Origin of the sequence: Streptomyces ipomoeae 91-03 (assembly GCF_000317595.1) — a bacterium.
GTDB lineage: Bacteria > Actinomycetota > Actinomycetes > Streptomycetales > Streptomycetaceae > Streptomyces > Streptomyces ipomoeae.
In genome coordinates this window covers 1-57290 of the sequence record NZ_AEJC01000173.1, presented here as the reverse complement: position 1 = coordinate 57290, position 57290 = coordinate 1, and the positions used below count along the sequence as shown (strand labels likewise).

The 57290-nt window shown below is 70.9% G+C and carries 48 protein-coding genes (1 of these 48 running past the window's edge); 28 read left to right on the top strand and 20 right to left on the bottom strand.

Going from position 1 to position 57290, the window contains the following annotated elements; all coding sequences use genetic code 11:
- Together STRIP9103_RS11475 and STRIP9103_RS11470 are read right to left on the bottom strand one after the other, a co-directional pair.
- Positions 1–138 carry the 5' end (the start) of a ThuA domain-containing protein gene (locus tag STRIP9103_RS11475; RefSeq protein ID WP_009308303.1) on the bottom strand. The gene continues 507 nt to the left of window position 1, outside the view, so 138 of the gene's 645 nt are visible here — the first part of the coding sequence; the start codon lies at positions 136–138; its stop codon lies beyond the left edge, outside the window.
- A gap of 72 nt (positions 139–210) precedes the next feature.
- Positions 211–903 (bottom strand): hypothetical protein, encoded by a 693-nt coding sequence (locus STRIP9103_RS11470; protein ID WP_009308252.1) that lies wholly within the window; start codon positions 901–903, stop codon positions 211–213.
- Between the two features lie 191 nt (positions 904–1094).
- Between STRIP9103_RS11470 and STRIP9103_RS11465 the strand changes: the two genes are divergently transcribed.
- Positions 1095–1496: a VOC family protein gene (locus tag STRIP9103_RS11465; protein ID WP_078613864.1), complete on the top strand. Its 402-nt coding sequence runs from the start codon at positions 1095–1097 to the stop codon at positions 1494–1496.
- Here STRIP9103_RS11465 and STRIP9103_RS11460 read toward each other — a convergent pair.
- On the bottom strand, positions 1476–2165 hold the full coding sequence (locus STRIP9103_RS11460; RefSeq protein WP_048820102.1) for a helix-turn-helix domain-containing protein: 690 nt from the start codon (positions 2163–2165) through the stop codon (positions 1476–1478). The two genes, STRIP9103_RS11465 and STRIP9103_RS11460, sit on opposite strands and share 21 nt — an antisense overlap.
- Before the next feature lie 51 nt (positions 2166–2216).
- Positions 2217–3341: a YihY/virulence factor BrkB family protein gene (locus STRIP9103_RS11455; protein ID WP_009308290.1), complete on the bottom strand. Its 1125-nt coding sequence runs from the start codon at positions 3339–3341 to the stop codon at positions 2217–2219.
- A gap of 580 nt (positions 3342–3921) precedes the next feature.
- On the opposite strand from STRIP9103_RS11455, the gene STRIP9103_RS11450 reads away from it, so the two are divergent.
- From STRIP9103_RS11450 to STRIP9103_RS11360, 20 genes are all read left to right on the top strand, one after another.
- The gene (locus tag STRIP9103_RS11450) at positions 3922–6405 is read left to right on the top strand and encodes a Pls/PosA family non-ribosomal peptide synthetase (protein WP_048820095.1); all 2484 of its coding nucleotides are present in this window, start codon (positions 3922–3924) and stop codon (positions 6403–6405) included.
- A 14-nt stretch (positions 6406–6419) separates the two neighbouring features.
- Complete coding sequence (locus STRIP9103_RS11445; protein WP_009308340.1) at positions 6420–8864, top strand: non-ribosomal peptide synthetase; 2445 nt, start codon at positions 6420–6422, stop codon at positions 8862–8864.
- Positions 8861–9988, top strand: coding sequence for a TauD/TfdA family dioxygenase (locus tag STRIP9103_RS11440; RefSeq protein WP_009308349.1), 1128 nt, complete (start codon positions 8861–8863; stop codon positions 9986–9988). Before STRIP9103_RS11445 ends, STRIP9103_RS11440 begins: the two co-directional genes overlap by 4 nt.
- Positions 9985–11031: a 2,3-diaminopropionate biosynthesis protein SbnB gene (gene sbnB / locus STRIP9103_RS11435; RefSeq protein WP_009308328.1), complete on the top strand. Its 1047-nt coding sequence runs from the start codon at positions 9985–9987 to the stop codon at positions 11029–11031. Before STRIP9103_RS11440 ends, sbnB begins: the two co-directional genes overlap by 4 nt.
- 46 nt (positions 11032–11077) lie before the next feature.
- A complete protein-coding gene (sbnA, locus tag STRIP9103_RS11430) occupies positions 11078–12085 on the top strand; it encodes a 2,3-diaminopropionate biosynthesis protein SbnA (RefSeq protein WP_009308266.1) in 1008 nt (335 codons plus the stop codon).
- A 144-nt stretch (positions 12086–12229) separates the two neighbouring features.
- Positions 12230–13897 carry an acyl-CoA dehydrogenase family protein gene (locus STRIP9103_RS11425; protein ID WP_009308264.1) on the top strand — a complete coding sequence of 556 codons (1668 nt, stop codon included), beginning with the start codon at positions 12230–12232 and terminating at the stop codon, positions 13895–13897.
- A gap of 331 nt (positions 13898–14228) precedes the next feature.
- On the top strand, positions 14229–15548 hold the full coding sequence (locus tag STRIP9103_RS11420) for a helix-turn-helix domain-containing protein (RefSeq protein ID WP_048820094.1): 1320 nt from the start codon (positions 14229–14231) through the stop codon (positions 15546–15548).
- A 185-nt stretch (positions 15549–15733) separates the two neighbouring features.
- Positions 15734–17152, top strand: a complete 1419-nt coding sequence (locus STRIP9103_RS11415; protein WP_009308323.1) for a hypothetical protein — start codon at positions 15734–15736, stop codon at positions 17150–17152.
- An 82-nt stretch (positions 17153–17234) separates the two neighbouring features.
- Positions 17235–17819: a GNAT family N-acetyltransferase gene (locus STRIP9103_RS11410; protein WP_009308305.1), complete on the top strand. Its 585-nt coding sequence runs from the start codon at positions 17235–17237 to the stop codon at positions 17817–17819.
- A 140-nt stretch (positions 17820–17959) separates the two neighbouring features.
- Positions 17960–18043: a putative leader peptide gene (locus tag STRIP9103_RS53075; RefSeq protein ID WP_309474722.1), complete on the top strand. Its 84-nt coding sequence runs from the start codon at positions 17960–17962 to the stop codon at positions 18041–18043.
- A gap of 178 nt (positions 18044–18221) precedes the next feature.
- On the top strand, positions 18222–19913 hold the full coding sequence (locus STRIP9103_RS11405; protein ID WP_009308312.1) for a nitrite/sulfite reductase: 1692 nt from the start codon (positions 18222–18224) through the stop codon (positions 19911–19913).
- Positions 19910–20089, top strand: coding sequence for a hypothetical protein (locus STRIP9103_RS46260; protein WP_009308347.1), 180 nt, complete (start codon positions 19910–19912; stop codon positions 20087–20089). Before STRIP9103_RS11405 ends, STRIP9103_RS46260 begins: the two co-directional genes overlap by 4 nt.
- On the top strand, positions 20086–20847 hold the full coding sequence (locus STRIP9103_RS11400) for a phosphoadenylyl-sulfate reductase (RefSeq protein ID WP_009308300.1): 762 nt from the start codon (positions 20086–20088) through the stop codon (positions 20845–20847). Before STRIP9103_RS46260 ends, STRIP9103_RS11400 begins: the two co-directional genes overlap by 4 nt.
- Before the next feature lie 35 nt (positions 20848–20882).
- Positions 20883–21419, top strand: a complete 537-nt coding sequence (gene cysC / locus STRIP9103_RS11395) for an adenylyl-sulfate kinase (protein WP_009308259.1) — start codon at positions 20883–20885, stop codon at positions 21417–21419.
- Complete coding sequence (cysD, locus tag STRIP9103_RS11390; protein WP_009308292.1) at positions 21416–22354, top strand: sulfate adenylyltransferase subunit CysD; 939 nt, start codon at positions 21416–21418, stop codon at positions 22352–22354. The genes cysC and cysD overlap by 4 nt, the downstream gene beginning before the upstream one ends.
- 2 nt (positions 22355–22356) lie before the next feature.
- Entirely contained in the window at positions 22357–23691 is a 1335-nt protein-coding gene (locus STRIP9103_RS11385) for a sulfate adenylyltransferase subunit 1 (RefSeq protein WP_009308317.1), read from the top strand.
- Positions 23692–23943: 252 nt separating this feature from the next.
- Positions 23944–25056, top strand: a complete 1113-nt coding sequence (locus STRIP9103_RS11375) for an aliphatic sulfonate ABC transporter substrate-binding protein (protein ID WP_009308308.1) — start codon at positions 23944–23946, stop codon at positions 25054–25056.
- 36 nt (positions 25057–25092) lie between these two features.
- Positions 25093–25881, top strand: a complete 789-nt coding sequence (locus STRIP9103_RS11370; protein ID WP_048820092.1) for an ABC transporter ATP-binding protein — start codon at positions 25093–25095, stop codon at positions 25879–25881.
- Positions 25868–26785: an ABC transporter permease gene (locus STRIP9103_RS11365; protein ID WP_009308270.1), complete on the top strand. Its 918-nt coding sequence runs from the start codon at positions 25868–25870 to the stop codon at positions 26783–26785. Before STRIP9103_RS11370 ends, STRIP9103_RS11365 begins: the two co-directional genes overlap by 14 nt.
- Before the next feature lie 47 nt (positions 26786–26832).
- Positions 26833–27579: a sirohydrochlorin chelatase gene (locus tag STRIP9103_RS11360; RefSeq protein ID WP_009308286.1), complete on the top strand. Its 747-nt coding sequence runs from the start codon at positions 26833–26835 to the stop codon at positions 27577–27579.
- Here STRIP9103_RS11360 and STRIP9103_RS11355 read toward each other — a convergent pair.
- On the bottom strand, positions 27569–28183 hold the full coding sequence (locus tag STRIP9103_RS11355) for a TIGR03086 family metal-binding protein (RefSeq protein ID WP_009308331.1): 615 nt from the start codon (positions 28181–28183) through the stop codon (positions 27569–27571). The genes STRIP9103_RS11360 and STRIP9103_RS11355 overlap by 11 nt on opposite strands.
- A gap of 79 nt (positions 28184–28262) precedes the next feature.
- The gene (locus STRIP9103_RS11350) at positions 28263–29276 is read right to left on the bottom strand and encodes a ketopantoate reductase family protein (RefSeq protein ID WP_009308272.1); all 1014 of its coding nucleotides are present in this window, start codon (positions 29274–29276) and stop codon (positions 28263–28265) included.
- Positions 29277–29926: 650 nt separating this feature from the next.
- Between STRIP9103_RS11350 and STRIP9103_RS11345 the strand changes: the two genes are divergently transcribed.
- Entirely contained in the window at positions 29927–31357 is a 1431-nt protein-coding gene (locus STRIP9103_RS11345) for an FAD-binding protein (RefSeq protein ID WP_234022176.1), read from the top strand.
- A 112-nt stretch (positions 31358–31469) separates the two neighbouring features.
- On the opposite strand, the gene STRIP9103_RS11340 is transcribed toward STRIP9103_RS11345, so the two are convergent.
- From STRIP9103_RS11340 to STRIP9103_RS11320, 5 genes are all read right to left on the bottom strand, one after another.
- A complete protein-coding gene (locus STRIP9103_RS11340) occupies positions 31470–32018 on the bottom strand; it encodes a DUF1697 domain-containing protein (protein WP_009308313.1) in 549 nt (182 codons plus the stop codon).
- Between the two features lie 363 nt (positions 32019–32381).
- Positions 32382–33380: a CDP-alcohol phosphatidyltransferase family protein gene (locus STRIP9103_RS11335; protein ID WP_009308293.1), complete on the bottom strand. Its 999-nt coding sequence runs from the start codon at positions 33378–33380 to the stop codon at positions 32382–32384.
- A 154-nt stretch (positions 33381–33534) separates the two neighbouring features.
- Positions 33535–34818, bottom strand: a complete 1284-nt coding sequence (locus STRIP9103_RS11330; protein WP_048820097.1) for an ABC transporter substrate-binding protein — start codon at positions 34816–34818, stop codon at positions 33535–33537.
- Between the two features lie 41 nt (positions 34819–34859).
- Positions 34860–35693 carry a carbohydrate ABC transporter permease gene (locus tag STRIP9103_RS11325; protein ID WP_009308254.1) on the bottom strand — a complete coding sequence of 278 codons (834 nt, stop codon included), beginning with the start codon at positions 35691–35693 and terminating at the stop codon, positions 34860–34862.
- Entirely contained in the window at positions 35690–36640 is a 951-nt protein-coding gene (locus STRIP9103_RS11320; protein ID WP_009308256.1) for a carbohydrate ABC transporter permease, read from the bottom strand. Before STRIP9103_RS11320 ends, STRIP9103_RS11325 begins: the two co-directional genes overlap by 4 nt.
- A gap of 202 nt (positions 36641–36842) precedes the next feature.
- Between STRIP9103_RS11320 and STRIP9103_RS11315 the strand changes: the two genes are divergently transcribed.
- Positions 36843–37706, top strand: coding sequence for a phosphotransferase enzyme family protein (locus STRIP9103_RS11315; protein ID WP_009308337.1), 864 nt, complete (start codon positions 36843–36845; stop codon positions 37704–37706).
- A 133-nt stretch (positions 37707–37839) separates the two neighbouring features.
- Here STRIP9103_RS11315 and STRIP9103_RS11310 read toward each other — a convergent pair whose 3' ends face one another.
- Positions 37840–38565 carry a 3'-5' exonuclease gene (locus STRIP9103_RS11310; RefSeq protein WP_009308275.1) on the bottom strand — a complete coding sequence of 242 codons (726 nt, stop codon included), beginning with the start codon at positions 38563–38565 and terminating at the stop codon, positions 37840–37842.
- A gap of 103 nt (positions 38566–38668) precedes the next feature.
- Positions 38669–39916: an SAV2148 family HEPN domain-containing protein gene (locus STRIP9103_RS11305; protein WP_009308278.1), complete on the bottom strand. Its 1248-nt coding sequence runs from the start codon at positions 39914–39916 to the stop codon at positions 38669–38671.
- 342 nt (positions 39917–40258) lie between these two features.
- Between STRIP9103_RS11305 and glgX the strand changes: the two genes are divergently transcribed.
- The 3 genes from glgX to STRIP9103_RS11290 all read left to right on the top strand — a co-directional run bounded on the left by glgX (position 40259) and on the right by STRIP9103_RS11290 (position 46343).
- Positions 40259–42391 (top strand): glycogen debranching protein GlgX, encoded by a 2133-nt coding sequence (gene glgX, locus STRIP9103_RS11300; RefSeq protein WP_009308329.1) that lies wholly within the window; start codon positions 40259–40261, stop codon positions 42389–42391.
- Positions 42392–42560: 169 nt separating this feature from the next.
- Positions 42561–44894, top strand: a complete 2334-nt coding sequence (gene treY, locus STRIP9103_RS11295) for a malto-oligosyltrehalose synthase (protein ID WP_009308310.1) — start codon at positions 42561–42563, stop codon at positions 44892–44894.
- 195 nt (positions 44895–45089) lie between these two features.
- A complete protein-coding gene (locus STRIP9103_RS11290) occupies positions 45090–46343 on the top strand; it encodes a M14 family zinc carboxypeptidase (protein WP_009308299.1) in 1254 nt (417 codons plus the stop codon).
- 106 nt (positions 46344–46449) lie between these two features.
- Here STRIP9103_RS11290 and STRIP9103_RS11285 read toward each other — a convergent pair whose 3' ends face one another.
- The 3 genes from STRIP9103_RS11285 to STRIP9103_RS11275 form a co-directional block, all read right to left on the bottom strand.
- Positions 46450–46878 (bottom strand): SSI family serine proteinase inhibitor, encoded by a 429-nt coding sequence (locus tag STRIP9103_RS11285; RefSeq protein ID WP_009308291.1) that lies wholly within the window; start codon positions 46876–46878, stop codon positions 46450–46452.
- Positions 46875–48269: a M14 family zinc carboxypeptidase gene (locus STRIP9103_RS11280; protein ID WP_009308326.1), complete on the bottom strand. Its 1395-nt coding sequence runs from the start codon at positions 48267–48269 to the stop codon at positions 46875–46877. Before STRIP9103_RS11280 ends, STRIP9103_RS11285 begins: the two co-directional genes overlap by 4 nt.
- Positions 48270–48420: 151 nt before the next feature.
- The gene (locus tag STRIP9103_RS11275) at positions 48421–48972 is read right to left on the bottom strand and encodes a DUF1707 and FHA domain-containing protein (RefSeq protein ID WP_048820091.1); all 552 of its coding nucleotides are present in this window, start codon (positions 48970–48972) and stop codon (positions 48421–48423) included.
- A 193-nt stretch (positions 48973–49165) separates the two neighbouring features.
- Between STRIP9103_RS11275 and treZ the strand changes: the two genes are divergently transcribed.
- The gene (treZ, locus tag STRIP9103_RS11270) at positions 49166–50911 is read left to right on the top strand and encodes a malto-oligosyltrehalose trehalohydrolase (protein ID WP_009308273.1); all 1746 of its coding nucleotides are present in this window, start codon (positions 49166–49168) and stop codon (positions 50909–50911) included.
- A gap of 22 nt (positions 50912–50933) precedes the next feature.
- Here treZ and STRIP9103_RS11265 read toward each other — a convergent pair whose 3' ends face one another.
- A complete protein-coding gene (locus tag STRIP9103_RS11265) occupies positions 50934–51857 on the bottom strand; it encodes an aminoglycoside phosphotransferase family protein (RefSeq protein WP_009308262.1) in 924 nt (307 codons plus the stop codon).
- Between the two features lie 47 nt (positions 51858–51904).
- The gene (locus STRIP9103_RS11260) at positions 51905–53038 is read right to left on the bottom strand and encodes a M24 family metallopeptidase (protein WP_009308309.1); all 1134 of its coding nucleotides are present in this window, start codon (positions 53036–53038) and stop codon (positions 51905–51907) included.
- A 202-nt stretch (positions 53039–53240) separates the two neighbouring features.
- Between STRIP9103_RS11260 and STRIP9103_RS11255 the strand changes: the two genes are divergently transcribed.
- Positions 53241–53996 carry a phosphodiesterase gene (locus tag STRIP9103_RS11255; protein WP_009308343.1) on the top strand — a complete coding sequence of 252 codons (756 nt, stop codon included), beginning with the start codon at positions 53241–53243 and terminating at the stop codon, positions 53994–53996.
- Between the two features lie 88 nt (positions 53997–54084).
- Here STRIP9103_RS11255 and STRIP9103_RS11250 read toward each other — a convergent pair whose 3' ends face one another.
- Both STRIP9103_RS11250 and cyc2 read right to left on the bottom strand, forming a co-directional pair.
- Positions 54085–54786: a PDZ domain-containing protein gene (locus STRIP9103_RS11250; RefSeq protein ID WP_009308301.1), complete on the bottom strand. Its 702-nt coding sequence runs from the start codon at positions 54784–54786 to the stop codon at positions 54085–54087.
- A gap of 181 nt (positions 54787–54967) precedes the next feature.
- Positions 54968–57181, bottom strand: coding sequence for a germacradienol/geosmin synthase Cyc2 (gene cyc2, locus STRIP9103_RS11245; RefSeq protein ID WP_009308289.1), 2214 nt, complete (start codon positions 57179–57181; stop codon positions 54968–54970).
- Positions 57182–57290: the final 109 nt, after the last annotated feature.

Sequence of the window (57290 nt, the reverse complement as noted above, 5' to 3'; positions counted from 1 at the left end):
GGGGGACTCGAAGGCCGCCGGGTCCTCGGTGGCGTCGACGTCGAAGCCGAGGGTGCGTACGGCGGCGACGGCGGCCGGGATGGAGTCGTGGCGGTAGGCGGTCGTGCGGGAGTACACGAGGATGCGGTGCGATGGCATGATCCGAGCCTATTTGCGGAGCCTGCCCGATCCCAAGGACCGAAAATTTCGGAGCGGATGTGAAACCCCTGCTCAGCCCGACGCGCCCACCTCATTGTTCGGGGCCCCGTCGCCGACCGGTGGCAGGTCGCCGCGTTCGATCGGCATTCCGTCGCGCGGGGGCGGGACCTTGCCGTCGTGGGGAGGCGGGAACTTGTCGTGGTGCCGGGGTGGGAGGAGGTAGGCCAGTTCGGCGTCCGTCGGGCGGTGGGCGGCCAGGGCGGCGGCGCGCAGGGCGGCGCGGTCGACCATCGTGGTGACGGCGCTGACCCGGACGACATGGCCCTTCTCCGGCACGGCGTACTCGTGCTGCCCCGCCGACGTGCGGTACCAGGCGTCCCCGTCGCGCTCACAGGTGACCGGTTCGCCCGTGCCCTGTCCGAGCGGCTGCTCGGGGCAGCTCTCGGCGGTCATCGTGCCCCGGTCGACGAGGAGCAGCAGCTGGGCGCTGTTCTTCCGGGACCAGTAGGCGGCGGAGAAGCCGTCGTCGCCGTAGACGCCGACCGACTGCCGGGCGAGCGTGAAACCGGGGGCCTCGGTGACGTAGACCAGCCCGGGCGCGAAGCCCAACTCCTTCGCCTGGGCGTGGAGTTCGGCCCGGTCGGGGGCGGCTCCCAGGTCTTCACGCCCCGCGACCACGACCTTCTCGGTCCCGCAGGCCGTGAGCAGCAACGGCAGCAACGCCAGAGGAACCAGAGGAAGCAGAACGCGTGCGGTACGGAGCATGCCTTACATCCTGCCGCACAGATGTTCCACAGGTGAGGCAAAGGGTCCCTTTCGTGGGAGGCCCCGAGGGGCCCGTGCGGAACCCCTGCTCACGGCGGTCTCGGCAATACGGCGGGCTCGGTGGTACGGCTGACGCGGCCGTGTCCGATTCCTTCAAGACCGGTCCTCCCCTGCCCGCCTACGGTGGCCGTATGACTCCACGACTCGATGCGATCGGCCTGGTGGCCTCGGACATGGCCGCCTCTGTCACCTTCTACCGTCGCCTCGGCTTCGCCTTCCCCGAGGGCGCCGAGAACCTGCCGCACGCCGAGGCCGAGCTGCCGGGCGGGCTGCGGCTGCTGCTCGACACCGAGGAGACCGTGCGTTCCTTCCACCCCCAGTACGTGCGGGGGAAGGGCGGCGGCGCCGGGCTGGCGCTGCTGTGCGACGGCCCCGCCGAAGTCGACGCGGTGTACGAGGAGTTGGTCGCCGCCGGGTACCAGGGCGAGCTGAAGCCGTGGGACGCGGTGTGGGGGCAGCGGTACGCCGTCGTCCTCGACCCCGACGGCAACGGGGTGGACCTCTTCGCCCCGCTACCGTCCGCCGTCGAGTAGCTTCCCGAGCGGCAGTCCCGCCAACTCCCGTACGTCACGCGCCAGATGGGCCTGGTCGGCGTACCCGGCCCGGGCGGCGGTCTCGGCGTACGGCACGCCGTCCCGGGCCAGGGCGAGCGCCCGCTGCAGCCGCAGTACCCGGGCGAGCGTCTTGGGCCCGTACCCGAACGCGACGAGCGACCTGCGGTGCAGCTGCCGGGCGCCGAGCCCGAGTGCATCGGCGGTCGCCGCCACCGGCCGCCCCGCGCCGAGCGCGGCGACGATCCGTCGTAGCAGCGGGTCGGGGCCGTCGGCCGCGGCGGCCCGTTCCAGGGCCACTTCTTCGAGGCCGCTCGCCGGGTCGACGGCCGCGTTCACCCGGGCGGTGAGTCGCCGCACTTCCGCCGCGGGCCACAGGTCGGCCAGCTCGACCCGCCGGTCACGCAGCTCGTGCGCGGGGACGCCCAGGAAGGCGGGCGCGGTACCGGGGAAGAACCGAACACCGGCCCAGCGGGTGGGGGCGCCTCCGGTGACGTACGCCTGGGTATCGGGCCCGGCTACCAGCAACCGCCCGTCGTTCCAGAGCAGGTCCATGCACCCGTCGGGCAACACCAGCCCCGTACCGGCCCCGGCCGGCGCATTGGTCCACACCACCGCGCCGGCCAGCCGCGAAGCCCTTTCGACGTACACATCGACGAGGCTACGCCCATGGCCGCCGGGCACCGACTCCTTTCGGGCGCGCTACTCGTCCCCCTTCTTCACCGGTGGCCGCAGCCTCGACGTCACATCCTCCGGCGGCAGGAAGCGGGACCATCTCTCCGGGAACTCGGAGGGCATGTCCGGGTCTTCCGGGTCGTGGGAGCGGGCGGCGGCTGCTCGGGCCACGTACTCGGCGGCCTGTTCCTCGCGGAGGCGTTCGTTGGCGGCGCGGGCGGCGGCGGTGGCGGCGGCCGGCCAGACACGGTCGATGGCGGCGTTGACGGCGGCGCCGACCAGCACCGCGAAGGCGGAGACACCGATCCACAGCAGGACGGCCACGGCTGCCGCCAGGGAGCCGTAGATCGTCGCTCCCTCGACCGTGCTGGTGAGGTAGATGCGCAGCAGGAAGCTGCCCAGCACCCACATGCCCAGGGCGACGAGAGCACCCGGTACGTCCTCCACCCACGGTGAGCGGACCGGCACTGACACGTGGTACAGCGTCGTCAGGAAGACGATCGACAGAACGATCACGACCGGCCAGTACAGGACCTGGACGACGGTCGCCGACCAGGGGACGATCCGGACGACCGCGTCGGGGCCCGCGACCATCAGCGGCAGGGCCACCGAGCCGATGAGCAGGGCCACGATGAAGAGCAGGAAGGCCATCAGCCGGGTCTTGACGATGCCGCGGACGCCATCAAGGCCGTACATGACGGTGATGGTGTCGATGAAGACGTTCACCGCGCGGGAGCCGGACCAGAGGGCGAACAGGAAGCCTATCGAGATGACGTCGGGCCGGCCGCCCTTCATGACGTCGTCCAGGATGGGCTGCGCGATCTCCTCGACGCCCTTGTCGGACAGGACGGTGCGGGAGGCCTCCAGGAGGTTGGTCTCCAGGCTGGCGATGGTGTCGGCGCCGGTCCAGTCGTCGACGTAGCCGAGCAGGCCGATGAGGCTGAGCAGCAGCGGGGGCACGGAGAGCAGGGTGAAGAACGCCGCCTCGGCGGCCAGGCCCAGGATGCGGTACTCGATGCAGGAGTTGACGGTGTCCTTCAGAAGCAGCCAGGCGGTCCTGCGCTTGGAGACGTTCCGGTAGAGGGCACGCGCGCGGTGGAGGCGCCCCTGGGGGCTCTCGGGTTGTCGGGGTGACTGACTTGCTGGCTGCACGCCCTAAAGGTATCCGTCTGCGCGCGACCTCCTCACCTCCCGGTGCCGCTCACCCCGGCAGGGGCCGCGTGTGCGCACACCTCCCTCCGGTCGCGCCACGGGACAGAAAACAAAGGGAAACCCAGCAGAAATCAAAGGTGATTCCGAATCGCCTTTTCTGTCATGGACGTGCTGGCCGAATCATTCGACGACCGAAAGCGGAACGTCCGATCGCGTTTGCACCCACCCTTTGGAAAGTTCCCCGTTGAAGCCGGGCGGCGGACGAGGTCCGATAGGTCGGAAGAGATCCGAAAAGAGATGGGAAAGCGTCAATTACCCGACCTCACTTGACCTGGTCGTGAATGTACCGAAAGAATCCGGATTGCATTCCGCTGCACCCACCTGGACCAGGCTCGGGCACAGCGTCCATCGGGGGATTCGCCAGGCTCCGACCAGGCATGACCAATTCCGCCACACCCGTCACCGCTCTCCATCCCCTCTCTCCTTCCGTCATTCCGCGCGCCGTCCCGTTCACCCCCGGGCGCCCTCCATCGCAATACCGTCGCGGAGAAATCAAATGACATTGCCAGCGCCACGACACATGGCGGAAAAACCAGGTGAGGTCCAGGGGGCCGAGCCGGACGCGGCGGAATCGTACACCGCCACCGAGCGACTGCTCGCCGAAGTTCTGGGCGACGTCGCGCATATCGAACATGTGCCCGTCGACAGTCACTTCTTCGACGATCTGGGCGCGAACTCCCTGACGATGGCCCATTTCTGCGCCCGGGTCAGGAAGCACCCCGATCTGCCCTCGGTGTCGATACGGGACGTCTACGGCCACCCCACGCTCCGCGGTCTCGCCGCCGCGCTGGCCGAGGCACCCGCGCCGCCGGCCGCCCCACCGGTGCCCGCCGAGCCGCCGGCACCGGGCAGCACACCCCGGTACATGCTGTGCGGGGCGCTGCAGCTGCTCCTCTTCGCCGGGTACTGCCTGCTGGTCGCGTCCGTCTCCGCACGGGGGTACGAGTGGATCGCGGACGGCTCCGGCGTCGTCGAGGTCTATCTGCGGTCGGTGGTCTTCGGCGGGCTCGGCCTGGTCGCGCTGTGCGCGCTGCCGGTGGTCGCCAAGTGGCTGCTGGTCGGGCGGTGGAAGCCCGTGGACTTCCCGGTGTGGGGCCCGGCGTATCTGCGGTTCTGGGCCGTCAAGGCGCTGCTGCGCACCAGCCCGATGGTCCTGTTCGTCGGCAACCCGCTGTACGTGCTGTACCTGCGGGCACTGGGCGCCCGGATCGGCCCGGGTGTGACGATCCTGAGCCGTCATGTGCCGGTCTGCACCGATCTGCTGACGATCGGCGCGGGCACGGTGATCCGCAAGGACTCCTACTTCCTGTGCTACCGGGCGCGCGCCGGGCGGATTCGGACCGGTCCCGTCACCCTCGGCCGGGAGGTGTTCGTCGGTGAGCACACCGTGCTCGACATCGGCACCGCCATGGGCGACGGCTCCCAGCTCGGCCACGCCTCCGCTCTGCGCACCGGCGACACGGTCCCGTCGGCGCAGAGCTGGCACGGCTCCCCGGCCCGGCGCACGGACGTCGACCATGTACGCGTCGGCCCCGCCCGGTGCGGCGGGCTCCGGCGGGCGGGGTACGGGCTCGCCACCCTGGTCCAGGCGTTCCTGCTGTACGTGCCGCTGTCCATCGGCGGCGCGTATCTGCTGCTCACCGCCGCGCCGGAGCTGGAGGTGCTGCTCGACCCCGCGTCGCGGCACATCACCTCGGCGCGCTTCTACGTCGAGGCGCTGGTGCTGTCGCTGGCCCTGTTCCTCGGCACGATCGTCGTCGGCGCCGTCGCCGTGCTGGGCGTGCCCCGGCTGCTGCGTCCGCTGGTCCGGCCGGACCGGACGTATCCGCTGTACGGCTTCCACTACTCGGTGCACCGCGCGATCGCCCGGCTGACCAACATCAAGTTCTTCACGTGGCTGTGCGGCGACAGCTCGTACATCGTCCCGTACCTCAGGCCCCTCGGGTACGACCTCGGCCGCGTCGAGCAGACCGGGTCCAACTTCGGTACGAGTGTGCGGCACGAGACGCCGTTCCTGGCCCGGGTCGGCAGCGGCACGATGGTCGCGGACGGGCTGTCGATCATGAACGCCGAGTACTCCGGTACGTCGTTCCGGGTGTCCCGGACGGCGATCGGCGGGCGCAACTTCCTCGGCAACTTCATCGCCTACCCGGTCGGCGGCCGGACCGGCGAGAACTGTCTGCTGGCGACGAAGGTGCTGGTCCCACTGGACGGGGAGATCCGTGAAGGGGTCGGGCTGCTCGGCTCGCCGCCGTTCGAGATCCCCCGCTCGGTGGAGCGTGACACCCGCTTCGACCATCTGCGCGAGGGTGAGGAGCTGCGCCGGCGACTGTCCGCGAAGAACCGTTACAACCTGCGGTCGATGGGGCTGTTCCTGTTCCTGCGCTGGCTGCACACCTTCGGGCTCACCGTGCTCGGCTTCGCGGCCTATGACCTGTACGGCCACCACGACGGCGTCGGACTGCTCGCGCTCGCCGCGGTTCCGCCGGCCTCGCTGGTGTTCTCGGTGGCGTACTTCGTGCTGGTGGAGCGGTGCCTGACCCGGTTCCGGCCGCTTCAGCCGCAGCTGTGCTCCATCTACGACCCGGTCTTCTGGCGGCAGGAACGGCTGTGGAAGCTCTCGGACACATACCTGAACATCCTGAACGGCACCCCGTACAAGAACGTCGTCTGGCGGCTGATGGGGGTGCGGATCGGCCGGCGGGTCCTCGACGACGGGGTGTACATCACCGAGCGGACGCTGACGGCGATCGGGGACGACTGCACGCTGGGCGCGGGCAGCAAGATCCAGGCCCATTCGCAGGAGGACGGCACCTTCAAGTCCGACCACATCACGATCGGCGCGGGCTGCACGCTCGGCGTCGGGGCGCTCGTCCACTACGGCGTGGCCATGGGTGACGGCGCCGAGCTGGCTCCCGACTCCTTCCTGATGAAGGGCGAGGAGATGCCGCCGCACGCGCGGTGGGGCGGGAACCCGGCGACGGAGACCACCGGAGAACGGTGAATCGGGGGGAGACGATGGATCAGTGGGAGACGGGCACCGCTGCCCGCACGTTCTGGCACGGGGTGCTGACCGCCGGGGGGCGGACCGGGATACCCCGGTGGAGCGCCGATCCGGTGAAGGGGGTCGCCGCCTACGAAGTGGCGCTGCCGGGCGGGCTGTCGACGGCCCCTGACGGTGCGCGGGTGCTGCTCGCGGCGCATGCGAAGGTGCTCGCCGCGCTGTCGGGTGAGCGCGAGGTCACCACCGGCTGGTCGGAGGACGGACGGCTGCTGCCGTGCCGGATCACGACCGCGCCCGGCGACACCTGGCGGGACCTGCTGGCGCGGGCGCAGCGCGTCACCTCGGACGCGCTGGCGTACGCCGACTTCCCGGTCGACGCCCTGCGGCGCGAACTCGGCCTGGACGAGCCGCCGTTCGAGACCGTGCTCGACACGACCGGGGCGGACGGCGACCTCGACGAGGACGTGGTCCTGCGGGTCGGGCTGGTGTACCGCGACGACGGGCCCGCGCTGCGGCTGCGGTACCGCACCGACGTGTTGGACAAGAGCGGCGCCGCCCGCGTCGCCGGGTACCACGTCACCGCGCTCACCGCGCTCGCCGTCGACCCGGACGCCGAGTACGGGCGGCAGAGCCTGTTGTCCGACGACGAACTCCGGTTCCAGCTCGACGGGTTGGCGGGGCCGTACCGCGAACTGCCCGACCGTCGCGTGCATGAGCTGTTCGAGCAGCGGGTCGTGGCCCATCCGGACGCGGTCGCGGCCGTGCACGGGGACCGGCGGTGGACGTACCGCGAACTCAACTCCCGCGCCAACCAGCTCAGCCGGGCCCTGCTGGTGCGGGGCCTCGGCCGCGAGGGCGTCGTAGCGGTCGTGACCGAGCGGAACCTGGACTGGATGGCAGCCGTCCTCGCGGTGTTCAAGGCCGGCGGGGTGTATCTGCCCATCGAGCCGCACTTCCCGGCCGAGCGCATCGCCCGCACCCTCAGCCGCGCCGGATGCGAGCTGGTGCTCACCGAGGAGGGCAGCACCGCCACGCTCGACGAGGCCCTGTCCGGGCTGAGCGGCGTACAGCGGCTGCTCGTCCGGGCCGCGTACGACGAGGCGCACCCCGACTCCGACCTCGGCATGGAGATCGGGCCGGACCGGCTCGCGTACATCTACTTCACCTCCGGTTCGACGGGCGAGCCCAAGGGCGCGATGTGCGAGCACGCCGGGATGGTCAACCACATCCACGCCAAGCTCGACGACCTCGGCATCGGCGAGGGGGACGTGGTCGCGCAGACCGCGCCGCAGTGCTTCGACATCTCCCTGTGGCAGCTGCTGGCCGGACCCCTCGCCGGCGGCCGGACCCTCCTTGTGGAGCAGGAGGTGATCCTGGACGTCGAGCGGTTCGTCGACCGGATCGCGGACGGCCGGGTGAACGTCCTCCAGGTGGTGCCGTCGTATCTCGAAGCGGTCCTCGCCCACCTCGAACAGCGCCCGCGCGCACTGCCCGATCTGCGCCGGGTGTCCGTCACCGGGGAGGCGCTGAAGCGGGAGCCGGTCGAGCGCTGGTTCGCCATCGAGCCGGCGATTCCGCTGGTCAACGCCTACGGGCTGACGGAGACCTCGGACGACACCAACCACGAGGTGATGCACCGGGCTCCGGAGGGGGACCGGGTACCGCTCGGCCGGCCGGTCGGCAACGTCCGCGTGTACGTCGTCGACGAACACCTCTCCCTCGTGCCGCTCGGCGCCCCGGGGGAGATCGTCTTCTCCGGGGTGTGCGTCGGCCGGGGGTACGTCAACGATCCCGAGCGCACCCGGCAGGCGTTCACCACCGACCCGTACCGGCCCGGCGAACGGCTCTACCGCAGCGGTGACCGGGGGCGCTGGCGGCCCGACGGCAAGCTGGAGTTCCTGGGCCGCCGGGACACCCAGGTCAAGGTGCGGGGCTTCCGGATCGAGATCGGCGAGGTGGAGAACGCGCTGCTGCGGGTGGAGGGCGTACGCGACGCCGCGGTCGTGGTCGCCGAGGGCACCCATCTGGTGGCCTTCCACTCCGGTCGGCCGCTCTCCGGTGACGTGCTGCGGGACCGGCTGGCCGCCTCGCTGCCGGCGTACATGGTGCCGTCGGTGTTCCACTGGCGCGAGAGCCTGCCGCTGACCGCCAACGGCAAGACCGACCGGCGGGCGCTCACCGCGCTGGCCGAGCGGCTCGACGCCGTGGACGGGGAGTCGGGGGCATCGCCGGTCACACCGACCGAGGAGCGGCTGGCCGTGGCGTGGGCCGCCGTCCTCGGGGTGTCACGGGAGCGGATCGGCCGCCACGACCACTTCTTCGACCGGGGCGGCACCTCGCTGTCGGCGGTGAAGCTCGCCGTCGCCCTGGACCGGGCGGTGTCCCTCAAGGACGTGGCCCGGCATCCGGTGCTCTCCGATCTGGCGGGGCTGATCGACGAACGGAGGACGTCGTCATGAGCTTCCTCAGCCGCCGCGGCTTCGCGAACCGCCGCCGCAAGGCCCCGGAGGCCTCCCCGGCTCCTCTGCCGCTGCCGGACCTGGACCTCTCCCCCGCCAGGCCCGCGCTGCTGCCCGTCTCCCCCGGCACCGATCCGGTCCACTGGGCGGCGGAACACCGGGACACCCTGCGGCTGGTCGTCGCCGAGCACGGCGCGGTCCTCGTACGGGGGCTCGGTCTGCGTGACGCGAACCAAGTCGGCGCGGTCTTCCGGCAGTTGACCGACAAGCTGATGAGCGAGAGGGAAGCCTTCGCACCCCGGCGGACATACGCGGACGGCGTGTACTCCTCGACGGCGTGGCCGTCGAGCCAACCGATGTGCACACATCACGAACTGAGCTACGCGGTGGAGTTCCCCGGCCTGATGCTCTTCGCCTGTCTGCGGGCCGCCGAGGAGGGCGGGGCGACGGGGGTCGCCGACGCCGAGGCCGTACTCGCCGCGCTGCCGCCCGCGTTGACCAAGCGGTTCGAGCGGGACGGCTGGCTGCTGACCCGCTCGTACAACGAGGAGATCGGCGCGTCGGTCGCCGAGGCCTTCGGCACCGACGACCGGACCGTCGTCGAGGCGTACTGCCGGGCGCACGCCGTCGACTTCGCGTGGCAGCCGGACGGCTCCCTGCGCACCCGGCAGCGGCGCTCCGCCGTACTGCGCCATCCGGTGACCGGCCGCCGCTGCTGGTTCAACCAGATCGCGTTCCTGAGCGAGTGGACCATGGACCCCGAGGTGCGCGAGTACCTGGTGGACCTGTACGGCCCCGACGGGCTGCCCTTCAACACCCGTTACGGCGACGGCGACCCCATCGGCGAGGACGTCGTCCAGGCGCTCAACGAGGTCTACGAGGCCCACACGGTCCGCGAGCCGTGGCGGCCCGGTGACCTGATGCTCGTCGACAACATCCGCTGCGCGCACAGCCGTGAGCCCTTCGAGGGGGCGCGCGAGGTGCTGGTGGGCCTGGCCGATCCGGTCCGGCTGAGCAGCGGCGCGAAGAGCTCGGACACGAAGAGCTCCGGCGCGAGGAACTCCGGTGTGAAGAACTCCGACGGCAAGGACTCCGACACGAAGGACGAGGTGAGCTTCGTATGACCGAGGTTCCGGGTTTCGCCGTGATCTCCGGCGCCCAGGTGCGGCAGGCCCTCAGGGGCCGGGAACGGGAGATCGTCGAACTGGTCGAGTCCGCCTATCTGTTGCACGGCGCCGGTGACACGGGCGACACCGTCAACCCGCCGTCGTACTTCCTCCGCTTCCCGGACCGTCCGTCGTCGCGGATCATCGCGCTGCCCGCCTCGCTGGGCGGGAAGTTCCAGGTGGACGGCCTGAAGTGGATCTCCAGCTTCCCGGAGAACACGGCGAGCGGGCTCCCCCGCGCCTCCGCCGTGCTGATCCTCAACGACCACACCACCGGCTATCCGTTCGCGTGCCTGGAGGCCTCGGTCATCAGCGCGACACGGACGGCGGCGTCTGCGGCGCTGGCGGCGGACCGGCTGAGCGCGGGCCGTTCGCCGTCCTGTGCCCGCCCGACCCGCGTCGGCTTCCTCGGCACGGGCCTGATCGCCCGCTACATCCACACCTTCCTCGCCGCGACCGGCTGGTCGTTCGAGGAGATCGGGCTGCACGACCTGTCCGCCGACAGCGCGGCCGGGTTCCGGGGGTACCTGGAGCGGTCCGAGGCGAGCGGGCGGGTGACGGTGTACGACACCGCCGAGGACGTGATCCGGGCGAGCGACCTGCTGGTCTTCGCGACGATCGCGGCGGAGCCGCATGTCCACGAGCCGAAGTGGTTCGCGCACAACCCGCTGGTGCTGCATGTGTCGCTGCGCGATCTCGCGCCCGAGGTGCTGCTGGCGTCGGCGAACTTCGTCGACGACGTCGAGCACTGTCTGAAGGCCGCGACGTCGCCGCATCTGGCCGAACAGCTCACCGGCGGACGGGACTTCCTCGACGGAACGCTCCACGACGTGCTCATCGGCCGGGCGACCGTGCCGGCGGACCGTCCGGTGGTCTTCTCGCCCTTCGGCCTCGGGGTCCTCGACCTCGCGGTCGGCGGTTATGTCCACGACGAGGTGGCCCGCGGGGGCGGGCTGCGGATCGTGGACGACTTCTTCCACGAGCTGCGCCGGTACGGCTGACCGGCCGGACGCAGCCGCACGACATTGCACAACCAGGGGGGCCGCAGTGCCAGTCATATCCGTTCCCACGGACTTCAACGAGGAGGAGCTGTACGTCGATCTGCGCCAGGTCGTCGGCCACAAGCTCTTCCTGAAGTGCGAGGGCTTCAACTTCGCCGGCTCGATCAAGCTCAAGGCCGCGACCGAGATGGTGCGGGCCGCCGAACGGGACGGGCGGCTCAGGCCGGGCTCGACCCTTGTCGAGTCCTCGTCCGGGAACCTGGGCGTCGCGCTGAGCATGATCGCGGCGAGCCGGGGCTACCGGTTTCTGTGCGTGACCGACGCCCGCTGCAATCCGGCGACCAAGCGGCTGATGGAGGCGCTGGACAGCCGGGTGCACGTCATCACCGAGCCGGACCCGATCGGCGGCTTCCTGGGCGCCCGGATCGCGTACGTCCGCGCGCTGTGCGCCGCCGACGAGCGGTATGTGTGGCTGGACCAGTACACCAACCAGGCCAACTGGCGGGCGCACTACCGCACCACCGCGCCCGCCATCGCCCGGCAGTTCCCGCGTCTCGACGTGCTGTTCGTGGGGGTCGGCACCTCGGGGACGCTGATGGGCTGCGCCCAGTGGTTCTGGGAACGGCGGCGCCGGGTGCTGATCGTGGCGGTGGACAGCGCGGGCTCGGTGGCCTTCGGCGGGGTTCCGGGCCGCCGGATGATCCCGGGCCTCGGCACCAGCGTGACACCCCCGCTGCTCGACCCGTCGTACGTGGACGACGTCGTACGCGTGGAGGAGGCCGACACCGTACGGGCCTGCCATCTCATGGCCCGGCGCGGCTTCCTGTTCGGCGGCTCCACCGGCACGGTCGTCAGCGGCGCCGTCGACTGGCTGAACCGCAACGGCACCCCCGATGTCATGGCGGTCGCCGTGGCCCCCGACCTCGGCGAGCGTTACCTCGACACCGTCTACCGGCCGGGGTGGGCGTCGGAGCAGTACGGGGAGGCGCTCCTGGGCGCGGGCGAGCTGGGCACCGGCGAGCTGGGAACGGGGGAGCTGGCGGCGCCGGTCTGAGTCGGGGGCGATCCGGCGCCTGGGCCGATGCCTTCTGGATGCGGTCCGGCGCCGGGCCGATCCCTTCCGGGTGCGGTCCGGCGCCGGGCGTCCGCCCTGCCCGATACGGGTGCCCCGTGCGATGCCGGGAGTTAGATTCCACGTATGGCAGGCAGCACCCACGAAGTGACCAATCAGGTTCCGCCTCTGGTGGGCTACGACGTCTTCAGTACCGATCGGGTGCTGGCCGAGGCCCTGGACCGGCATCTGGACCCGGAGCTGCGGGACGAGGCGCGCGAGGAGTTGTCGGGGCTGGGCCGCTCGGCGGGCTCCGCGCAGGTGCAGGAGTGGGCCCGGCTGGCCGATGAGAACCCTCCGAAGCTGCGCACCCACGACCGTCACGGCAACCGGATCGACGAGGTCGAGTTCCATCCGTCCTGGCACCGGCTGCTCGGCAAGGGTGTCTCGGCCGGGCTGACGGCGGCCTGGACACGGCCCGGCGGCCATGTGCGGCGCGCGGCCGGTTTCGTCGTCTGGACCCAGACCGACGCAGGCAACGGCTGCCCGCTGTCGATGACCCACGCGGCCGTACCCGCCCTGCGCACGGACCCGGCGCTCGCCGCCGAGTGGGAGCCGCGGCTGACGTCCACCGTGTACGACCAGGACCTGCGGCCCGCCGACCGCAAGGCCGGGGTGCTCTTCGGAATGGGCATGACCGAGAAGCAGGGCGGCAGCGACGTACGAGCCAACACGACTCGGGCACAGCCGCTCGCCGAGGACGGCACGTATGCGCTGACGGGGCACAAGTGGTTCTGCTCGGCGCCGATGTCGGACGGGTTTCTGGTGCTGGCGCAGGCGTCCCCTGCCGAGGGAGAAGACAGCCTGACGTGTTTCCTGGTGCCGCGCGTACTGGCGGACGGGACCCGGAACGTGTTCCGGATCCAGCGGCTCAAGGACAAGCTGGGCAACCGGTCGAACGCGTCCGCCGAGGTCGAGTTCGACGGGACATGGGCGCGGCGGGTCGGGGACGAGGGCCGGGGGGTGCGCACGATCATCGAGATGGTGGCCGCCACCCGGGTGGACTGCGCGCTGGGCGCGGCCGGTCTGATGCGGCAGGCGGTGGCCCAGGCGACGCATCACTGCGCGTACCGCGAGGCGTTCGGCGGGAAGCTGATCGACAAGCCGCTGATGCGCAACGTTCTCGCCGACCTCGCGGTGGAGTCGGAGGCGGCGACGACGCTGGCGATGCGGGTGGCGGCGGCGTACGACAGCGTGGGGGCGGCGGGAGAGGACGCGGAGAGCGAACGCTCGTTCTTGCGGCTGGCGGTGCCGATCGCGAAGTACTGGGTGACCAAGCGCTGCACACCCACGGTGGTCGAGGCCTCCGAGTGCCTGGGCGGCAACGGCTATGTCGAGGAGTCCGGCATGCCCCGGCTGCTGCGCGAGTCGCCGCTCAACTCGATCTGGGAGGGTGCCGGAAACGTCCAGGCCCTCGACGTACTGCGCGCCCTCCGGCGTGAACCCCAGGCGTTCGACGCGTACTTGCGGGAGGTCGGCAAGGCCCGCGGCGCCGACCACCGCCTCGACGGCGCGATCAAGAACCTGCTGACCGACCTCGCGGACCTGGACGGCATCGAGGCCCACGCCCGTCGTCTGGTGGAACGCCTCGCCCTCGTCCTCCAGGGCGCCCTCGTCGTCCAGTACGCGCCCCCGGCGGTGGCCGACGCGTTCTGCGCGTCCCGCCTGGGCGGCGACTGGGGCACGACCTTCGGCACGCTGCCGCACAGTCTGGACCTGGCGGCGGTGGTGGAGCGGGCACGACCGGTGAACTGAAGGTGGCGCGGCGCGGGGGCGTGGGTGCGGCGCGGGAGTGGTGCTGCGCCGACTCGGCACCACCCCCGTGCCCTGGCCCCTGCGTACGGAGCGCATGCGCCGCGCTGAGCGGCGTTGAACAAGTTTCAAGGAGCCCTGGGCAGTTGGCCAGGGTTGCAGGGGGTTGCAACTCGTCTGCGCTCCGTGGCCGAAGAGCGTCCCTCCGTGGCCGAAGAGCGGCAGACTAGGAAACCCGCAGTCAACGCCGGTCACGCGGATCCGGACTTTCCACGGCCGTCGAGGGCCCGGAAGGGACGGTTCTGCCGGGGAGGAACGAGTGCCGCACTCGCCGATGGAAGTCACGCGGCTCACCGCCACGGACGCCGCCCGGGCGGCACGGGTGCTCGGCGAGGTCCGTGCCTCCGCCCTCGCCGACCGGCGTCCGAGATCCGCCCCGCGCCCGGCGATCCGGGAGTCCTGGGAACGCATGCTGCACAGCGGCATCGACCCCGACCACGACTTCCGTTCCGACCTGCTCAGCCGGGACGAGGTGGAGCGCCGCCGCCAGACCTCACGACTGCGCCACGTACTTCCCGTCCTGCGCGAAGGACTGCTCTCCCTCGCGGACACCACGCAGCACATCATGATGGTCGCGGACGCCGACGCCCGGGTGTTGTGGCGGGAGGGCAGTACGGGCGTGCTCCGCAAGGCCGACGGCCAGGGCCTGGGCATCGGCGCGGACTGGCGCGAGGAGACGGTCGGCACCAACGGCGTCGGCACACCTCTCGTCTCCCGCCGCCCCGTACAGGTCTTCTCCGCCGAGCACTTCGTACGCGTCCTGCACTCCTGGACCTGCACCGGCGCCCCCGTCACGGACCCGCGGGACGGCAGCCTCCTCGGCGCGATCGACATCAGCGGCCCCCTGGAGACGCTGCACCCCTCCACCCTGGCGCTGGTCGACTCGGTCGCCAAACTCGCCCAGGCCCATCTGCGCGACCTCCACCTCACCTCGCTCGAACAGCTGCGCGCGGTGGCGGCCCCGGTCCTGGCCCGCCTCGGCGGACGCGCGCTCGCCGTGGACAAGGACGGCTGGACGGCAGCGGTGACCGGCATGCCGTACACCAACCGTCTGGCCCTCCCCAAGTCCCTCGCCCCCGGCCGCTGCTGGCTCCCCACGCTGGGCCTGTGCAGCGTCGACCCCCTCTCCGGCGGCTGGCTGATACGCCCCGCCGCGGACCCGGCACCCACGCCCACCGCCACCCACATCAGGCTCGACGTCTCCCACCCACGCCGCTGGACGGTCACCGTCTCCGGCAACGCCGGCTCCTGGACCCATGACCTCACTCCCCGCCACGCCGAACTCCTCTACCTCCTCGCCCTCCACCGCTCCGGCCGCAGCGCCTCCGCCCTCGCCGACGACATGTTCGGCGACCCCGCCCGCACGGTCACCATCCGCGCCGAGATGTCCCGCGTACGCCGCTACCTGGGCGCCTTCCTGGACCACCGCCCGTATCGCTTCACGGAACGGGCCGACGTCGAAGTCCTCCTCCCGGAAAGCCCGCTGGACCTGCTCCCGCACTCGGTGGCGCCGGGGGTGGTACGAGCGAGAGCGGCCTCGCCGGGCGGCCGGCCCTGGGAGGAGCGGGCGTCGGGGCACGAGGAGCGTTCATAGACGGGAATCACGGACGTGAACGGATCATGGCCGGAGAGTGAGGGATCTCCCTGTAATTCACGAGTCATCGGGATGACACGTGGCTCACTGACGTAGCATCGCTGCCAGGCCACCCCACCTGCCTCTCCGTCAAGGTCGTGAAACCGGTCGGCAGTTGGCCCGCGCCATCCCGGGAGGTTGGTTGTATGAAGCACCGCGGTAGGCACCGTCGACGCAGGAGAGGGCGTGCGCTGCGCGCTTCCCTGGCGGGGACCGCGCTGGCGCTCACGGCCGCGGCCACACTGATCAGTACGTCGCAGGCGGCGGGTGGGGAGACGCCGGGGGCACTGTCCTCGATCACCTCGGCCCGTGAACTGCGCTCGCTTCAGCTGCGGGAGACCCTGACCGACCCGACCGCCCTGCACACCCTCACCAACGAGATGGGCGGTGGAGTCGGTGTCGACGAGGTGCTTCAGAGCGCGAACCATGTGATGCGGAACGAGGGTGACTGTTTCGTCACCGAGAAGGGCAGTCTGCCCGTCCAGCCTGCGGCCTCGCGAGCGTACTGCTGGGAGGCGGGCGACGCCGTCAACGAGACATGGGTCCCCCGGTCGGTCGCCACGTCCCGGAACAACCAGGTCATCGTGTCCGGCTGGACCCACAGCGGCGTCGAGAGCGACGTGGTCGGCGGCGATGCGGGCGCCGACGGTACCGACAGCGACGGTACGAACAGCCGCGGCACCGACGACCAGGGCCTCGCCCGGGTCGCCTTCGTCGACGCCGGTGACCCCGGCAGCCTCACTTACCGATGGGTCCTGCTGGTCGTCCCGCGGGCCGACGGCAACGGCTTCACCGCCCTGCGCTCCCGGCTCGGCGGCATGGCCTGGTACGAGGACAAGCTGATCGTCACCGCGCGGGGACCGAAGAGCAGGGGCCAGCAGGACGACTCCCTCTACGTCTTCGATCTGGCCCGCTTCCTCCGCGCCGACGTCACCGACAGCGACGCGATCGGGAAGGTCGGCGACGGCTGGTCGGCACATCACTACCGGTACGCACTGCCGGCGGTCGCCTCCTACAGCCCGGCCACGGGCGGCACCTGTGACGCACGCGACAACGACGGCGTGCCCTGCTTCGGTTCGCTCTCCCTCGACCGGACGTCGGCGACGCCCAGCATCGTCGCGACCGAGTGGTTCGCGCCGAGCCGTGAGAAGCCCGCCCGGGTCTGGCGCTACGGCATCGACACCACCGGCGACCGCACGGGCCTGCTCACCGCCACCGGGCGCATGAGCGACGTCGTCGCCACCGAGGCGTACGAGACCGAGGCCGCCGGTGTCCGGGGTGTCCTCTCCCACAAGGGGCACTGGTACATCGGGCAGGCCTCCGAGGACCTCGACAAGCCGGGCACCCTGTGGCGGCAGGACGAGGACGGGGCGAAGGCCCCCCAGTGCGCGGCAGACAAACCGGGCATCAAGTCGGACCTCAAGTCGTACGCCTGCTGGGGGCGGCACTCCGTCTCCCTCTCCTACTCACCGGAGACCGACGAGGTCTGGACGCTCACCGACCCGATCCCGGAGCGCGTGCTGTACGCGGTGAAGCTGTCGGACGTCGAGAGCGCGCTGAGCTGACGGCGCGTCCCTCGGGCTCCGCCCGCCCCAACCACCCCGCCCGGCCTTGGAACCCGAGCGCACCCCGTGATTCCCTGACCCCATGAGCAGCAGCACCGTCACCACATGGTCCCTGGAGCAGACGTCCCCGAGTGACCTCCTCCCCGCCGCCGCCTCGGAGGGCGACGACGTCCGTGTCGTCCGTTCCGAGGTGCCGTCCCCGGAGTTCAGCCGCTTCCTTTACGCGTCCGTCGGCGGGGACATCCGCTGGGTCGACCGGCTGGCGTGGTCGTACGCCCGCTGGGAGGAGTACTTGAACCGGCCGGGTGTGGAGACGTGGGTCGCGTACGACCGGGGCACGCCGGCGGGGTACGTCGAGTTCGAGGCGCAGGACGACGGGGTCGTGGAGATCGGGTACTTCGGGCTGATCCCGGCGTTCCGTGGGCGGCGCATCGGCGGGCATCTGCTGTCGTACGGGACGGCCCGTGCCTGGGACCTCGCCGAGCGGTGGCCCGAACTGCCGCCCACCAAGCGGGTCTGGCTCCACACCTGCAGCCGGGACGGGGAGCACGCCATGGGCAACTATCTGCGGCGGGGGTTCAAGCTGTTCGACACGAAGGTGACCGAGGAGGCGGAGGTGGCCGCGCCGGGGCCCTGGCCCGGAGCCCAGGGTCCAGGGCCTGTCTGACAGTTCCCGTCGACGGGCCCTCGGGGCTCATTCCCGCAGCCACCATGACCCACATCACATTGTCTCGTGATACGAGACAACCTTGTCCAGAATATGGATGATGGTGGACTGAGTCTAAAGAGGCGTGCCACGCTTCCGTCATGTCTGGAACTGGAATTGCCTTGGTGAGTCGGCGGCACGTCGACCTCGGCCGCATGTCCAGCGCCATCTGTCCGGTCAGCTGACGCCCCAGCCGCGAGGGGTCCGACGACCCCGGGCAGCAGCGCCGCACACATTCCCCCTCTGTTTCAGCCAGCGCAACGACGCGCGCACCTCGCAAGCACTGCACGCATGCTCGCATGCGCGCGCCCGTATGCACAGGTCAGAGCCCCTTCCACGCCTGTCCCGAAGGACGTACAAACCATGGCCGCCACCCCGCAGAACTCCGCCACGCCCCGCCGCAAGGTGAGCCGTCACCGTGGCGAAGGACAGTGGGCCGCGGGACACTTCACCCCGCTGAACGGCAACGAGCAGTTCAAGAAGGACGATGACGGTCTCAATGTGCGGACACGCATTGAGACGATCTACTCGAAGCGCGGCTTCGACTCGATCGACCCCAACGACCTGCGTGGCCGGATGCGCTGGTGGGGGCTGTACACCCAGCGCAAGCCCGGGATCGACGGCGGCAAGACCGCGATCCTGGAGCCGGAGGAGCTGGACGACGAGTACTTCATGCTGCGGGTGCGCATCGACGGCGGTCGGCTCACCACCCAGCAGCTGCGGGTGATCGGCGAGATCTCGCAGGAGTTCGCCCGGGGCACGGCCGACATCACCGACCGGCAGAACGTCCAGTACCACTGGATCCGGGTCGAGGACGTGCCCGAGATCTGGGAGCGGCTGGAGGCCGTGGGGCTGTCCACGACGGAGGCCTGCGGTGACACCCCCCGTGTGATCATCGGCTCACCCGTCGCCGGTATCGCCGCGGACGAGATCATCGACGGCACGCCCGCGATGGACGAGATCCACCGGCGGATCATCGGCAACAAGGCCTTCTCCAACCTGCCCCGCAAGTTCAAGTCCGCGATCTCCGGCTCCCCGCTGCTGGACGTGGCGCACGAGATCAACGACATCGCCTTCGTCGGTGTCCGTCACCCCGAGCACGGGCCCGGCTTCGACGTCTGGGTCGGCGGCGGGCTGTCGACCAACCCCAAGATCGGGCAGCGGCTGGGCGCCTGGGTGCCGCTGGACGAGGTCCCGGACGTCTACGAGGGCGTCATCTCGATCTTCCGTGACTACGGCTACCGCCGCCTGCGCACCCGAGCCCGCCTGAAGTTCCTGCTCGCCGACTGGGGTGTCGAGAAGTTCCGTCAGGTGCTGGAGGACGAGTACCTCAAGCGGAAGCTGATCGACGGCCCCGCCCCGGACCAGCCGGTGGAGCGTTGGCGCGACCACGTGGGTGTGCACCGGCAGAACGACGGCCGGTACTACGTCGGCTTCGCCCCCCGCGTGGGCCGGGTCGACGGCACCACACTCACCAAGATCGCCGAGCTCGCCGAGGCGCACGGCTCGGGCCGGGTCCGTACCACCGTCGAGCAGAAGATGATCGTGCTCGACGTCACCGAGGACCAGGTCGACTCGCTCGTCGCGGGCCTGGAGGCGCTGGACCTCACGGTGAACCCGTCCCCGTTCCGGCGCGGCACGATGGCCTGCACCGGCATCGAGTACTGCAAGCTCGCCATCGTCGAGACCAAGGCCCGCGGCGCCTCGCTGATCGACGAACTGGAGCGCCGTATCCCGGACTTCGACGAGCCGATCACCATCAACATCAATGGCTGCCCGAACGCCTGTGCTCGTATCCAGGTGGCGGACATCGGTCTCAAGGGCCAGTTGGTCCTCAACGACAAGGGCGAGCAGGTCGAGGGCTTCCAGGTGCACCTGGGCGGCGCGCTCGGCCTGGAGGCCGGGTTCGGCCGCAAGGTGCGTGGCCTGAAGGTCACTTCCGAGGAACTGCCCGACTACGTCGAGCGCGTCCTCAAGCGGTTCCAGGAGGAGCGCGAGGACGGCGAGCGGTTCGCCACCTGGGTCGCCCGGGCCAGTGAGGAGGCCCTGTCATGAGCGAGCGAGCAGCGCCTTTCTACTGCCCCTACTGCGGTGACGAGGACCTGCGCCCGAATGACCAGGGACATGGCGCGTGGGAATGCGGAGCCTGCAATCGAGCCTTCCAGTTGAAGTTCCTCGGGCTGCTGGCCCGGGGGCTGCGACGAGCCGACAGCGGAGGGGATCACATATGACGACCGTTCAGGCAGATGGCGATACATCTGCACCGCTGACCGACGACAACACCGACGACCCGCAGGCCGCCGAGCGCGCCGAGCTCAAGGCGCTCGCCGAGCAGGCCGGACGTGATCTGGAGGACGCCTCGGCGCTGGAGATCATCCAGTGGGCCGTGGACACCTTCGGCAAGCGTTTCTGTGTGACCTCCTCGATGGAGGACGCCGTGGTCGCGCACCTCGCCTCCCGGGTCATGCCCGGCGTGGACGTGGTGTTCCTCGACACCGGCTACCACTTCCCCGAGACGATCGGCACCCGGGACGCGGTCGAGGCCGTGATGGATGTGAACGTCATCACACTCACCCCGCGTCAGACGGTCGCCGAGCAGGATGCCGAGTACGGTCCCAAGCTGCACGACCGTGACCCGGACCTGTGCTGCTTCCTGCGCAAGGTCAAGCCGCTCGAACAGGGCCTGACCCGGTTCGACGCGTGGGCGACCGGCCTGCGCCGCGACGAGTCCGAGAGCCGGGCGGGCACACCGGTGGTCGGCTGGGACGAGAAGCGCTGCAAGGTCAAGATCTCCCCGATAGCGCGTTGGACGCAGGACGACGTGGACGCCTACGTCGCCGAGCACGGAGTGCTCACCAACCCCCTGCTCATGGACGGCTACACGTCCGTGGGCTGCGCCCCCTGCACCCGCCGCGTCGCCCCGGGCGAGGACGCGCGCGCCGGCCGCTGGGCCGGTACCGCCAAGACCGAGTGCGGGCTGCACCTGTGACCACGACCGTGCCTGTGACGAACCAGGAGAACCAAGTGACGACCGGAGCCACCGTCTGGCTCACGGGTCTGCCGAGCGCCGGCAAGACCACCATCGCGTACGAGCTCGCGGGCCGACTGCGCGAGGAGGGCCACCTCGTCGAGGTGCTCGACGGCGACGAGATCCGTGAGTTCCTCACCGCCGACCTCGGCTTCAGCCGCGCCGACCGGAACACCAATGTGCAGCGCATCGGCTTCCTCGCCGACATGCTCGCCCGTAACGGCGTCAAGGCGCTGGTGCCGGTCATCGCGCCGTACGCCGACAGCCGCGAGGCCGTGCGCAAGCGGCACGACGCGAGCGGCGCCGCGTACCTGGAGGTCCATGTGGCCACGCCGGTCGAGGTGTGCTCCGTACGCGATGTGAAGGGGCTGTACGCCAAGCAGGCCGCCGGTGAGATCTCGGGGCTGACCGGTGTGGACGACCCGTACGAGGCTCCCGTGAACCCCGATCTGCGGATCGAGTCGCAGGACCAGACGGTGCGGGAGTCCGCGGCGCTGGTCCACAAGCTGCTCGTGGAGAGGGGTCTGGCATGACGACGACCGTCGCGGCCGTGTCCGAGACGACCGGCACCCCGTACGCCCTCTCCCACCTGGACGCCCTGGAGTCCGAGGCGGTCCATATCTTCCGTGAGGTGGCGGGCGAGTTCGAACGGCCGGTGATCCTCTTCTCCGGCGGCAAGGACTCCATCGTCATGCTGCACCTGGCGCTGAAGGCCTTCGCCCCGGCGGCGATCCCCTTCTCCCTGCTGCACGTCGACACCGGGCACAACTTCCCCGAGGTGCTGGAGTACCGGGACCGTACGGTGGCCAAGCACAACCTGCGGCTGCATGTCGCCTCCGTGCAGGACTACATCGACCGGGGTGTGCTGCGGGAGCGCCCGGACGGCACCCGCAACCCGCTGCAGACCGTGCCGCTGACCGAGAAGATCCAGGCGGAGAAGTTCGACGCCGTCTTCGGCGGCGGGCGCCGGGACGAGGAGAAGGCCCGGGCCAAGGAACGCGTGTTCTCGCTGCGTGACGAGTTCTCGCAGTGGGACCCGCGCCGCCAGCGCCCCGAGCTGTGGCAGCTCTACAACGGCCGGCACGCGCCCGGGGAGCACGTCCGTGTGTTCCCGCTGTCCAACTGGACCGAGCTGGACGTGTGGCAGTACATCGCCCGGGAGGGCATCGAGCTGCCGGAGATCTACTTCGCCCACGAGCGTGAGGTGTTCCAGCGGGGTGGCATGTGGCTGACCGCCGGTGAGTGGGGCGGGCCGAAGGACGGCGAGACCGTCGAGAAGCGCCTCATCCGCTACCGGACCGTGGGTGACATGTCCTGCACCGGTGCCGTCGACTCCGACGCCGTGACGTTGGACCAGGTCATCGCCGAGATCGCCGCCTCCCGGCTGACCGAGCGGGGCGCGACCCGCGCCGACGACAAGCTGTCCGAGGCCGCGATGGAAGACCGTAAGCGCGAGGGGTACTTCTAAGCATGAGCACGATCACCGCCGAGCAGCTCTCGGCCACGACCCTGCTGCGGTTCGCCACCGCCGGTTCCGTCGACGACGGCAAGTCCACGCTCGTCGGCCGGCTGCTGCACGACTCCAAGTCGGTCCTCACCGACCAGCTGGAGGCCGTCGAGCGTGCCTCGGTCGGCCGTGGCCAGGAGGGCCCGGACCTCGCGCTGCTCACCGACGGGCTGCGGGCCGAGCGGGAGCAGGGCATCACCATCGACGTGGCGTACCGCTACTTCGCCACGGCCAAGCGCCGGTTCATCCTCGCGGACACCCCCGGGCATGTGCAGTACACCCGCAACATGGTGACGGGCGCCTCCACCGCCGAGCTGACGGTGATCCTCGTCGACGCGCGCAACGGGGTCGTCGAGCAGACCCGCCGCCACGCCGCGATCGCCGCGCTGCTGCGCGTCCCGCACGTGGTGCTGGCCGTCAACAAGATGGACCTCGTCGGGTACGAGGAGCAGGTCTTCGCGCGGATCGCCGAGGAGTTCACGGCGTACGCCACCGAGCTGGGCGTCCCCGAGATCACCGCGATCCCGATCTCGGCGCTGGCCGGTGACAACGTGGTGGAGCCGTCCGCCAACATGGACTGGTACGGCGGCCCGACGTTCCTGGAGCACCTGGAGTCGGTCCCGGTCAGCCACGACCTGGCGCACTGCCACGCCCGTCTCCCCGTGCAGTACGTGATCCGTCCGCAGACCGCCGAGCACCCGGACTACCGGGGGTACGCGGGCCAGATCGCGGCCGGTACGTTCCGGGTCGGCGACCCGGTGACGGTGCTCCCCTCCGGTCGTGCGACGAAGGTCGCCGGCATCGATCTGCTCGGCAAGCCGGTCGACGTGGCCTACACCCCGCAGTCGGTGACCCTCCTGTTGGAGGACGACATCGACATCTCGCGCGGCGACCTGATCGTGCCCAGCAAGGACGCGCCCCCGACCACGCAGGACATCGAGGCGACCGTCTGCCACGTCGCCGACCAGCCGCTCACCGTGGGCCACCGGGTCCTGCTCAAGCACGGCACGCGCACGGTCAAGGCGATCGTCAAGGACATCCCGTCCCGGCTCACGCTCGACGACCTGTCCCTGCACCCGCACCCGGGACGGCTCGTCGCCAACGACATCGGCCGAGTGAAGATCCGCACCGCCGAGGCGCTGCCGGTCGACTCGTACGCCGACTCCCGCCGCACCGGCTCGTTCATCCTGATCGACCCGGCGGACGGTACGACGCTGACCGCCGGCATGGTCGGTGAGTCGTTCGCCTCTCCGGAGCCCGTCAAGGACGAGGCCGAGGACGACGGGTGGGACTTCTGACATGAGCCTCTTGGATTTCTACGCGACGTTCGCGAAGGAGGGCGGCCGGGTCGGCAGCGGTGCCCTCGGCAGCGGACAGGGCGGAGTCGCGCGATGTGCGGCGTGACGCCTTCGGCGGGGAAGAAGCACGCGCACCGCATGCGCGCCCCGTCCCCCCACCCGACGTCCCGGTTGCGACGAAGACCGTATTACTGACCCCCGGCCACGCCCCGACAGGCCGTGACCGCCGGGCCAACGAGAGGAACCCCTCCCGTGCCTGCCTCCTCCCGCTCCGCCGCATTCCGGCGCACCCTCGCGGCCATCGCAACGCTCCCCCTCCTCACCCTGGCCGCCTGCGGTTACGGCTCCGAGGCTCCCAAGGACGACGCCTCCCAGGTCGCCGCCGGGGCCGAGAAGATCGACGGGCTCGACTCCGTCGACATCGGCTACTTCGGCAACCTGACCCACGGCACCGCCCTGGTCGGCATCCGGAAAGGCTTCTTCCAGAAGGAGCTCGGCGGTACGGAGGCGAAGTACACGACCTTCAACGCCGGCCCCTCCGAGATCGAGGCCCTCAACGGCGGCTCCATCGACATCGGCTGGATCGGCCCCTCCCCCGCCATCAACGGCTACACCAAGTCGAACGGCGGCAATCTGCGCATCATCGGCGGTTCGGCGTCCGGCGGTGTGAAGCTCGTCGTCAACCCGGACAAGATCAAGTCCGTCAAGGACGTCAAGGGCAAGAAGATCGCCACCCCACAGCTCGGCAACACCCAGGACGTGGCGTTCCTCAACTGGATCGCGGACCAGGGCTGGAAGGTCGACGCGCAGAGCGGCAAGGGCGACGTCTCCGTGATCCGCACGGACAACTCGGTCGCCCCGGACGCCTACAAGTCCGGTGCCATCGACGGCGCCTGGGTCCCGGAGCCGACCGCGTCCAAGCTGGTCGCCGAGGGCGCGAAGGTGCTGCTCGACGAGGCCGACCTGTGGCCCGACAAGAAGTTCGTCATCACGAACATCATCGTGCGCCAGGAGTTCCTGAAGGAGCACCCGGACGTCGTCGAGGCCGTACTGCGCGCCTCGGTGAAGACCAACGCGTACATCGGGTCCCACCCGGACGAGGCCAAGGCCGCGGCGAACGCCCAGCTCAAGGCGGACTCCGGTAAGGAACTCCCGGCGAACGTGCTCGACCCGGCGTGGAAGTCCATCCAGTTCACCGACGACCCGCTGGCGTCCACCCTGCAGACCGAGGCGGACCACGCGGTCAAGGCCGGCCTGCTGGAGAAGCCGAAGCTGGACGGCATCTACGACCTGACGCCGCTGAACAAGGTCCTCAAGGCCGAGGGTGAGCCCGCGGTCGACGACGCCGGTCTCGGCGTCAAGTAATCGCACAGTCCGATGAGTTCCCAGGAGGTGACGACCATGGCCACCACACTCGCCAAGGCCGCCGACGGCACCGAGGCGGTCACGCACGCCGCCCGTATCGAGCACGTGTCGAAGTCTTTCGCCGGACCCGCCGGGCAGCAGCTCGTCCTCGACGACATCACCCTCGATGTCGCCCCGGGCGAGTTCGTCACGCTCCTGGGGGCCTCGGGCTGCGGCAAGTCCACGCTGCTCAACCTGGTCGCGGGGCTGGACAAGCCGAGCGCGGGCAGCATCACGACCGACGGGCGCCCGGCCCTGATGTTCCAGGAGCACGCCCTGTTCCCGTGGCTGACCGCGGGCAAGAACATCGAACTCGCCCTGAAACTCAGGGGCGTTCCGAAGAACGAACGGCGCGAGCGGACCGAGGAGCTGCTCGAACTGGTCCGTCTCAAGGGCGCGTACGGCAAGCGCGTCCACGAGCTGTCCGGCGGTATGCGCCAGCGGGTCGCCCTGGCCCGCGCGCTGGCCCAGGAGAGCAAGCTGCTGCTGATGGACGAGCCGTTCGCCGCGCTCGACGCCATCACCCGGGACGTCCTGCACGGCGAGCTGACCCGCATCTGGAGCGAGACCCAGCTGTCGGTGCTGTTCGTCACGCACAACGTGCGGGAGGCGGTACGGCTCGCCGAGCGCGTCGTGCTGCTGTCCTCGCGCCCCGGCCGGGTGGCCCGGGAGTGGACGGTGGGCATTCCGCAGCCGCGCCGTATCGAGGACACCGCCGTGGCGGAGCTCTCCGTCGAGATCACCGAAGAACTGCGTAGGGAGATCCGCCGCCATGGCCAGCACTGAGACCAGGGCCGAAGGGCCACTCAAGGACGTCGAAGACGTCAAGGACGCCGACGATCTCGCCGGTCTCGAGGCGGGCCTCGACGCGCTGGACTCCGTACAGACCGGGCGTCCGCCGCTGCGTCAGGTCCTCGTCCAGAAGGTGCTGCCGCCGGTCACCGCGGTCGCCCTGACGCTCGCGGTGTGGCAGCTCCTCGTGTGGGCGGAGGTCGCCCCGTCCTACAAGCTGCCGTCGCCGTCCGCGGTGTGGGACGAGGTGGAGAACGCCTGGCTGCAGGGCACGCTCCTCGACTACATCTGGACCAGCGTCTCGCGCGGTCTGCTCGGCTTCCTGGCGGCGCTGGCGATCGGTACCCCGCTGGGTCTGCTGGTGGCCCGCGTCCGGATCGTCCGCGCGGCGATCGGCCCCATCCTCTCCGGTCTGCAGTCGCTGCCGTCGGTGGCCTGGGTGCCGCCCGCGGTGGTCTGGCTGGGCCTGGAGCCCTCCGTGATGTACACGGTGATCCTGCTCGGCGCGGTCCCGTCGATCGCCAACGGTCTGGTGTCCGGCATCGACCAGGTCCCGCCGCTGTTCCTGCGGGCCGGCCGCACGCTCGGCGCGACCGGGCTGAAGGGCACCTGGCACATCGTGATGCCGGCCGCGCTCCCCGGCTATGTGGCCGGCCTGAAGCAGGGCTGGGCGTTCTCGTGGCGCTCCCTGATGGCCGCCGAGATCATCGCCAAGGCACCGGACATCGGCACGGGCCTCGGCCAGTTGCTGGAGGCGGGCCGCACCAACAGCAGCATGTCGCAGGTCTTCCTGGCCATCTTCCTCATCCTGATCGTCGGTATCGCCATCGACCTGCTGATCTTCAGTCCGCTGGAGCGGTGGGTGCTGCGCAGCCGCGGTCTGCTCGTGAGCCGCTGACACCGACCCATGAGCCGCTGAAAGAGAGCCGAAAGAGCCGAACCTCCATGAGCCGCAGCCCCGTCCTCCTCGTCATCGCCCACGGCAGCCGCGATCCACGGCACGCCGCCACCGTGCACGCCCTGGTGCGGCGGGTGCGGGCGACGCGTCCGGGGCTGCGCGTGGAGACCGGCTTCCTGGACTTCAACATCCCCTCCGTGCAGGCGGTACTGGAGCGCCTGGCGGCGGAGGGCGTACGCGATGTCGTGGCCCTGCCGCTGCTCCTGACCCGGGCGTTCCACGCCAAGGCGGACATCCCGGCGGTCCTGCGGGAGGCCCCGCCCCGGCTCAGGATCCGGCAGACGGAGGTCCTCGGCCCCTCCCCGCTGCTGCTCGCCGCCCTCGAACGCCGTCTCCACGAGGCGGGGCTGAGCCCCGCCGACAAGTCCTCGACCGGGGTCGTCCTGGCCTCGGCGGGGTCCACCGACCCGGAGGCGATCGCAGTGATCGCCGACATCGCGCGGGAGTGGTGGCACACCGGTTGGTGCGCCGTGCGACCTGCGTTCGCCTCCGCATCCCTGCCCCGCACCGAGGACGCGGTCGACGAACTCCGCGCCCTCGGCTGCGAACGCGTGGCCGTGGCCCCGTACGTCCTCGCCCCCGGCTTCCTCCCGGACCGCATCGCCCGGGGCGCGGCGGAGGCGGACGTCCTCGCCGACGTCCTGGGCCCGGCACCGGAAGTGGCCCGACTGCTCCTGTACCGGTACGACGAGGCGTCACGGAAGGTGCTGCTGCCGGCGGGCGTCAGCGCGTGAGCGACGGCGCCGCGTTCCCCGTCGCGCCTTGTCGTGGGTCCCGGCCGCTCGCCGCCAATGCTCGGTCGAACACAGGTGCGTCGGCCGGCACCGGTACCGGGTCCGCGAAGCCGTCGTACTGGCGGTAGAGGTCGGCGTGGGTCTCGACCACCTCGAGAATGAGGCGGGCGGCGCCCTCGGAGAGGTGGAATTCCTGGCCGGTGGCGACGGCGACGTCCCAGCCGTGGACTGCCGTCTCCTTGACGATCATCCCGGCCAGGTCGATGGCCGGCAGCACGCCCATGCCGAGGTCGACATCGCCCTCCCAGATCACCGGGTCGGCCCAGGCGGCGACCGCGCGGTCCAGTTGGGCGGCGTACGCCTCGGCCCAGTCCGGGTCGGCGGTGAAGTCCCGCTTCGTCAGCTCCTCGGGGAGGGGCTTGCGCAGGGCGCGGTGTTCGAGGCCGTGTGAGGTGTAGAGGACCCAGTGGTTGACCAGGGCGCGGACGTCCCAGTCGGGGCAGTGGGTGGGGAGGGGGAGGTGGGCGGCCGTGACGCCCCGGGCGACACGGGCCGCCTCGGCGGCGCATTCGATCATGTACGGGTGGATGTCGTCCTTCTTCATGCACCTCACGCTAGGGACGGCACGGTCACGTCTCTTGAACAAACGCGACAGCCGGGCGGCCCCGCCGGTCCCGCCGGCCCTATACGGTTCCCTCCGCCTCGTCCGCCAGCCGCGTCAGCTCCGTCACCGGTAGCGAACCGGCCTCCCTGCGCTCGCGGGCGAAGGTGTTCGCGAGCCGTTGCAGGAGGTCGTTGAGCGGGGTCGGTACGCCGTGGAGGCGGCCGAGGAGGGCGATCTCGCCGTTGAGGTGGTCGGCCTCGATGGTGCCGGTGCCCCGGGTGAGGGACTGCCAGGAGGAGCCGCCGCCGCGCGGAGCGTCGTCCAGCGGGACCAGGGTGATCTTGTCGCCGCGGATCTCCTTCTGTTCCTCGGCGCTCACGTACGCGATCCCGGCGGCATCGAGCACGCGTTCGCCCTCCGCCCGGACCCTGGCGTACAGCGCCCGTGCCGCTTCGCTGTCGATCGGGCCGCTGACGGCTTCGAGGGCGTTGGCCAGGTTGCCCAGCAGTTTGGCGTACTGCCAGCGCTGTACGTCCGGTACCACCGGGGCCTCGAAGTGGGACTTCGCGAGGTCGGCGGCGATGCGCCGGGCGGTGTCGTCGGTGCCGTGGGGGTAGCGGCCGAGGTGGAGCATGCCGGTGAGCGGGGTGCCTGCCGCCGACACCACGCCCGGCTCCACGAAGGTGGAGGGCAGCCAGACACAGACGCCGTACACATGGCGGAAGCGGCGCAGTGCGAGGCGTTGGCTCTCCACGCCGTTCTGGGCGCACACCAGCGGGAGGCGTTCCGCCGCCGTGCCGCCCCCGGTCACCGGGGCCGGGCCCCAGGTCGCGAGCGCGGCTTCGGTGTCCTGGGTTTTCACGGTGAGGAGGAGGACGTCGTCGGGGCGGAGTTCGCCGAGTGCGGCGGGGCCGTCGACCGTGGGGAGGTGGTGGGTGTGGTCGCCGTCCGGGGTTCTGAGGCGCAGGCCGTGGTCGCGGAGGGCCGTGTACTGCGCGCCGCGTGCGACCAGCACGACCTGGTGACCCGATTCGGCCAGCCTGCCGCCGATGGCTCCGCCTACCGCGCCTGCGCCGATGACGATGTATCGCATGGGGTCATTAAACGATGTGGGTGAACGACCCCTCGGACGGGACGCGTCGGATGGGACGGCCTGCGTCGGACCGCCCCGCCCCATGCCCACTGAACCCGGATCCGGCCGCCGTTGGTGATGCGGACTCTCGCACGGCGGACCTCTCGGGCGCCATGATGGGCCCTGAGCGGAATTTCAGGGGGAGTTCGCCATGGGGGAGATCCAGAGTCCCGCACCCGGGCCCGGGTCAGGGCACTCGTTAGCTTCGCCATGCCGGCGGCCGGGCCGTCCCGTGGCAGGCGCCACTGCCTGCTTCCCATGGGCGGCAGGCATGCCGCCACATCGGCGGCGACGGACCCCCTGACGCTCCCGGCGCCGGCGGTCACCGGACGCCGAGCACCGGGACGAGCAGGTCATCAAGGCAGTTCGGTCAAGTTCTGGCACCACCGTTCGCAAGTTGGGCGCCGGGCCGTGCACCGGAGCACGGCCGTCAGCCCCGCACAACTCGCTCGGCTGGTCTCGCCGCGAAGGCGGGACGACAAACCCCACGCGGTGTGTCGACGGTTCGCCGCGTCTACAGCCCGGAGGCTGCTATGTCATGCAAGGAACAACACGGTCCTGTCAGCAGACGCCGGTTCCTGGCCCGGTTCGGGGCCGGGACCGTGGCGCTCGTGGCGGGCTTCGACCTGGTCGCCCGGCAATGGGTGACCGAGGCCGTGGCCGCGGACACCGCGGACAGTACGTCGTTCGCCGCGGCGCCGTCTCTTGACGGCACCCTCACGTTCGACCCGGAGGCCATCGCGGCGAACTCGCACGACCAGGGCAACATCGTGTTCAGGACACCGTGCGCGGTGCTCCGCCCGGGTTCGGTCCAGGACATCCGCAAGATGGTCGCTTTCTGCGCCAGTCACAACATCAAGGTCGCACCGGTCGGCGCGCACCACGCGATGTTCGGTCAGCCGCTCGTGAGCGGTGGCCTGATCATCGAGATGCAGTCGCTGAACACGATCCACTCGATCGGCACGGATGGCGCCGACGTCGATACCGGCGTGCTGTGGCAGGACGTGATCGAGGCCGCGTACGCGCAGGGACTCACACCCGTGTCGATCACCAGCTACATCAGGACGACGGTCGGCGGGACCCTGTCCATGGGCGGCATCGGGATGATGTCGGCCTATCGCGTCGGCGCGCAGGTCGATCACGCCCGGCTGCTCCAGGTGGTCACGGGCACGGGCCAGCTGAAGTGGTGCTCCGCCACACAGAACAGTGAGCTGTTCGAGGCGACGCTCGCCGGGCTCGGCCAGTGCGGCGTGATCACGCGAGCGACGATAGACCTGGTGCCGGCCAAGCAGCGGGCCCGGACGTACCGGATCGGGTACGCGGACATCCCGACCTTCTTCCAGGACATCCGCATCCTGGCGAACCGGGGCGAGTTCGACTCGCTCGGCAGCATTCCCCAGCCGGGCACGGCACAGCCCCTGGTCCTGTGGGCCACCGTCTTCTACGACCCGGGCGACGTGCCCGACAGGTCCCACCTGCTCCGCGGGCTCAGCCCCGCCGCGGGCGCGGCGCCCTTCGAGGATTACGGCTATCTGGACTACATCTCCCTGGTCACCAACCTGTACGACTCCTTCGCCGCGAACCTGGACTGGGACGCGAAGGTCAAGCCGTGGTCGGACCTGTTCCTGCCGGACGGCGCCGTCGAGGATTTCGTGGAGTCGGTGTTTCCCTCGTTGACCCCGGAGGACCTGGGCCCGACCGGTTTCGGACTGATCTTCCCGATGCTGCGTTCGAGCTACGGCCGACCGCTGCTGCGGCTCCCGAGCGGGGCGAGCGGCCCCTGGGTCTGGCTGGTCAGCGTGCTGACCGACTCGGTGGAGTCCGGCCCCGATCCCGATTTCGCGTCGCGGATGATGGACCGCAACTACAGCCTCTACCAGCAGGCGGCAGCCGTCGGCGGGGTGCGCTACCCGCACGGCGCGACGCCGTTCACACAGGCCGACTGGCAAGCGCACTACGGCTCGCTGTGGACGCAGTTCGTCACCTGGAAGAACCGCTACGACCCGAACGGCATCCTGACCCCCGGCCCGGGCATCTTCTGACCCTCAAGGGGTGTCCTCGGAGCAGATCGGGGTGTCCTCGGGGCAGCGCCGCCCCTTGCCGGGCGGCGCTGCGTACTCCGGGTCCCGTAGTTTCGCGAGTTACCAGTGGCTGTCAGCCGGCTCTCGTCAGCTCCGCCAGCTTCACCACCGTGTTCCAGTTGCGGGTCGTGGCGATCAGGCCCTTCAGGAGACGGGGCTTCGACAGGGCCTCCGCCAGCTTGGAGCGGCCCAGTCCGTCGGGGGCGTAGAGGTACAGCGCCCGGTCGCCGAGGCTGAACTCCTCGGGGAGGAAGGCCTGTTGGTCCAGGGCGGCGAAGCGGGCCGCGTCCACGGGCTCCGAGAAGTAGGTGACGTGCAGTTGCCTGCCCTCCAGCTCCGCCGCCGGGAACGGGCAGGCCTCGCGTACGGCCTCCAGGTAGGCGTGATCACGTACCAGGACGTCGACGGTGAAGCCGAAGTGCTTCTCGATGGCCGCCGTGATCTCCGCCGCCAGGGAGTCCTCGTCGCCGGTGTCGGTGGCGAAGACCGCGTTGCCGCTCTGGAGATAGGTGGCCACCGCCTCGTGACCGAGGCCCTTCAGCAGGGCGCGGAGGTCGGCCATCGGAACCTTCTTGCTGCCGCCCACGTTGATCCCGCGCAGGAGCGCCGCGTACGTCGTCATAGGGACACCATAGGGACACCATAGGTCGGCGCCCCTGGGGCGGAGCCCCGAGAAGTCGGGACAGGTGTAGGGGGCCGCTGTACTCCCGGACGGTGAGAGGGCGGGGTCCGAGCGGAGGACTCTCGCAGGGCGGGGTTCACCGGGCAGCAAGGTGGGGGCCTCGCGGCGGCGATGGCCCTGCTCGGCGAGCGCGACTGGTGCCTGCCGAAGTGGCTGCACCGCCTGCCCGACCTCACCCACGACGAGTCACCGGAGCCGGTTCCGGTACGGCGTACGGGACGGGAGGGGCGTACGGGACGGGAGGGGCGTACGACGAGACGGTACAGGTGTGACAGCCGTACGCCACATCCGTGCGCCCTCGGCTCAGGCGGCTTTGGCGACCTTGGCGGCCTCCTCCCGGTCGAAGGAGTCGATGGTGCGGGTGAAGTCGCGTGTCGACAGCAGCAGTTTGTAGATGATGGCCAGCTCGAAGACGAGCAGCAGGGCGCCGGAGACGATGGTGGCCGCCAGCACCGAGTCGAGGAACGGGCCGATCATGAAGACGCCCATCTGGAACTCGATGCCGCTGATCAGGTGGGGGCGGATGCGGTGGCGCAGCAGGAAGGAACGGACGCGCAGATAGGCGGGGAAGCGGCGGCGGAACTCCTGGTGCAGATCGACGACCTGGGCCTGCGGAGCCGACGGCGCCGTCTCGACCGGCGACTGGGCAGCCTCGGCGGCTGCCGGCGGTACGGCTGCGGCGGCCGCCCGTTCCAGGTCCTGCTCGATGTCGGCCTCGGGGTTCTCGCGCAGCAGATCCTCCATGAAGGCGAGTTCGCGCTCGTTCTCGGCGCGGCGGGCCGCCCGTAGCCGGGCCTTGATCTGCTTGCGCATGGTGTGGCGGACCTTGAAGGTCTCCAGGGAGTTGATGTAGCGGAGCGCGTCGAAGCCGATGACGGCGGCGGCGAGCCAGATGTAGAGGGTGTCACCCGTGCGGTGGTACTGCCCGGCCATCAGGGCCACCGCGCACGCCGCCACCCGGACGCGGTCGAAGACGAAGTCGAGCCAGGCGCCGAACACCGAGCCCTGGCCGGTGAGCCGGGCGACCTTGCCGTCCATGCAGTCGAGGATGAAGCTCAGGTGGTAGACGACGGCGCCGGCGATCAGCCAGCGCCAGTCGCCGAGGGCGAAGAAGGCGGCCGAGACGAGGCCCAGCAGGAAGGCGCCCCACGTCAGCTGGTTGGGCGTGATCCTCGTGTACTTCGCGGTCAGCCGCACCAGGGGGGTGGCGACCGGATCGACGAGCAGCACGGTCCACCAGGCGTCACGCTTCTTCTGCGTGACGCGGCGCACCTCTGCGAGGTCGGGTATGTCTCGGCGCATGGGTCAACTTCCTGGCGTTCGATGTGCGTTCAGAACCAGATTGGGAGCCGTTCATCTGACGTACAAGAAGTGGCGAGCGCAACCTTTGGGGGCAGGTAACGGTCGAACCGGTCACCAAGGTCAATGGCGTTTCCACGCCGCTGACGGCGGGCCCTCATCTCTGATAGCGCGCCAGCACCAGGTTTCCGTCCTCCTCCAGCCGTTCGCGGAGTTCGTCGAGGTCGATCGCGCCGCTGTAGTACTCCTGGAACGCGGGGGTGGCGACCTTGTCCTTCCACTCCGGGTAGCCGCGTACGGACTGGGCGGGGGCGGAGCGGAGGTGTTCGGCGAGGGCCGTGCCGGTGGCCCAGTCGTGCTTCGTCGTGTGCAGGGCGGGGTCCTTCAGGGCCTCGGTGCCGGTCGGGAGCATCCAGTCGCCGAGGGCGAGGCGGACCATGTTCTCGGGGCGCAGCAGGAAGTCGATGAACTCGGCGGCCTCCTTCTTGTGCGGGCTGTCCTCGGCGATGGAGAGGGTCTGCGGGCTGACGCCCTGGGTGAGGCCGTCGGCGCCGGCCGGGGCGGGCAGTACCTGCCAGTCGAAGCCCTCGGGTGCCTGCTGGACGATCTGCTGGCGGTACGAGAAGCCGAGCGGGACCATCGCGTACTTGCCGCCGAAGAAGCCGGGCAGTGTGTCGGAACCGCCCATGCCGAGCGTGCTGCTCGACGCGCTCTCGTCGGTGTTCACCTCGTCGTGCACGGTCTTCGGTACGACCGTGTCGGCGGCCTCGACGCGGACCTCGACCTTGCCGTCCTCGCCTCGGTGGAACAGTTGTCCGCCCGCCGACAGCGACAGATTGAGCGTGGCCGACACCGGTTCCTTCAGCGGCCAGGCGACGCCGTATCTGCCATCGCCGCTCAGCTCCCGTGCGACCGTCCGGAACTCCTCCCACGTCCACGGGTTCTCCGGGGTCGGGATGCGCACGCCGGACTCGCGCAGCCACGTGGCGTTGGCGATGAGCACCCTCGGCTCCTGCAGGAACGGCACCCCGTAGATCCCGTCCCCGAAGGTCGTCGTCTCCCAGCTGTGCTGCGGTATGTCGGCCTTGAGCCGCTCGGGCAGCAGCTCGCTCAGCTCGGCCAGATGGCCGCCGTACGCGAAGTCGGCGAGGTCGTCCGAGGCGTCGTGGATGATGTCCGGTGCCTCACCGCCCTCGAAGGAGGTGAGCAGCTGGTCGTGGACGCTCTCCCAACTCCCCTGCACATACTCGACCCTGACGCCCGGGTGCGTGGCGTTCCACTCCTCCACCAGCTCCTTGTTGGCCGCGACGGACTCCTCCTGCCAGGCAAGGGACTGGAAGCGGAGGGTGACGCGGCCGTCGGCGGAGCCGTCGCTGTCGCCGGTGCAGCCGGTGAGCAGGAGGCCGATGAACACCAGGGCCACCAGCAGTCTCGTGCGCATCGGCTCTCCGTCGATCCGCATCGGCTCTTCATCGGTCCGCATCAGCTCTTCACCGCCCCGGCGAGCATGCCGCCCGTGATCCGTTTCTGGATGATCGCGAAGACGACCAGCGAGGGCAGCGTCGCGAGGAACGCGGCGGCGGCCAGCGGGCCGAGGTCGGCGACGCCCTCCGCGCCGATGAAGTGGGTGAGGACGACCGGCAGGGTCTGTTTCTCCGGGGTCTTGAGCAGCACCAGCGCGAAGAAGAACTCGTTCCACGCGGTGATGAACGCGAACAGTGCCGTCGCCACGATGCCCGGCGCCAGCAGCGGCGCGGTCACCGACACCAGTGTCCGTATCCTCCCGGCGCCGTCGACCGCCGCCGCCTCCTCCAGTTCGGCCGGCACGGCCCGTACGTACCCGACGAGCATCCACAGCGCGAACGGCAGCGCCCACACGACGTACACCATGACGAGCCCCGGTACGGAGTTGATCAGCCGGAGGTTCTTCAGCACCAGGAACAGCGGGATGATCACCAGCACGAACGGAAAGGCCTGGCTCACCACCACCCAGCCGGTCGCCAGCCGCGAGAGCGTCGTGCGATGGCGGGCCATGACGTACGCCATCGGGGTCGCGATCAGTACGGCGACGACGGCCGCGCCGACCGCCGCGAGCAGGGAGTTCAGCGCGGCATGCAGCAGAGGCTGCTCGTCGAAGGCCTGCCGGAAGTTGGCGAGGGTGGGGTCCTCCGGGATCCAGGTGGGGTGGAGGCTGCCCAGTTCGCGGGCCGGTTTGAAGGCGGTGGAGAGCAGCCAGAGAAAGGGGAACGCCAGGAAGACGAGATAGGCGAGAAGGGCGATGTACTGGCCGGCGCGGGCGGTCCTGCTGGTCCTCATGCCTCGTCACCGCCTCGGCTCAGTCGGCCGACGAGATGGACCGCGAGGATGATCGAGATCACCGCGACCATCACACATCCCATCGCCGCCGCGTACCCGAACTGCCCGTAGCGGAAGGCCTCCTCGTACGCGAAGAGCATCGGCAGCCGGGTACGGCCGCCGGGGCCGCCGCTGGTCAGGACGTACACCAGGGCGAAGGAATTGAAGTTCCAGATCAGGTTGAGGGCGGTGATGGCGAGGGCGACGGGTCTGAGGGCGGGCCAGGTGACGGTACGGAAGCGGCGCCAGGCGCCCGCGCCGTCCATCGCGGCGGCCTCGTGGAGTTCGCGCGGGGTGTTCTGCAGACCGGCGAGCAGGGCGACCGTGGTCTGGGGCATGCCCGCCCAGACGCCGACCACCATGACGGCGGGCAGGGCGGTGGCCAGGCCGCTCAGCCAGTCGCGGCCGTCGCCCAGCCCCAGGTCGCGGATGGTCTCGTTGAGGATGCCCGCGTCCGGGTTGTAGACCAGCCGCCACATGATGCCGACGACCACCTCGGGCATGGCCCACGGGATGATGGCGAGGGACCTGGCCAGCCAGCGCAGCCGCAGCCGCTGGTTGAGCAGCAGGGCGAGGCCGAGCGCGAGCAGGAACTGCGGCACGGTCACGCCGACCGCCCACAGCAGGCCGATCCGGAACGAGTCCCAGAACAGCGTGTCGTGCAGCAGGTCCCGGAAGTTGAGGGCGCCGATCCACTGGGTGGGTTCCGTCCGGCCCGACTGGGCGTCGGTGAACGCCAGCGCGATCCCGTACAGCAGCGGTCCGACGCTCAGCACCAGGATCGGGATCAGCGCCGGCAGCACCAGGAACCATGCGCCGTGATCGACGAGACGCCCCTCCCGGGCCGCTTCCGGCGCGCGCCGCCTCGCCGGTCGCGGTCGCTTCGGCGTCGCGGTCGCCAGGGTCATGCAATCGACTCCTTCGGGAATATTGCGTGACTTGTGGCGGTGTGGTCGCCCACGGGGCCTCCGTCATGGTGCTGAGGGCATGAGGGGTCGTCAAGGCACCGCGCACATCGTCCGACCTGTGCGAATGCGAGACTGGCCGCCGTATGGCGTGAACCTGACGCCCTGCTGGGGCGGGCCAGTGGTATGGACACGGAGGCGAAGGATGGACGAGGCACGGGCGCGGGACGTACTGGGCGCGGCGGGTGTGCTGCCCGGGGCGGCCGGGGACGCGCGGCTGCTCGCGCTCGGCGAGAACGCGGTGTTCGCCGTCGGTGACCTGGTGGTCAAGGTGGGCCGCGACGCCGAACTCCTCGACCGGGCCCGCCGTGAACTGCGGATCGCGGTCTGGCTCGCGGAGGCCGGGGTGCCGGCGGTGCGGGCCGCCGAGTCCGAGGCACTGCTCGTGGAGGGGCACCCGGTGACGGTGTGGCACCGGCTGGGCGATCCCGTACGCCCCGCCGGGGCCCGGGATTTGGCCGAACTGCTGCGGCTGGTTCATGCGCTGCCCTCTCCCTCCTTCGAACTGCCTCGCCGTGAACTGCTGGGCGGTGTCGAGCGGTGGCTGCGGCTGGCCGGGGACGCGATCGATCCGGCCGACGCGGCGTATCTGCGGGAGCGCCGCGACGGGTTCGCGTCGGCCGCCGCCGCGCTCGTGCCGCGGTTGCCCTCCGGGCCGATCCACGGGGACGCGCTGCCGCGCAACGTGCACGTGGGGTCGGGCGGCCCGGTGTTGGTCGACCTGGAGACCTTCTCCAGCGATCTGCGTGAGCACGACCTGGTGGTGATGGCGCTGTCCCACGACCGGTATGGGCTGCCGGACGAGGAGTACGACGCGTTCGTGGATGCGTACGGGTTTGATGTGCGCGAGTGGGAAGGGTGCGCTGTGCTGCGCGGCGCCCGGGAGACGGCGAGCTGTGCGTGGGTGGCCCAGCACGCCCCGAGCAATCCGAAGGCGTTGGCGGAGTTCGAGAGAAGGGTGGCTTCGCTGCGGGAGGGCGACGAGACGGTGCGGTGGTATCCGTTCTAGCCCGGCAGCCACAACGCGCCCCGTAAGGGGCGCGGGGAACTGCGCGACCAGCCCCCACCTGCCCGCAGCCGACGACGCGCCCTCGGGCCTACGGCGCTCACCCGCGCCCTCAGCCGACGACGCGCCGTCGGCCCTACGGAGCTCCCTCGGCTGCCAACTCCCGCAGTGGCCATATCGCGTCCACCACCGCTTCCGGATTGCCCTTGCGGCGCAGGAACGCCTGGAAGTCGGCTGCCCACTCGGCGTACCAGTCGACCTGGCGGCGGTGCAGCTCCGCCGGGCCGAGGGCGGCGACCTTGGCGTGGCGTTCGGCTATCGCGCGAGCGAGGCGCGCCGCGGCGAGGGCGTCAGCCGAGGCGTTGTGGGCGGCGGACAGAACAACGCCGTACTCGGCGCACACCGCTTCGAGGTTGCGTTTGCCGCGGCGGTAGCGGTCGATGGAGCGGTCGATCGTGTACGGGTCGATGACCGGCGCCGGGTCCATGCCGCCGAGGCGGTCACGGAGAGACGGCAGACCATGGCGGCGCAGCTCCGCGGAGAGCAGTGTGAGGTCGAAGGCCGCGTTGTACGCCACCACCGGCACGCCCGTCTTCCAGTAGGAGACGAGGACGTCGGCGATCGCGTCGGCGACCTGGTCGGCCGGTCCGCCCTCGGCCGCCGCACGGGCGTTGGTGATGCCGTGCACGGCGACCGCGTCGGCCGGGATCTCCACGCCCGGATCGGCCAGCCACTCCCGGTGCCCGACCGGCTCCCCGTCCCTGACCTCTATCACCGCGCCGGTGACGATGCGCGCCTCGCGCGGGTCCGTCCCGGTCGTCTCCAGGTCGAAGCCGATCAGCAGCTGCCGGTGCCAACCCATGGTGGCCCCCCTTCTTGGTGGTGCTTTCCCCCAGTGGCCTCCACCCTCCCATGCCCCACTGACAATCCGAGGACCGCATTCCGCTCAGCCGTACTTCGGCTGGTCACGACACCGGCCGTGAGTCCGCCCAGGCCACTTCGAACTCCTCGCGGTATGTATCGAAGAGCCCGAATTCGCCGTTCTCGTCCGCCTTGAGGACCCGGTTGCCGCCGCGCAGCACCAGGACCGGCGCCTCCATGCCCCGGGTCCGCCGCAGATAGGTCTGGACGACGGCGATGCCGTCGGAGCCGTCGCCGTTCACGAGGTAGGCGGTGAAGCGGGGGGTTTCGTCGAAGACCTGGATCTCGAAGGCGCCCGGGTCGCGCAGCCGGGAGCGGACGCGGCGCATGTGCAGGATGTTCATCTCGACCGCACGGCTCAGCTCGCCGCGCTTTATGCCGAGTTCGCGCTCGCGTCGTTTCACCGCGCTGGACGCGGGATTGAGGAAGAGCAGCCGCACCCGGCAGCCGGCCTCGGCGAGTCGCACGAGCCGCCGCCCGGAGAAGTTCTGCACGAGCAGGTTCAGCCCTATGCCGATGGCGTCGAGGCGGCGGGCGCCGCCGAAGAGGTCCTCGGCGGGGAACTGCCGCAGCAGCCGTACCCGGTCGGGGTGGACGGCGACGACGTCCGCGTACCGGTCCCCCACCATGTCCTCGACGGCGTCGACGGGCAGCCGGCGCGCGGAGGGGATGTCGCTGCCCGCGCCGAGTATCTCCAGCAGCCGGGCCGAGGCGCGCTCGGCCTGGGCGAGGACGGCCTCGGAGAGGGCGCGGTTGCGGGAGACCACGTTCCGGGTGACCTCCAGCTCGTCCAGCGCCAGCTCCACGTCCCGCCGTTCGTCGACGTACGGCTCGAAGCAGGGCCAGTGCTGCACCATCAGCTCGCGCAGCTGGGGCAGGGTGAGGAAGCTGAGGACGTTGTCGTCGGCGGGGTCGAGGAGATAGCCCTTGCGGCGGCTGACCTCGCGTACCGCGACCGCGCGCTGCACCCACTCCTGTCCGGCGGGGCCGGCCGCGGCGACCACCCAGTCGTCGCCGTGGACGGGCTCGTAGATGGGCCGCAGTACGGCGGCGACCACCGCGCGCAGCCGCTGCTCGACCAGGTTCAGCCAGATGTAGGCGCGGCCGGCCCGCTGGGCGCGCGTACGCACTTCGAGCCAGGCGTCGGCGTTCCAGTCCAGTTCCGGACCGATGGATCCCCTTTCCATCGGCCGTGCCAGGGACACCGCGCCGGGTGGGACATCTGTGGAGTTCTCCTCGTGACCCGCGTCACCCGCGTCACCAGGAGGCAACTCCAGCCCTCCCGAGCCCACCCACGCACCGCCTTCCGCTCCCCCGAGCTCACCCCTACGCAACGATCAAGGAAGGGTACTCCGGGAGCGGGTTGCGGTGCAGCCGGATGGACAGGTCGTTTCTCAAGCACCGCATGTGACTCGGCTGTTCCGCTGTGCTGTCGCGTGGGGAGTGAGCCGATTCATGGGGCCGGTCGACAGTGCCGGTCCATGGGCGCAGGTCATGGCGGTGGCGCAGACGGCGCGCGGATGGGTGCGGCGGGATGCGGCCCGGGGTCCTGCCATGGGTGGTTCCATCACTTTGGGGGAGACTCCCCTCGGAGTCGTCCCCGGTGGCGCGCGACAACTGAGAGAGTCGTATCCATGCAGGTCTGGCCTGGACAGGCGTATCCGCTCGGCGCGACGTACGACGGCGCCGGTACCAACTTCGCGGTCTTCTCGGAGGCCGCCGACCGAGTCGAGCTGTGTCTGCTGGACGACGACGGCTCCGAGACGGCGGTGGAACTGCGCGAGACGGACGCGTTCGTACGGCACGCGTATCTGCCCGGGGTGATGCCCGGGCAGCGGTACGGCTTCCGGGTGCACGGCCCGTACGCGCCGGAGCGCGGGCTGCGCTGCAACTCCGCGAAGCTGCTCCTCGACCCGTACGCGCGTGCCATCAGTGGCTCCGTGAGGTGGGGCGAGGAGGTGTACGGCTATCACTTCGGGGCGCCCGACAAGCGCAACGACCTGGACTCGGCGCCCCACATGATGACCTCGGTCGTGGTGAACCCCTACTTCGACTGGGGCGACGACCGGCGGCCCCGCACCGAGTACCACCACACGGTGATCTACGAGGCCCACGTCAAGGGCCTCACCATGCGGCACCCCGGCCTCCCCGAGGAGCTGCGCGGCACCTACGCGGCGCTCGCCCACCCGGCGATCATCGAACACCTCACCGAGCTGGGTGTCACCGCGCTGGAACTGATGCCCGTACACCAGTTCGTGAACGACCATCGTCTGGTCGACATGGGCCTCAGCAACTACTGGGGCTACAACACGATCGGCTTCTTCGCCCCGCACAACGCGTACGCCTCCTGGGGCGACCGCGGGCAGCAGGTCCTGGAGTTCAAGTCGGCGGTACGGGCGCTGCACGAGGCCGGGATCGAGGTCATCCTCGACGTGGTCTACAACCACACGGCCGAGGGCAACCATCTGGGGCCGACGCTGTCGTTCAAGGGCCTCGACAATCCGTCGTACTACCGGCTCACGAACGACCCGCGTTACTACATGGACACCACGGGCACGGGGAACTCGCTGCTCATGCGGTCCCCGCACGTCCTCCAGCTGATCATGGACTCGCTGCGGTACTGGGTCACCGAGATGCACGTCGACGGGTTCCGCTTCGACCTCGCGGCCACGCTCGCCCGGCAGTTCCACGAGGTCGACCGGCTGTCGTCGTTCTTCGACCTCGTCCAGCAGGACCCGGTCGTCTCCCAGGTGAAACTGATCGCCGAGCCCTGGGACGTCGGCGAGGGCGGCTACCAGGTGGGCAACTTCCCGCCGCTGTGGACCGAGTGGAACGGTAAGTACCGGGACACCGTACGGGACCTGTGGCGCGGCGAGCCGCGCACGCTGGCGGAGTTCGCGTCACGGCTCACCGGCTCCTCCGACCTCTACCAGGACGACGGCCGCCGCCCGCTCGCCTCCATCAACTTCGTGACCTGCCACGACGGCTTCACCCTGCGGGACCTCGTCTCCTACAACGGCAAGCACAACGATGCGAACGGGGAGGACAACCGGGACGGGGAGAGTCACAACCGGTCCTGGAACTGCGGCGTCGAGGGCGAGACCGACGACCCCGGGGTCATGGAGCTGCGGGTCCGGCAGATGCGGAACTTCGTCGCCACGCTGATGCTGTCGCAGGGGGTGCCGATGCTCAGCCATGGGGACGAGTTCGCGCGCACTCAGCACGGCAACAACAACGCGTACTGCCAGGACAACGAGTTGTCCTGGGTGCCGTGGCCCGCCGGCGGCGACAGTGACGGCGACGGCGAGGTGTTCGGGGATCTGTTGGACTTCACGCGCGCGATGGTGTGGCTGCGGAAGGATCACCCGGTGTTTCGGCGGAGGCGGTTCTTTCATGGGCGGCCCGTCGAGGGGACTCATGACGAGCTGTCCGACATCGCCTGGTTCACGCCCGAGGGGCGGGAGATGACTCAGCGGGACTGGGATTCCACGCAGGCCGGGGCGTTGAGTGTGTTTCTCAACGGGAACGCGATCTCCGAGCCGGGTTCGCGCGGCGAGCGGATCACCGATGACTCGTTTCTGTTGATGGTGAACGCGTCGGCGGCGCCGCTCGAGTTCGTGGTCCCTGTGAACCATGGGCGGCAGTGGCAGGTGGTGGTGGACACGGGGGCCGCGGATGCGGTGCCTGAGGACGGGGCGAAGGTGCAGGCCGGTGAGCGGGTGGCTCTGGTGGACCGGAGTCTTGTCGTGCTTCAGCGGCCCACGTGAGCGTGGGCTGATCGCCGTGGGGGCTTCTGTGTTTGCCGGGTGCGGGTTGTTCGTGGCTGGTCACGCAGTTCCCCGCGCCCCTTCGGGGGCTTCGCTCCCCCTTGAAAGCCGCGGTTGCCCTTGCGTGTCACAGCGCACGAAACATGGTTCTACGGGTACGTAGGTCTGCATGACGCCTGTCGTGCCTGCCGCCACCTATCGGCTTCAGCTGCAGCCCTCCTTTCCCTTCGCCGCCGCCTCGGCCGCCGTGCCGTACATCGCCGGTCTCGGGGTCTCGCACCTTCACCTCTCTCCTGTGCTCGAGGCCGTGCCGGGGTCGGGGCATGGCTATGACGTCGTCGATCACGGGCGGGTGCGGGGGGAACTCGGGGGTGAGGAAGGGCTGCGGGCGTTGAGCCGTACCGCACGGGACCACGGTCTCGGGCTCGTCGTCGACATCGTGCCCAATCACATGGCCATGGTGCCCCGGTACAACCGGGCGCTGTGGGAGGTGTTGCGGGAGGGGCCGGGGTCGGCGTACGCACGGTGGTTCGACATCGACTGGGAGGCTCAGGGCGGGCGGGTGCTGTTGCCGGTGCTCGGGGGGCCGTTGGGTGAGGAGGTCGACCAGTTCGTGGTCGACGGGCGGGAGTTGCGGTACTACGAGCATGTTTTTCCGTTGCGGGAGGGCACCGAGAAGCTGCCGTTGCCGCAACTGCTGGACGCGCAGTGGTATCGGCCCGTGTGGTGGCGGCTGGCGCGTACGGAGTTGAACTACCGGCGGTTCTTCAGCATCTCGGAGTTGATCGGGGTGCGGGTGGAGGAGCCGGAGGTGTTCGACGCGACGCATGCGAAGGTTCTGCGGCTGCTGGACGAGGGTGTGATCGACGGGCTGCGGGTCGATCACCCCGATGGGCTCGCCGATCCGGACGCGTATCTGCGGCGGTTGCACGAGGCGAGTGGGGGGCGGTGGACCGTCGTCGAGAAGATCCTGGCCGAGGGTGAGTCGCTGCCGGCGGGGTGGCCGGTCGCGGGGACCACCGGTTACGACGCCCTGCGGCATGTCGACGGGTTGTTCGTGGATCCGGCCGGGGCCGGGGAGCTGTTGGGGCAGTACCGTCGGTTCGTCGCCGCGCAGGGCGATCGGGGTGGGCACTGGGAGTCGACGGTGCGGCGGGCCGCCCATCGGGTGCTCTCGCACGAGCTGGCCACGGAGGTGGAGCGGCTCACCCGGGTGGCGCACCGGTTGTGCGAGCGCTCCCCAGAGCTCACCCTGCGCGACCACGCGCCGTGGGCGCTGCGCACCGCGCTGTGCGAGCTGCTCGTACGGATGGAGGTGTATCGGCCGTACTCCTCCCAGGACGCCTCCCTCGTCGTCACCGAGGAGGCCGCCGCCGATGCGCGTACGGCGTTCACGGTGCCCGAGGAGGCGCGGTCGGTGGATGTCGTACGGGATCTGGTGCTGGGGCGGTACGGGGACGGGCCGGAGCAGGTGGAGTTCCGGACGCGGTTCGCTCAGACGTCGTCGGCGTTGCGGGCCAAGTCCGTGGAGGACACGGCGTTCTACCGGTATGTGCCGCTGCTGTCCGCGAATGAGGTGGGCGGGAATCCCGGGAGTCCGGCCGTGGCCCCGGCGGACTTCCACGCGTACTGCGCGCGTGCACAGCGGGACTGGCCGGCCACGGGGACGGTGCTGTCGACGCACGACACCAAGCGCAGCGCGGATGTGCGGGCGGCCATCGCGGTGCTCGGCGAGTGTCCCGAGCGGTGGGCCGACGCGTTGGCGGAGGTGACGCGGGACGGCGCGGGTGTACCGGATCCGCAGCTGGCGTGGGCGGCCTGGCAGACGGCGTTCGGGCTCGGTCCCGCGGACGAGGAACGTCTTCAGGGCGCCCTGTTGAAGCATGTGCGGGAGGCGGGACTGCACACCTCCTGGACCGAGCAGAACCCGGCGTACGAGCAGGCGGTGGCCGACTTCGTGGCCCGGGGGCCGGCGGTGGACACCCGGGTGAGGGAGGGGCTGCGGGCCGCGCTGGAGCCCCATGCGCGGGCGAACGCGCTGGGCGCGGCCCTGGTTCAGCTGACCATGCCGGGGGTGCCGGACGTCTACCAGGGCACGGAGGGCGAGTACCGGGCGCTGGTGGACCCGGACAACCGGCGGCCCTTCGCGCCTCAGGAGGACAGCTCGGAGAAGTTCCGGCTCACGGTGGCCGCGCTGCGGTTGCGTCGGCGGCGCCCCGAGCTCTTCGGGGACACGGCGACGTACGCTCCGCTGACGGCCGAGGGGGCGAGGGCGGCCCACTGTGTGGCCTTCGTGCGGTCGGGTGCGGTGCTCTCGGCGGTCACGCGGCTGTCGCTGCGGCTGGCGGAGGCGGGGGGCTGGGCGGACACCGAGCTGGCGCTGCCTGCGGGGCGGTGGGTCGACGTGCTCGGCGGGGAGCGGGAGTTCGCGGGGCGGGTGCGGGTGGCGGAGCTGTTCGAGGTGCTGCCGGTGGCGCTGTTGGAGCGGGTCGACGCCGGGTAGTCGTCACTTCCATGCCGGGTGGCGGGTAGTCCCGTGACCTCCGCGCAGGGTGGTGGTGACTCCCGCGCCGTGTGGTGGTCAATGCCACTGGGCGCCCCTTGGAGCCGCCCCTTCCACGGGCGGACACTGCGTTCAGTCCCCGCGCTCGACCCGGTCGGGTTCGTGGGACCGCCATGTCAGGTGGACGGAACGGGGGTGGGTCTCCTGTCGGAGCTCGGTTATCCCACAGTGGTGGAACTGGAGTCGTCGGCGCGGGCCTTGACTGCGCGTCGGCCCAGTCTGTGCGCGCTGAGGCGGATCGGTGTCTCGCGCGCGGGCCGGCCGCTGCGGCTGCTGTCCGTGGGACGCGCGAGGCGTGCCGTCCTGGTCGTCGCGGGTGCTCACGCGAACGAGCCGACCGGCGGCTCCACCGTGCTCGAACTGGCCGAACGGGTAGTACGTCAACGGGAGTTACGGACCGGAGTCTCCTGGCACTTCGTGCTGTGCGCGGACCCGGACGGGGCGAGCCTGCACACGACTCCGGCGCCGCGCACCCTCCTCGACTACCACCTGGGCTTCTTCCGGCCGGCCGGTCCCGAGCAGCCGGAGTGGTCGCCGTCGGTGCTGCCGCCGGACCGGCTGCCGCCCGAGACGCGTGCCCTGCTGAAGGTCATGGACGAGCTGCGGCCGTACCTCCAGGTGACCCTGCACGGCACCGATCTCGGCGGCAGCTGGGTGCAGTTGACGAAGGATGTGCCGGGGCTGGCCGAGCCGTTCGCCAAGTCGGCGGCCGAGCTGGGCATACCGGTCGAGATGGGCGCCTCCGACGCCGCCGGCTGGCCCGTCTCCGGTCCCGGTGTGTTCGTCATGCCGCGCCCCGGCGCCTACGCGGCCCACGCCGGCGTGCCGGACGACGCCCGGCACAGCACCTGGTACCACGCCCACCGGTACGGCGGTCTCACCGCGGTCGTGGAGGTACCGATGTGGGCGAGCGACCAGGTGGACGACACCGCCCCGCACCCCGCCCCGGCGGCGGCGCTCCGGCATCTGGCCCGGCGGCTGCTGGCCGAGGCGGGCGAGGTGGAGCGGGTTCTGGCCGAGGCGCTGCCCCGGCTGCCGGGTCCGGAGGGGCCGTTGCTGCGGGCCGCCCGGTGGGCGCTGGCCCTGGTGCCCGGGCTGGCCCGCGACTGGATCGACGGGCCGCCGCAGGACGTCTCCATGGCGTACGTGGGCAGCGTCGACGCCTTCGGGCGCCGGCTGTCGCTGCGGGCCGCCGCGATGTCGCTGCGCGTGCTGAGAGAGGCCGACGACCCCGGGGCGCCCCTGCTCGAAGAACTCGTCGCAGAGTGGTGTGACTCTTTTGCCGACCGCTTCCGGGCCCGGTGGGTGCCGTTGCGGGACCAGGTCGAGCTCCAGGCTCGAACGGTGTTGGCAGCGGCGCTTCATGCGCGGGGTGACATGGTGGCTTGATCGCCCACTGGGGTGCCGCGATGGGTCGCTCCGGGCGGGTGCGGCGGCGTCGTGGCTGGGCGCGCCCCCTCGGCGGACCGGCACATCGATACAGCCCGCGCCCCTTTCAGGGCGCCGCAGGACTCTCATCCGACAGGGCGAACACCGCCCCCGTTCTCGCCGTCAGTACGCACCCGTTCGCGAACGTCTGCTCGTACGTCACCTGTCTGCCGTTCCACTCGCCGCGGGCCGTCGCGCGGATCGGGGCGTAGATCTGGGTGCAGATGGAGTTCTTGTGGGGGATGCGGTTGATGTCCCCGTCGGCGTCGCGGAGTTCCGCGCAGGCCTGGGCGGCCCGGGTGTGGCCCTGGGGTGGGTCGCAGAGGAGGAGCGCGCTTCGGATGGCGCCGGCCTGGGCGCCGTCGCGGGTGAGGGAGACGTAGAGCCAGTTGCCCGGGAAGGTGGACTCGGTGTCGGCCGGGGCCGAGGCACCGACCGTGAGGAGTGCGAGGGTCGCGAGGACGGCGTGGCGTACGGCGTGGGTGGTGTGTGTCATTCCCGGTGCATCGGCACGGCGGGCTCGGAACTCCAGTCCGGCTCACCCGAACGGGAGCCCACAGGGGAATCCACCACGGTGGTCTCTTCTCGTTCGCGCTCCGCCGCCAGTTCGAACGCGGCGAGGACCACGTGGGTCTGGTACTGGGCCTGGCGGGTGACCGGGATCCAGCGGGCCCCGTAGCCGTCGCGGTAGTCGGCGCACCAGTCGTCGATGAGCCGGTCCAGCTCGGGCAGTACGCCGGCGGGGTCGCGTCCGGCGCGGGTGACCAGCTGGTGCAGCAGGCCGGCGGTGCGCAGGGCGACGCGGCGGCCGGAGATGCCGAGGGTGGTGAGGCGGGCGGTGTCGAGCGGGGGCAGTGGTCGGGCGGTGCCGTCGGGGACGTCGGGGTCCCAGGAGTCGGCGAGGCCGGGGCCGACCAGTAAATAGTCGTCGACCGGGGCGAGGAGGCGGGCGGCGTCCGGGCCGGCGCTCACCGAGGGGCGTATGCGGGCGAGGATGTCCTCGAGGAGCCGGGTGTCGTGGCGGAGCGTCCGGCTGACGGTGCGCAGGACGGCGTCGGGGTCGGGGCTCGGGGAGCCGTCCTCCACCGCGGTCACGCCCCACATGGGGGCCTCGACGACGGCGGTGACCGTGCCGTAGCGGTGCGGGTGGTACCAGGTGGACTCGACAGCGGCCTCGGTGATGGCGGCGGCCAGGTCACCGCGGCGCGGGGGCGGGATGCGGTAGACGGCGGGGCCGAGGCGCGGCCAGTACAGGGTGTCGTACGGGCCGAGCTCGCGCGGGATGCCGAGGTGGGCGGCGGTGTGGGCGACGCGCTCGGCGAGGCCGGGCAGTTCGCGGGTCAGCTCGACGAAGCCGCCGCCGACGTCGACGCCGTGCAGCGAGCACTGGAAGAAGGGGCGCAGCTCGTCCTGGAGGTCGAGCAGGACGCGGGTCTCCGGCAGGACGGCCCCGGCGGCGCCGTCGGGCAGCCACTCGGGCTGTTCGAGGAAGCCGGGGCGGAAGAAGTTACGGAAGTAGTGGCCGAGGGTGTACGGGCCGGACAGCCAGCCCTCGTTGCGGTGGGAGCCGTCGGGGTCGAGGCAGAGCAGCAGGTTCCAGGTGGTGTCGGCGTCCTCGGTGAACCGGCGGTCGGCCAGGGCCCGTTCGGCGAGGCGGAGGACGGTGGCGCCGCCCACGGGTTCGTTGGCGTGCGGGCCCGCGACGATCAGGGCGTGGCGGCTGCCGTGGCCGACGGACAGCAGCCACATCGGTGTGCGCGCCCGTGAGGTGCCCACGCGGCGCAGTCGGGCGCGGTGCGGATGTCGGGCGACGAGTGTCGCGGCGCGGGCGGACAGTTCGTCCACGGTCGGGTAGCGGAGAAGTGGCGGCAGGGCACACCTCCCCATGGGTGATGCCGTCGGTTCACCTCATGTACATGGTGTACGCACAGTCAGTCATGGCCGAGAACGTACGTCAACACCTTGGATGGGAAGGAGAGTTGAGAAACTCGCTGGGTAAATCCCAGGCCAGAGCTTTGTGGTGGGTCGGATGGGCGGGTCAGTCGGAGGAGAGGCGGAACGCCATGCGGCCGAAACTCACCTGGTCGCCGTCGCGGACGACGGCCGCGCCGATGACCCGTCGTCCGTTGACGGTGGTGCCGTTGGTGGAGCCGAGGTCGCGCAGGATCCACATGCCGCCCTGCCGGGTCAGCTCGGCGTGGACGCGGGAGACCGTCTCGTGGCTGAGCCGGAGCCCGTTCGCCGGGTCGCGGCCTATGCGCAGGGCGTGGCCGCTCGCCGGGTGCGGCAGTTGGAGCTTGGGGAGCCGCTCGGCCTGCCAGGCGCGGCGCAGTTTCACCCCGAAGCCGGAGATGGCGCCGACGGTGCCGAGGACCAGCCGGGACCAGCGGTTCTCGACGGGCAGATCGGCGGTGAGCGCGGCGAGTTCGTCGGAGCGGCGGGCGATGAGCGCCAGCTCCATGCGGCGGATGAACGTGTCGTGGGACAGCCGGCCCAGGGCGACGCCGTCACGGAGCACCCTCAGCGCGCGGTCGCGCTCCGCGTCCGACAGCCGCGCGGGGTACGTGTGGAACTCGAAAGACGACGTCACGCAGGTGATTGTCGGTCAGTGGGGCCGGGGTGTCCAGAAGACGCGTAAACGGTGACCATCTGCGGACACTCCGGTGGACATGAGCGGCAAACTCACCGTTCCGAAGGAGAATTGATCCCGTTTGCCGCACGATGGACGGGCTACCTCCTGACCACCCGACCATCACGACCGGCAGCCGAGGGAGAACCGTTCCGTGCAGTTCGAGGTGTGGGCACCGCAGGCCGACCGTATGACGCTCCACCGCGCGGGCGCCGTGCATGCGATGGAGCGCGATCCGGAGCGCGCGGGCTGGTGGATCGCCGAGGCGGAGGCGACGGACGGGACGCGCTACGGGTTCGCCGTCGACGACGGCCCGGTGCGCCCCGATCCGCGCTCGCGCCGCCAGCCGGACGGCCCGGACGGGCTGAGCGCGGTCGTCGACCACGGCCGGTACACGTGGCGGGCGCCATGGGCGGGGCGCGGGCTGCCGGGCGCGGTGCTGTACGAGCTGCACGTGGGCACGTACACGCCCGAGGGCACCCTGGACGCGGCGGCCGGGCGACTCGGGCACCTGTCCGAACTCGGCGTCACCCATGTGCAGTTGATGCCGCTGTGCCCTTTCCCCGGGACCCATGGCTGGGGCTACGAGGGCGTGTCCCTCTGGGCCGTGCACGAGCCGTACGGCGGCCCGGAGGCCCTGAAGCGGTTCGTGGACGCGGCGCACGAGCTGGGCCTCGGGGTCGTGCTCGACGTGGTCCACAACCACCTGGGTCCTTCCGGCAACTACCTGCCGGTGTTCGGCCCGTACTTCACCGAGCGGCACCACACGCCCTGGGGCGCGGCCGTCAACCTGGACGCGCCCGGCTCGGACGAGGTGCGGGCGTACTTCGTCGGCAGCGCGCTCGCGTGGCTGCGGGACTACCGGCTCGACGGGCTGCGCCTGGACGCGGTGCACGCGCTGCGGGACACCCGCGCGTACCACTTCCTGGAGGAGCTGTCGACGGCGGTGGACGTACTCGCCGCCGAGGTGGGGCGGCCGTTGTTCCTGATCGCCGAGTCCGACCTCAACGACCCCCGGCTCGTCACCTCGCGCGCGCAGGGCGGCCTCGGGCTGCACGCGCAGTGGAACGACGACTTCCACCACACGCTGCACACCACCCTGACGGGTGAGTCGCAGGGCTACTACGAGGATTTCGCGCGGGCCGGGCTGGCCGGGCTGGCGAAGACGGTGACCGGCGGTTTCTTCCACGACGGCACGTACTCGTCCTTCCGAGGCCGCCGCCATGGCCGCTCCCTGGACCGTACGCGGGTCTCCGCGCACCGGCTGCTCGGCTATGCCCAGACCCACGACCAGGTCGGCAACCGCGCCCAGGGCGACCGCCTCTCCGCGTCCCTCTCCCCCGGGATGCTGGCCTGCGCGGCGACGCTGGTGCTCACCGGGCCCTTCACGCCGATGCTCTTCATGGGCGAGGAGTGGGCCGCCGGTACGCCCTGGCAGTTCTTCACCGACCACACCGATCCGGAGCTGGCGGAGGCGGTACGGCGGGGGCGGCGGCGGGAGTTCGCGGCGCACGGGTGGGCCGAGGAGGATGTGCCGGATCCGCAGGACCCGGCGACCCGTGACCGCTCCTGCCTCGACTGGTCCGAGCCCTCGCGCGAGCCCCATGCCCGTGTCCTCGCCTGGTACCGCGAACTCATCGCCCTCCGGCACGCCCATCCCGACCTCTCCGACCCCGACCTCGCCGACGTCAAGGTCACGTACGACGAGGAGGCCCGGTGGTTCGGTTTCCGGCGGGGGGATGTACGGGTCGCCGTGAACCTCGGCGAGGCGCCGGCCGCGATTCCGTTGGGGGTGCCCCGTGCGAGGGTGCTGGCGGCCTGGGAGCCGCTGGAGGGGCCGGCGGCGGACGGGGTGCTGACCTTGGGCGGGGAGTCGTGCGTGGTGCTGACGGTGCCGTGAGCGGTGGCAGCCGCGAACAGGTTCAGTCCTCGCCGCTCAGATCCGTCACCCTCTCCAGCAGGATCGCCTCCCACGCGCGCCGCAGGCGATCCCGCAGGGCCGGTGGCGGGGCGGCGGCGCCGCCCCGGACGGCTCCCGCGAGAGCGATGACCGTGTCGCAGCGGGCCAGCCACAGCCCCCGCAGGCAGGGGCGGGCGCCGTATCCCGCGAGGGTGGCGGCGCGTACGGCGGCGGGGGAACCGACGGCCGTGGCAAGGGCGGCGATGTCCTCCGCGGGGTCGCCGAGGACCGCGTCGGCCCAGCCCAGAACCCCGCGCACCCGACCATCGGCGCTGACCACAAGGTGCTCGCCCCGAAGGCCGTGGTGGACGAGAACGGCGCCGGACGCGGTCAGTTGCGCGGCGTTCGCGGGGGTGAGCTGCCCGAGCCGGGCGGCGTTGAACTCGTCGGCCTCCGCGAGGTCCCGCGCCGCGCGCACGGCGGCCGTGCGCAGGGCCTCCAGCGAGCGCGGCGCCAGCCGCGGCATCCCGAGCGCCTCCACCTGCCTCAGCGGCACCTCGCGCAGCCCCGTGAGGAGCCCCGCCAGATCGGCCTCGCCCACGGCCGACACGTCGTGCACGTGCGCGGTCGTCCCCGGGATCCTGGTGTCGAGCGTGCAGGTGAGCCCACCGGACCACTCGCCGTGCGCGACGCTCACCGGGACGGCGACCCCGACGTGCGGCCGGACCAGGTCCCGTAGCCGCAGTTCCCGCCGCTGGCGTACGACGGCGTGCCGGTCGGGGGCGAGCCGCAGCACATGGCGGCTGCCGACCCACCAGGTGCGCGACCCGCCCGCCTCGGTGAGGGGCCGCACATCCGGTTCCTCACCGCCCCCACCCCCGCTCTTCAGCAGGGAGCGCACGAGTCGGCGGACGGTGTCCGCGGTGGGTGTCGGTGCCTGGGTCATGGTCGCGCCGTTGTCGTCCGGAGGGTCGTTCGGGGTTCGGGGGCTCCTCAGTCCACTATCGCCATTTCGCGCGGGGTGTTGTTGAGGCGTCGGCCGCCGTCCTCCGTGACCGTCACGATGTCCTCGATCCGCACCCCGAAGCGGCCCGGCAGATAGACGCCGGGTTCGACCGAGAAGCACATGCCGGGTACGAGGGGGCGTTCCTCGCCCTCGACCATGTACGGCGGTTCGTGCGTGGTGACGCCGATGCCGTGCCCGGTGCGGTGGATGAACCGGTCGCCGTACCCGGCCTCGGTGATGACCGCGCGGGCGGCACGGTCCACGTCCTGGCAGGCTGCGCCCGGCCGTACCGCGCGGCAGCCCGCCTCCTGGGCGGCCCGCACGATGTCGTGCACCTCGCGCTCCTCGGGGTCCGGTTCGCCGACGTGGACGGTGCGGGAGGTGTCGGAGCCGTAGCCGTCCTTGAGGCCGCCGAAGTCGAGGACGACCATGTCGCCGCGCCGGACGACCCGGTCGCCGGCCTCGTGGTGCGGGTTGGCGCCGTTCGGGCCGGAGGCGACGATGGTGAAGTCGACCTGGGAGTGCCCGAAGCCGCGCAGCAGCTCGGCGAGATCGGCGGCGATCTCGTTCTCCCGCCGACCGGCGAAGCGAACCTTCCGGATCTCCTCGTACGCCGCGTCGGCGGCGGCGCCGGCGGCCGCCATCCGCTCCAGCTCGGCCGCGTCCTTGACGGCCCGCAGCATCGGCAGGCTCTCGCCGATCCCGACGTACGCCGTGTCCGGCAGCCGTCGCTGCAGGCCCAGCAGATGCAGCGCCCAGGCGTTGTCGCTGACGCCGAACCGGCCACGCGGGCCGAGGACGGAGACGGCGGCCTCGTACGGGTCCTTGCCGTCGGCCCAGTCCCGCAGGGTGAGCGCGGGTCCGCCGGGTGCCTCCTCGGCGTCCGGGGCCTCCAGCGCGGGCACGACCAGCACCGGGTCCGAGCCGTCCCGCAGTACGAGCAGGGTGAGCCGCTCGGTCTCCGGTGGCCGGTACCCCGTCAACCACACCAGATCCGGGCCGGGCGCGACCAGCAGCCCGTCGAGCCCGGCGTCCGCGGCGGCCCGCGCCGCCCGCCGCATCCGGGCCCGGTAGTCGTCGGTGGTGAAGGGCGCGGGCCCTCCGCCGGCGGGACCGGTCATCCATGCCTCCCTGTGCTCGGAGCTCCCTGGGGCTACGGGGAGCATCCTGCCCCTCCGCCGCAGCGCACGCGAGCCGATTGCGGTATGGCGTCAACCGCCATGGAAACCTAATGGTTGAGGATTGCACACCCATTAGAGCTAATGCTTAGATTCATGCGTTCCATTAGGGCATGGTTAGCGGGCCAAGGGGAGGCGTACGACGATGCTCGTACTCGCGCACATCAGTGATCTGCATCTGGACGGAACCGAAAGGGCGACCAGGCGTGCCGAGCGCGTACGGGATCTGCTGTGGGAGCTGCCGGGACGAGTGGACGCGTTGCTGGTGACCGGGGACATCGCGGACCACGGCGCGGAGGACGAGTACGAGGAGGCGGCGCGCATCCTCGGTCTGCGCGAGGGCGGCGCCCCCTTCCCGGTGCTCACCTGTCCGGGCAACCACGACAGCCGGGCCGCCTACCGCAAGGCGCTGCTCGGGGAGCCCGCCGCCGAGGGGCCGGTCAACAGCGTGCACGTCTTCGCGGACGCTGCCGTACTGATGTGCGACTCCAGCATTCCCGGGCGGGACGAGGGCGAGCTGGACGCGCAGACGTACGCCTGGATCGAGGAGACGCTCGACAGCCTCGACGGCGACCAACCGGCACTGCTCGCCTTCCACCATCCGCCGGTCGCGCTGCACCACCCGCTGCCGGACGAGTACCGGCTGGGACGGCCCGCCGCGTTGGCCCGGCTGATGCGGCGCCGACCGGAGATCGCGGGGCTCATCACCGGGCACGCCCACACACCCGCCGCGACCGTCTTCGCGGGACGGCCGCTCGTCGTGGGGCCGGGGGTGACCTGGACGCTGCGGCTTCCCTGGGAGGGCGAGCAGGTCGCCGACCGCGAGGCGCCGCCCGGGCTGGCGTTCCATGTGCTGGACGACGAGGGGCGCTTGACCAGCCACTTCAGGGTGGCGGCGTAGGCCGTGGCAGGGGTCGGCGCACGACCTGCCGGTCACCGGCCGCCGGCTGCCTCGACGGGCGGCCTCCACACACTCCTGCGCGGGCTCCTCAGGTGACCACTCCGGGGACCGCCGCCAACTCCTGACGGCCGCCGTCCGCGTGCCGCACGACGAGTTCCACCGCCACCCCGGGGCGTGCCGTGGCGATCGCCCGCGCGAGGTCGGTCGCCGATCGGACCCGGATTCCGGCGAACGCGGTCACGACATCACCACGGACCAGACCCGCCGTATGGCCGGGGCCGGGGACGTGGACGCCGACGACCCGCGCGCCTCTGACTCCGGAGGCGTCGACGACCTCGATGCCGAGGGCGGGGCGTACGGCGTCACCACCGGCCGACGGCACCGGGCTCCCGTCACCGGCAGCCGACTCGGTGACGGGCGTGGACGGGCCGGCCTGCGCCTGGCCGCCGCCGCCCGGCCGAGGGGAGGCTCCGGGCGGCGGCGAGCCCTCGCGCAGCTCCGCGAGTCTGCTCAGGCCGATCACCGTGGCGCCCATCGTGCCGAGCCCGATCCCCGACAGGAGCAGGATCACGCAGCCGAGCAGAGCGAACAGCAGGGTGGTCAGCCGCTGCCGGGCCCGGCGCGGTGCGGCGTGCGGGCGCCGGGCGGGGGCGGACGCACGGCGTCCCTCGGGCTCCCGGCCCGGCATGGGCTCGGGTTTCTGCGGGGTCGGTGCGGTCGGTGCGGTCGGTCCGGCCTGTGCGGTCGGCCCGGTCTGTGCGGTCGGCCCGGTCTGTGCGGTCGGTTCCATGGTTCGCCTCCGGCAGGAGGCATACGGTGCGCCTCCGGCAGGACAGCTACCCGGCGCACGACGGTGCGACGAGCCACGAAAGAGTGACACTGACACCCCGTCACATCGCGTACCGCCGCCCGCACCCCTTCGTCCGGGCGCCGACCCGGGCCGCGGTCGAGCACGTGACCCGGGTGGCATGTCAGCCGGCGTGAACCGGGGCCGGCCTGAACGGCAGCGCCGGTGGCCGGTCCGGGACGAAGCCATGGGCGCGGCGGGCCAGGAACTCGGGCTTGTAGCGGTCGACCCGCTGGTGCCAGTTCAGGATGCCGGCCAGCCAGTTCTCCAGGTCGGTCACATAGCCGGCCATGATCGCGCGCGCCTCGTCCGACAGCTCGAAGTCGTCGTAGACCACGGGCAGTTCATGGGCGACGACATGCTCGAACTGCTTCATCCGCTGCGTCATCAGGTCGTGGACCACCCCGAGCGCGGTCGGATAGTCGCAGCCGAAGAAGTTCTGCACGACGAGGATCGCGTTGTGGACCTCGCCCTCGTACTCGATCTCCTTCTGGTACGAGAAGACGTCGTTGATGAGGCACCCGTAGTCGATGGCGGCGTTCTCCAGGGAGCGGACGGGGCCGCTCTGGTAGACCTCGGGCGGGATCTGCGGGCCGTGGCCCATCCGGCACATGCTGAGGGTGAGGTCGGAGCCGAAGGTGGCGCGCCGCATCTCCAGATAGTCGATCGGGTCCGGGATGCGGTGCTGGAGCTGGTTGAGCACCTCCCACACCCAGCTCTCGGTCATCTTGTCGACCGACTCCTTCAGGGTGCGCCGCTGGTCGGGGGGCATCTCCGCCGTCGTACGCGCCCAGAGGTCGATGAGTCCCCGTTCCATCCCGTTGACCGGGACCGGGACCTCCTCTCCCTCGATGGGCATGCAGTCGGACAGCCGGGCCGTGGTCAGCCTCGCGGCGGCGAGGTCACGGCGGTGACCGAAGACGAGCGGGTAGTAGTCGTCGCCGTACGTCCCCCAGGCCAGCCACTGGGAACTCAGGTCGAGCGCCTCGGGTGTGGCGTCCGGGTCGAGGCCGGCGGAGCACAGGGGGAGGTCGGCCGCGGCCAGCCTCTCCTCGTCCCAGACGCCCTCGCTCAGCATGCCCATCGCGTGCATCCAGGGGACGAGGCGCTCGCGGGCGCCGTCCAGATGCGGGCAGATCTCGACCTTGAACGGCATGTAGAAGTCGGGCAGCCGGGACGGTCCGACCTTCTGGTACGGCGTGTGCGTGTGGGCGCGCAGCCGCTGCGCCGCCGCCGACGCGAGCAGGGCCCCCATGTCGGCGGCGGAGGTGCCGAAGTCGGCCTGCGCGACGAGCGCCGGGCCGGAGAGAACGGCGCCGCCGAGGTCGAGCGGGCCGCGCGAGCCCGCCGCGCCCTTGTTCATATAGCGGCTCGACCGCATGTGCCACTCGTGGCCGCCGGACTGCCAGTCCTGCAGCCCCTTCGTGTACGCCGCCACGGCCGCGACCTCGGCCGGGGTGAGGCCCTTCTCCAGCGCGAGCGCCGGTACTTCGACGAGCGCGGTGTTCTCGAACTGGTGCAGCCGGGAGGTGAGGATGTCGTTGACCATCTCGGCGGCCTGCTGCGTACCGCAGTCGAAGAACGTCTCCAGGACGAGTACGCCGTTGCTGTTCTCGCCCTCGTCCTCGACCTCCCGCTGGTACGAGAACAGGTCGTTGCGCAGATGGACGGCGTCCGAGAAGGCCTCCATCAGGACCCGCAGCGGGCGGGACCCGGCCACGGACGCGGGGACCTCGGCGGTGGCGTACTCGACGAGGCCGGCCGACCAGGGGGCGCCGCCGACCTTCCGGCGCATCTCGATGTACTCGACGGGGTTGGCGATCCTCCCCTCGTTGATGTTGGACAGCTCCCACATCGACTCGTTCAGCAGATGCTCCGTCGCCACGGCGAAACGGCGGCGCCAGTCCATCGACATCGCCGGCACCGTGCGCGCCCACAGGTCGGCGAGACCCGCCTCCACCGGGTTCTGCGGTTCCGGTACGGGGGCCGACAGGTCCAGCGGCATGAAGAGCGGGAGGCGGTCGAGGTGGGCCTTGCCGCCCGCGCGGTCCTGGGAACGCTTGAAGAGTTCCAGGAAGTGGTCGTCGAAGAAGAACACCCACACGTACCAGTCGGTGATGAGCGAGAGTGCCGGGCCGTCGCAGTCGGGGTGGGTGTAGGCGCACAGCAGGCCGTAGTCGTGCGCGTCCAGGTCCGACTGGTCCCAGACGCCGGAGCCCTCCAGCATGCCCATCTGCCGGGCCCATGCGGACGAGTGGGCGCGGGCCTCTTCCAGGTGGGGGTTCAGGCGGGCGGGATATGGCATGTAGAAGTGCGGGAGTTCGAACGGCTGCGTCATGGGCGGGGCCCTACCCCTGGGCTCCGGCCGGCATCCGGATGGGGGTACATGATCACACCATCGCGTGAATCCGGGCGGCGTTTCTCGCCCCCGCCACGCCTTCCGACTC

Bases quoted from the DNA above. Each gene is read 5' to 3' on its own strand.
- STRIP9103_RS11365 (WP_009308270.1), top strand. From the start codon at position 25,868: ATGGCCAGCACTGAGACCAGGGCCGAAGGGCCACTCAAGGACGTCGAA.
- STRIP9103_RS53075 (WP_309474722.1), top strand. From the start codon at position 17,960: ATGTCTGGAACTGGAATTGCCTTGGTGAGTCGGCGGCACGTCGACCTC.
- STRIP9103_RS11265 (WP_009308262.1), bottom strand. From the start codon at position 51,857: ATGACCCAGGCACCGACACCCACCGCGGACACCGTCCGCCGACTCGTG.
- STRIP9103_RS11310 (WP_009308275.1), bottom strand. From the start codon at position 38,565: ATGGGTTGGCACCGGCAGCTGCTGATCGGCTTCGACCTGGAGACGACC.
- STRIP9103_RS46260 (WP_009308347.1), top strand. From the start codon at position 19,910: ATGAGCGAGCGAGCAGCGCCTTTCTACTGCCCCTACTGCGGTGACGAG.
- STRIP9103_RS11360 (WP_009308286.1), top strand. From the start codon at position 26,833: ATGAGCCGCAGCCCCGTCCTCCTCGTCATCGCCCACGGCAGCCGCGAT.
- STRIP9103_RS11315 (WP_009308337.1), top strand. From the start codon at position 36,843: ATGGACGAGGCACGGGCGCGGGACGTACTGGGCGCGGCGGGTGTGCTG.
- STRIP9103_RS11340 (WP_009308313.1), bottom strand. From the start codon at position 32,018: ATGACGACGTACGCGGCGCTCCTGCGCGGGATCAACGTGGGCGGCAGC.
- STRIP9103_RS11445 (WP_009308340.1), top strand. From the start codon at position 6,420: ATGGATCAGTGGGAGACGGGCACCGCTGCCCGCACGTTCTGGCACGGG.
- sbnB (WP_009308328.1), top strand. From the start codon at position 9,985: ATGACCGAGGTTCCGGGTTTCGCCGTGATCTCCGGCGCCCAGGTGCGG.
- STRIP9103_RS11285 (WP_009308291.1), bottom strand. From the start codon at position 46,878: ATGACACACACCACCCACGCCGTACGCCACGCCGTCCTCGCGACCCTC.
- STRIP9103_RS11425 (WP_009308264.1), top strand. From the start codon at position 12,230: ATGGCAGGCAGCACCCACGAAGTGACCAATCAGGTTCCGCCTCTGGTG.
- STRIP9103_RS11335 (WP_009308293.1), bottom strand. From the start codon at position 33,380: ATGCGCCGAGACATACCCGACCTCGCAGAGGTGCGCCGCGTCACGCAG.
- STRIP9103_RS11420 (WP_048820094.1), top strand. From the start codon at position 14,229: ATGGAAGTCACGCGGCTCACCGCCACGGACGCCGCCCGGGCGGCACGG.
- glgX (WP_009308329.1), top strand. From the start codon at position 40,259: ATGCAGGTCTGGCCTGGACAGGCGTATCCGCTCGGCGCGACGTACGAC.
- cysD (WP_009308292.1), top strand. From the start codon at position 21,416: ATGACGACGACCGTCGCGGCCGTGTCCGAGACGACCGGCACCCCGTAC.
- STRIP9103_RS11370 (WP_048820092.1), top strand. From the start codon at position 25,093: ATGGCCACCACACTCGCCAAGGCCGCCGACGGCACCGAGGCGGTCACG.
- STRIP9103_RS11385 (WP_009308317.1), top strand. From the start codon at position 22,357: ATGAGCACGATCACCGCCGAGCAGCTCTCGGCCACGACCCTGCTGCGG.
- STRIP9103_RS11440 (WP_009308349.1), top strand. From the start codon at position 8,861: ATGAGCTTCCTCAGCCGCCGCGGCTTCGCGAACCGCCGCCGCAAGGCC.
- cyc2 (WP_009308289.1), bottom strand. From the start codon at position 57,181: ATGACGCAGCCGTTCGAACTCCCGCACTTCTACATGCCATATCCCGCC.
- STRIP9103_RS11410 (WP_009308305.1), top strand. From the start codon at position 17,235: ATGAGCAGCAGCACCGTCACCACATGGTCCCTGGAGCAGACGTCCCCG.
- STRIP9103_RS11250 (WP_009308301.1), bottom strand. From the start codon at position 54,786: ATGGAACCGACCGCACAGACCGGGCCGACCGCACAGACCGGGCCGACC.
- treY (WP_009308310.1), top strand. From the start codon at position 42,561: ATGACGCCTGTCGTGCCTGCCGCCACCTATCGGCTTCAGCTGCAGCCC.
- STRIP9103_RS11450 (WP_048820095.1), top strand. From the start codon at position 3,922: ATGGCGGAAAAACCAGGTGAGGTCCAGGGGGCCGAGCCGGACGCGGCG.
- STRIP9103_RS11465 (WP_078613864.1), top strand. From the start codon at position 1,095: ATGACTCCACGACTCGATGCGATCGGCCTGGTGGCCTCGGACATGGCC.
- STRIP9103_RS11255 (WP_009308343.1), top strand. From the start codon at position 53,241: ATGCTCGTACTCGCGCACATCAGTGATCTGCATCTGGACGGAACCGAA.
- STRIP9103_RS11405 (WP_009308312.1), top strand. From the start codon at position 18,222: ATGGCCGCCACCCCGCAGAACTCCGCCACGCCCCGCCGCAAGGTGAGC.
- STRIP9103_RS11280 (WP_009308326.1), bottom strand. From the start codon at position 48,269: ATGGGGAGGTGTGCCCTGCCGCCACTTCTCCGCTACCCGACCGTGGAC.
- STRIP9103_RS11415 (WP_009308323.1), top strand. From the start codon at position 15,734: ATGAAGCACCGCGGTAGGCACCGTCGACGCAGGAGAGGGCGTGCGCTG.
- STRIP9103_RS11330 (WP_048820097.1), bottom strand. From the start codon at position 34,818: ATGCGCACGAGACTGCTGGTGGCCCTGGTGTTCATCGGCCTCCTGCTC.
- STRIP9103_RS11400 (WP_009308300.1), top strand. From the start codon at position 20,086: ATGACGACCGTTCAGGCAGATGGCGATACATCTGCACCGCTGACCGAC.
- STRIP9103_RS11260 (WP_009308309.1), bottom strand. From the start codon at position 53,038: ATGACCGGTCCCGCCGGCGGAGGGCCCGCGCCCTTCACCACCGACGAC.
- STRIP9103_RS11355 (WP_009308331.1), bottom strand. From the start codon at position 28,183: ATGAAGAAGGACGACATCCACCCGTACATGATCGAATGCGCCGCCGAG.
- STRIP9103_RS11470 (WP_009308252.1), bottom strand. From the start codon at position 903: ATGCTCCGTACCGCACGCGTTCTGCTTCCTCTGGTTCCTCTGGCGTTG.
- STRIP9103_RS11325 (WP_009308254.1), bottom strand. From the start codon at position 35,693: ATGAGGACCAGCAGGACCGCCCGCGCCGGCCAGTACATCGCCCTTCTC.
- STRIP9103_RS11320 (WP_009308256.1), bottom strand. From the start codon at position 36,640: ATGACCCTGGCGACCGCGACGCCGAAGCGACCGCGACCGGCGAGGCGG.
- STRIP9103_RS11350 (WP_009308272.1), bottom strand. From the start codon at position 29,276: ATGCGATACATCGTCATCGGCGCAGGCGCGGTAGGCGGAGCCATCGGC.